A 57,671-nucleotide genomic window follows, 5' to 3' on the forward strand; every position below is an offset into this window, starting at 1 on the left:
CGTCAGATGTGTATAAGAGACAGGTTCCGTGTCAGTGGTGGCGCATTATAGGGAGTTTATTCTCCCTGACAAGAGGAAATTTAAAATATTTTATCGCTCGCTAACTTTTTCACCAGATTGTTTATGAATACGCCATAAAAAGCCTGTTCTGCTGTTTTTACCACCGATCCAGCACGTCAAATGGCATACTAAAAGAAAGATAAATAATAGGAATGGCTTTATGTCTCTAAGCGCACAGCAACTAGCAGCTCAAAAAAATATCTCCTGGGTTTTGGCTGAAAAGATAGCTCAGAAGATATTAACCGGTGAATATCCCCCGGAAAGCATCCTCCCAGGCGAAATGGAGTTAGGGGAGATTTTCGGCGTCAGCCGGACAGCCGTTCGCGAAGCGGTAAAAACGCTCTCAGCAAAAGGAATGCTTCTTCCTCGCCCACGCATAGGCACCCGCGTGATGCCACAGGCCCACTGGAACTTCCTCGACACAGAGCTTATTTCCTGGTGGCTGACCGCCGATAACTTCCAGTCTGTCATGAAACACTTCCTGGTACTGCGCCGCAGCCTCGAACCACAGGCGTGTATGCTGGCGGCAACGCTCGGTACCGCCGAACAGAAAGCGCATTTAAATACCTTAATGGAAGAGATGGCCCAACTGGAAAAATCGTTCGATCGCGAACGCTGGATTGATGTTGATACATCATGGCATGAACATATCTATGAGATGAGTGCGAATCCCTTCCTGACCTCATTTGCCAAACTCTTTCATTCGGTGTACCACATTTATTTCACCTCGATTACCGAAGATGAGGTGATTGAGCTGGATAGCCACCAGGCTATTGTCGATGCAATTCTGGCCGGAGATGGTCAGCAGGCGTTGACGGCCTGCCAGGCATTATTAAACGCACCGCATATTCGTGCGGCAGTCTGAAGGACAGCGAATGACTGAAATGAAAGCGCGGAGTATGGCTGGCCTTCCTTGGATAGCCGCCATGGCCTTCTTTATGCAGGCGCTGGACGCTACTATTTTGAATACCGCGCTCCCCGCAATCGCCCATAGTCTTAATCGCTCGCCGCTGGCGATGCAGTCAGCCATCATCAGCTATACCCTCACCGTGGCGATGCTGATCCCGGTGAGCGGCTGGCTGGCTGACCGCTTTGGCACCCGTCGCATCTTTATGCTGGCCGTGAGCTTGTTTACTTTAGGCTCACTGGCCTGCGCGCTATCGACCTCATTATCTGAGCTGGTTATCTTCCGCATCATTCAGGGCGTAGGCGGCGCGATGATGATGCCCGTTGCTCGCCTGGCATTACTCCGTGCTTACCCGCGTAGCGAACTGCTGCCGGTACTTAACTTTGTCACCATGCCGGGGTTAATCGGCCCAATCCTGGGTCCGGTACTCGGCGGCGTATTCGTCACCTGGGCCACCTGGCATTGGATTTTCCTGATCAATATCCCCATCGGCATCACCGGGCTACTGTATGCCCGCAAATATATGCCGAACTTCACCACGCCGAAGCGGCGCTTCGATCTCTCCGGCTTTCTACTATTCGGTTTTAGTCTGGTGTTGTTTTCGATTGGGATGGAACTGTTGGGTGAGCAGATTGTGGCAAGCTGGATTGCCTTGATGGTAGTGCTTTTCAGTCTTCTTCTATTACTGGCGTATATCCGCCATGCTCGCAAGCACCCGTCACCACTGATCTCATTGTCATTATTTAAAACACGCACCTTCTCCGTCGGTATCGCTGGTAACCTGGTGACTCGTTTGGGTACCGGCTGCGTACCGTTTTTGATGCCGCTGATGCTACAGGTGGGATTTGGTTATCCGGCGTTAATCGCCGGCTGCATGATGGCGCCAACGGCCATCGGCTCTATTATCGCGAAATCAACCGTCACTCAGGTACTGCGTCGGTTGGGCTATCGGAAAACATTGGTTGGCGTGACGCTGTTTATCGGCGTGATGATTGCTCAGTTCGCACTACAGTCACCAACGATGCCGGTATGGTTGTTAATTCTGCCGCTGTTTGTACTAGGAATGGCAATGTCGACGCAGTTCACATCGATGAACACCATTACGCTGGCGGATTTAACCGACGACAACGCCAGCGGCGGTAATAGCCTGTTGGCCGTGACGCAGCAATTGTCTATCAGTCTTGGGGTGGCTATCAGCGCCGCAGTGCTGCGCTCATATCAAAGCCTTGAAGGAGCGACGACTATCGATCAATTCCACTATACCTTTATCACCATGGGCGTTATCACGGTGATCTCGGCATTGATGTTTATGCTGCTAAAAGTCAAAGATGGGCGAAACCTGATTAAGGAAAAACACTAACCTTAAACGGAGCCGCGAACCACCAGCTCGGGCGTCAGCTGCATACGCTGCTGTTTTTGCCCGGGTTGGGCAATACGGTGAATGAGTACATCTATCGCCAGCTCGCCAAGTTCATCTTTCGGTTGATGAATCGTGGTTAGCGGTGGCGTCATATAGCGCGCCAGCTCAATATCGTCATAACCGATCACCGCCACATCCTGTGGAATACGCAGCCCAGCCTGATACAGTGACTGATAGACGCCCACCGCCATCGCATCATTCCCCACAAATACCGCATCAGGGCGCACTGGGTGCATTAACAACTGCTGCATAGCGTCGAAGCCGCCGCCAAATTCAAAGTTGCTGGTGATTTCATACCCTTCAGGGATCGGCAGCTGCGCGTTTTGCATCGCTTCCCGATAGCCTTCGAGCCGCAGACGTGCAGGGGTTTTATCCAGCGGCCCGGCGATGCAGGCAATCCGGGTATAGCCTCGTTCGATAAGATAGCGCGTGGCCATGTCGCCACCGAGCAGAGAATTATCCTGAATCAGATCGCTATCACCGTCGAATGGTGCCCAGTCCATCATCACGGAAGGAATAGAAGGGTAGCGTTGCATGATTTCCAGCGACGGCTGGTGCGTTTCGGTACACAGCAGCAGCAACCCATCAACGCGTTTTTGCATCAGCGTCTCAAGATTGCGGTTCATCCTTTGCTCATCGCCTTCGGTATTACACAACACCAGACTGTATCCACGTTCAAAGCAGCTACGTTCAACGCCTCGCACCAGTTCGGAGTAGAACGGGTTGGTACTGGCAGTGATCAGCATCCCGATGGTTCGAGTCTGATTCAGCTTGAGACTACGCGCCAACGCGGATGGCGCGTAGTTGAGCTGTTTAATCGCGGCATCAACTTTCCCGGTAACGGCATCGCTGACAAACCGGTCTTTATTAATGACGTGAGATACCGTAGAGGTGGAAACGCCCGCCAGGCGAGCAACATCCTTCATCGTGGCCAAGCGTTACCCCTGTTGACGTAAGAATTCGTCGATTTCGTCACGCCAAGGAACAGAAGGCTGTGCACCTTTGCGCGTTACGGCGATAGCTGCCGCTGCATGGGCGAAGCGAAGCGCATCAGCCAGCGGAGTATTTTCCAGCAGCGCTGTCATCAGCGCGCCGTTAAAGGTATCGCCCGCAGCAATGGTATCAATGGCCTGAACTTTAAAGCCCGGTACGCGGCGGCCTTCGCCTTTTACGCTGGCCCATACGCCGCGGCTGCCGAGTGTAATAATGACCGTGTCGATGCCTTTCTCGTGCAGAACCTGCGCGGCTTTCACAGCATCGTCATCGTTTTCAACCCGCACGCCGGTCAGCTTCTCCGCTTCCGTTTCGTTCGGGGTAATAATATCCACCAGCGACAGCAGCGTATCCGGCAGTTCGCGCGCCGGGGCAGGGTTTAATACCACCGTCGTTTGGTTCTGATGGGCAATCTGTGCGGCCAGCAGTACGCTGTCCAGCGGGGATTCGAGCTGCATTAACAACGCATCGACCTGCGCGATTCGCTCGCGTTGGGCTTCAACTAAAGCAGTAGATAACGCGGCGTTAGCACCGGCATGGATACCGATGACGTTTTCACCTTCGCCGTTCACAAAGATCAGTGCCACACCCGTTGACTCACCAGTGATGGCGCTCACGGGAGCCACGTCAATACGGTCTACTTCCAGCTGTTTACGAATACGTTCGCCAATATCGTCTTCGCCGGTACAGGCGATAAACGCGATATCTGCACCGCTACGTCCGGCGGCAACCGCCTGGTTAGCGCCTTTGCCACCAAAAGCGACCTGATAATGGCTACCGGTGACGGTTTCGCCCGGCGTCGGGAAAGATTCAAGATTCAGAATATGATCGGCATTGATGCTGCCAAGGACGACGAGTTTGCCTGCGGTTTTCATTTTCAGAGTGTCCGGTAAGATGCGCCACCGGACAACCGGTGGCGCGTGCCCTGCTTTTCTTATTGATGTTGTCCATCAGGCTATAGCAGCCTGAATCGCATTCGCGTTATTACTGCTTGATAACCAGCTTCAGGTCAACTGGATATTTTGCCTGTACTTTTTCGCCTTTCAGCACTTTATCAGCGGTTTCAACGCCTTTAGCACCGATCTGGTCAGGCAACTGGGCGATAGTCGCCGCCAGTTTGCCATCATTTACCGCTTTTTCGCCATCCGGCGTGCCGTCAAAGCCAACCACCATCACATCGGATTTACCGGCAGTTTGCAGCGCACGCAGTGCACCCAGCGCCATTTCATCATTCTGAGCGAATACCGCTTTCACGTCAGGATGAGCAGTCAGCAAGTTCTGCATAACGTTCAGGCCTTTAGTACGATCGAAGTCAGCGGGCTGGCTAGCCAGTACATTGAATTTGTGTGCAGCCACCGCCTGCTGGAAACCTTCACCACGCTCGCGCGCAGCGGATGTCCCGGCAATGCCCTGCAGTTCGATGACTTTAGCGCCTTCACCTTCTTTCTTCGCGATATAGTCGCCGGCGATTTTGCCACCCAGAACGTTATCGGAAGCGATGTGGCTGACAACGTCGCCCTTAGAGGCTACGCGGTCCAGAGTAATGACCGGAATTTTCGCCTGGTTTGCCATCTTGATGGCGTTACCCACCGCGTCGGAATCGGTTGGGTTGATCAGCAAAATTTTAGTACCGCGAACCGTTAAATCCTGAACGTTAGCCAGCTCTTTCGCCGGGTTGTTCTGAGAGTCCAGAACCACCAGGTTGTAACCCAGTTTATCGGCTTCTTTCTGTGCGCCATCCTTCAGGGAGACGAAGAATGGGTTATTCAGGGTAGAGATAACCAGAGCAATGGTGTCTTTTGCCATTGCGTTCGCGCTGACGGTAGCGCTCAGCGCAACCGCGGAAACCAGGGTAGCCAGTTTTTTCATGTTCATATCTAAGATGTCCTGTAGTGTCGTTAGTTACTGCTTTTTGTTGTCCACCAGCACCGCCAGCAAAATCACGACTGCTTTAACGATCATCTGGTAATAAGAAGAAACACCTAACAAGTTCAAACCATTATTCAGAAAACCAAGAATCAGCGCACCGATAAGCGTGCCGACGATACGACCCTTACCGCCTGCCAGGCTGGTACCGCCCAGCACCACCGCCGCGATAGCATCCAGCTCATAGCCAGTACCCGCAGTAGGCTGTGCCGAAGAGAGTCGAGCAACTTCAATAATGCCCGCCAGCGCCGACAGTAACCCGCACAAAGAGTAGACGATAATTTTGACTTTATTCACGCTGATACCGGAGAGGCGAGTTGCCGCTTCGTTACCGCCCAACGCATAAATATAACGACCCAGACGGGTGTGGTGCAGCATGTACCAGGCCGCGAGGAAGACAATGCCCATGATCCACACCGGCGTTGGGATCCCCAGCGGACGACCGATACCGAACCAACCAAAGACGTCGGCATTATCGGTAAAGCCCGTGTTTACCGGGCTACCGTTGGTGTACACCATTGTCACACCACGCAGCAGCAGCATCATCACCAGAGTGGCGATAAAGGCCTGTACGCGGCCCTTAGCAACAATCACGCCGGTAACGGCCCCGATTGCGGCACCTAATGCGAGTGCGGCAGCAACCGCCACCAGCGCATTGACCTCGATACCCACAATCGACGCGGCGACCGCGCCGGTCAACGCCAGCAAAGAACCGACGGACAGGTCGATCCCTGACGTTAAAATGACCAGCGTCATCCCAACCGCCATGATCGCATTCACGGAAGTTTGCTGCAGGATGTTGAACAGGTTATTGACGGTAAAAAAGTTTGGGCTCATGGTCGATACAACCGCTATCAGCACCAGCAGGGCAATTAGCGATTTTTGCTCCAGCAGCCATGCTTTGGTGAAATAGCGGCGACCTGCCACAGACTGGGTTGTCATCTTTTTTACTCCTGGTTCACGCGGTTAAGCTTGCCCACTGCGGCAGCCATTAATACTTCCTGGGTGGCCTGCTCGCGTGAGAACTCACCGCCGAGATGCCCTTCATGCATCACAATAATGCGATCGCTCATCCCCAGTACTTCCGGCATCTCGGAGGAGACCAGAATGATGCTCAGGCCGTCAGCCTTGAACTGGTTGATAAGCTGATAAATTTCTTTCTTCGCGCCCACATCGACACCGCGCGTTGGCTCATCGAGGATCAGCACTTTAGGACGGGTCATCAAACCGCGTGCAATAGCGACCTTCTGCTGGTTACCGCCGGACAACAGACCAATAGCCTGTTCCATGGAGGGGGTTTTGACGTTGAACAGACGGATAAAGTCACCGACCGCCTGTTGTTCATCTTTGTGCTTGAGGCTACCACCCGCGCGGCTAAAATAGCGTAGCGCGGTCAACGACATGTTCTCTTTAACCGACATGCCCAGCACCAAACCGTCACGCTTACGGTCTTCAGAAATGTAAACGATGCCGTTTGCCAGGCCATCCTGCGGAGAGCGAGTTACCACTTCATGGCCGTCGAGCGTCACATAACCGCTGGTACGCGGCAGCGCGCCGTACAGGACTTTCATCAGTTCCGTACGCCCCGCGCCCATCAACCCAGCAACGCCCAGAATTTCACCTTTGCGCAGGGTAAAGGAGACGTTTTCGACGCCCGACCCACACAGCGCATCGACCTTCAGGCGAGTCTCGCCGGGTTCTTTATCAAGACGTGGATATTGATCTTCGAGCTTACGTCCCACCATCATTTCGATCAGCAGATCTTCGTTGAGGCTGGCCACTTCGCGCTCGGCAATAAACTGCCCGTCGCGGAAGACCGTCACATCATCGCAAATCTCGAAAATCTCTTTCATACGGTGGGAGATATAGACAATGCCGCGGCCTTGCGATTTTAGCTCGCGGATAACGCGGAACAGAGATTCGGTTTCGGTATCGGTTAGCGCATCCGTCGGTTCATCCATAATGATGACTTTCGACTCAAAGCTCAGCACCTTAGCTATTTCAACCATCTGCTGATCGCCAATCGACAGTTCGCCAACCAGACGATCGCTCTTAAAGCGGAGATTCAGTTTCGCTAACAGAACGTCGGCTTCGGCATACATCTTTTTCCAGTCGATTTTGCCAAAGCGCCCGACAAACTCACGGCCGAGGAAAATATTCTCGGCAATCGTCAGTTGTGGGATCAGGTTCAGCTCCTGGTGGATGATACCAATACCCGCTTCCTGAGAGGATTTTGGGCCGGTGAAGGTGGTTTCTTTACCCAGCCACAACAATGAACCGGCGTCACGGGCGTAGATCCCGGTCAGCACTTTCATCATCGTGGATTTTCCCGCGCCGTTTTCGCCCACCAGCGCCATCACGCGCCCGGAATAGACATTTAACGCGGCGCCGGAGAGGGCCTTCACGCCCGGGAACGATTTATCGATCCCTTTGAGTTGTAAGAGTGCGTCCATGATGGCCTCAGAACGTGACGCCAGCACAGAGAATGATATTCGCATACGGGGAACATTCCCCGCTGCGAATTACCGCCTGACTGTCTGCGGTTTGTTTTTTGAACTGCTCATGCGAGACATAACGAACGTCAATGCAATTTCCCTGGTGTTGTTGCAGTTGCTCAATGTGTTTGAGCAACGTTTCGTGGAGCTGCGGATTATGCTGTTGAATTTCCGCTGCGAGAATGGCGGCCTCTACCTGCATCTCCTGAGTCACTACGCCCAACACCTGCATAAAGGTAGGAACACCCTGGGTTAACGCCATATCAATGCGCGCAGTGCTATGGGGAATAGGTAAACCCGCATCGCACACTACCAGCGTATCGGTATGCCCCAGACGGGAGATAACCGCAGAGATTTCAGAGTTGAGTACCGTGCCTTTCTTCATTTGTTTTCATGCTCCACTAGCGAAACGTTTCGCTAACTTAAGTTTAGTCTCAAGTGCGCGCAGAAAACCATCACCAGGTTATAGAAATGTGATCGCTATCGAAACGTTTCGCAAACCTAAACTGGAGATAAAAAAACGCCCTCCGTCAAATTGAGGGAGGGCGTTGATTGCTTTAGATTTCGACCTGGGTTCCCAGTTCGATGACCCGGTTCGGCGGGATCTCAAACTGATCCGGTGCACGCAGGGCGTTACGCTGAAGCAGCAGATACAGTTTGCCGCGTAGGCGCAGATACCACGGCCGTTTGCCAACTATCAGCGACTCGTGCGACATAAAGAATGACGTCTCCATCATCCGGCAGCTAAGGCCTTCCAGGCCGCAGCGGTGGAACACTTCTTCTACGTTTGGCGTTTCACGCCAGCCGTAACTGGCAACCACGCGCCAGAAGGTAGGCGACAGCTGTTCTATCTGCACGCGGCGAACATTGTGCACATACGGAGCATCTTCGGTACGCAGGGTTAGCAGAATTACGCGCTCATGCAGCACCTTGTTGTGCTTGAGGTTATGCAGCATAGCGAATGGAATGACGTTCAGCGCACGGGACATATATACCGCAGTCCCCGGCACGCGTACCGGCGGCGATTTTTCCAAAGAGGCAATCATCGCCTCCAGAGAATTGCCGTGTTCATGCATACGGCGCAACAGGCGGAAACGCTCACTTTTCCAGGTGGTCATGATGGTGAACATCACCAGACCCAGCGTCAACGGCAGCCAACCACCGGAGACAATTTTGTCGAGGTTTGCCGAGAACAGCGGAATATCGATACACATAAAGGCCACCAGCAGCAGGCCCACAACAAACTTGTTCCAGTGCCAGTTCTTACGTGCCACCGTGGTGAACAGAATGGTCGTCAGCACCATGGTGCCAGTTACCGCGATACCGTACGCCGCCGCCAGATTTGAAGAGTGCTCAAAGCTGATAATGACGATAACGACAGAGATATACAGCAGCCAGTTAATGAACGGGATATAAATCTGGCCGGACTCCATTTCCGAGGTATGAATAATACGCATCGGCGACAGATATCCCAGGCGTACCGCCTGGCGAGTCAGCGAGAAGACGCCGGAAATCACCGCCTGAGAGGCAATGACCGTCGCCAGCGCAGCGAGAATCAGCATCGGAATCAGCGCCCACTCAGGTGCCAGCAGGAAGAACGGGTTTTTAATCGCTTCCGGATGTTCGAGCAACAGTGCACCCTGGCCAAAGTAGTTCAACACCAGCGATGGCAGAACCACCGAGAACCAGGCCAGGCGAATCGGCAATTTACCAAAGTGGCCCATATCGGCATACAACGCTTCCACACCGGTAATCGACAGCACCACCGCGCCCAGCGCGACGAACGAAACCGTTTTGTATTCGAGGAAGAAGTGAACGGCCCAATAAGGGTTTAACGCCTGCAGGACTTCCGGGTTCGCAATAATGCTGCGCGCGCCGAGCACAGCCAGCAGCAGGAACCAGATAAGCATGATTGGAGCAAAGAGTTTGCCCACCATGCTGGTGCCATGTTTCTGGATAGCAAACAGCAGCGTCAGAACGATAATCGATATCGGAACAACCCAGGTCTCGAGATCCGGGGCGATGATTTCCAGACCTTCAATCGCCGACATCACCGAGATCGCCGGGGTAATGACGACTTCACCATAGAAGAAGCTACCGCCGATAAGCCCAAGGATCACCAATAGCGATGTCGTGCGTGCAGACGTGTTACGCCCTGCCAGCGACATCAGCGTCAGGATCCCCCCTTCACCGGCATTATCTGCCCGCATGACGAAGGTAATGTATTTGAGAGATACGGTGAGAATCAGCAGCCAGAAAATGAGCGACAAGAAGCCAAAAACGGCATCCCGTTCAACACCAAAACCAAACTGACCGGACAAGCATTCACGAAGCGTATAAAGAGGGCTGGTACCGATATCGCCGTATACCACGCCAATTGCAGCGAGTGTAATCGCTGATAAAGATTGTTTATTATCAGTGCTCATAGACTAGTCTTTCGTTTAAAAACAAATGTGTGCCTAGTCCCTTGGCCCACCAAAAGCGCACAGTATGCACGATTAACGTCAAAATCGTACCCCTTAATTGCGTCATCTTAACCTGCCTCAATAAATGGCGAGGTTCTTTTCAGGCTATTCACCGCCAGACTTAAGCGTCTATACTCAGCCAGTTAGCTGATTACATGGCGAAAGGACGCAGGTTAATTATGGCCCAACCACATTTATTAGCAGAAAGAATTTCGCGTCTAAGCAACGCGCTGGAAAAAGGGTTATTTGAGCGTAGCCATGCTATTCGCCTGTGCCTTCTGGCGGCGTTGAGCGGCGAGAGCGTCTTTCTGCTCGGCCCTCCCGGAATTGCCAAAAGCCTGATTGCCCGTCGCCTGAAGTTCGCCTTTCAGCACGCCCGAGCGTTCGAGTATCTGATGACCCGCTTCTCCACGCCGGAAGAGGTCTTTGGCCCGCTGTCTATTCAGGCCTTAAAAGATGAAGGCCGTTATGAGCGCCTGACTGCCGGTTATTTGCCGGAAGCAGAAATTGTCTTTCTTGATGAAATCTGGAAAGCCGGCCCGGCGATTCTGAATACCCTGCTTACCGCCATTAACGAGCGTCACTTCCGTAACGGTGCCAGCGTAGACAAAATCCCCATGCGACTGCTGGTTACCGCATCAAACGAACTACCGGAAGCCGAAAGCAGCCTTGAAGCGCTGTACGATCGTATGCTGATACGCCTGTGGCTCGACAAAGTGCAGGATAAAGGCAATTTCCGCTCCATGCTGATTAGTCAGCAGGATGAAAACGACAATCCTATCCCTGCCAGCCTTCAGGTTACTGATGAAGAGTACTTCCAGTGGCAGAAAGACATTGGCAGCATCAAACTGCCGGACACGGTTTTTGAGCTGATCTTTAGCCTGCGACAGCAGCTGGATAATCTGCCCAATGCACCTTACGTCTCCGATCGTCGCTGGAAAAAGGCGATCCGCTTACTTCAGGCGTGTGCCTTTTTCAGCGGCCGTGATGCGATAGCGCCTATCGATCTGATCCTGCTACAGGAATGCCTGTGGCATGACGCAGAAAGCCGGAATCTGCTGCAACAACAAATAGATATTTTGATGACCGGACACGCGTGGCAGCAGCAAGCCATGCTTAATAAACTCGGCACTATCACTCAACAGCGCTTACACATCCAGCAGCAGCAAAGCGATAAAACGGCGCTGAAAGTCACGCGTTTGGGCGGAATGTTTAGCCGTAAACCGCACTACGAACTGCCGCCAGAAGTGCAGTCACCAACGGTGACGCTCCTGCTGCAAAAGCCGCTCAAACTGCACGATATTGAAGTGATTCATATTACCTTCGAACGTCAGGCGCTGGAAAACTGGCTGGAGAAAGGCGGTGAAATTCGCGGAAAACTCAACGGTATTGGCTTTGCGCTGACGTTGAATATGGAGGTCGATGCGGCTCAACACCTGGTGGTGCGAGATGTGAGCCTACAGGGCTCTCGCCTGTCGCTGCCAGGAAGCAGCACGCCGGAAAATATGCCCGCCGAAATTCGCCAACAGCTCACCGCTCTTGATGAAGAATGGCACCAGCAGCACAACCGCTTTAGCGAGCAGCAGAAGTGCCTGTTCGTGAATGAAGAGTGGTTAGGCCGTATTGAGGCTAGCCTGCAGGATGTCGCCGTCCAGATCAAACAGGCGCAGCAATGCTGACCATTGATACGCTCAACATGATGCTGGCGGTCAGCGAAGAGGGGATGATCGAAGAGATGATCATCGCTTTGCTGGCCTCACCACAGTTGGCGGTCTTCTTTGAAAAATTTCCACGTTTAAAAAGCGCCATCACCGAAGATCTCCCACGGTGGCGCGAAACCTTTAAAAATCGACTGAAAGGCGCGCCAATACCGCAGGAGCTGGAAGAGGAGGTTATCTGTTATCAGCAGAGCCAGCTGCTATCGACGCCCCAATTTATCGTCCAGCTACCGCAAATCCTGACGCTATTAAAACGGGTTCAGTCCCCTTTTACCGAGCAAGCTCAGCAGCTTATTGCCAACAATGCGACCTTTACTCCCGCGCTGCACACGTTATTTCTTCAACGCTGGCGGCTAAGCCTGGTGGTTCAGGTGACGTCACTTAACCAGCAGATGCTCGAAGAAGAGCGCGAACAGTTACTCAGCGAAGTGCAGGAACGCATGACCTTAAGTGGTCAACTGGAGCCGGTGCTGGTGGATAACGACAGCGCCGGCGGGCGACTATGGGATATGAGCGCCGGACAGCTCAACCGCGGCGATTACCAGCTGATCGTCAAATACGGAGAATTTCTCAGCCAGCAGCCTGAGCTGATGCGTCTGGCAGAACAGCTGGGGCGCTCGCGCGAGGCAAAATCAGTGCCGAAGAAAGATGCACCGATGGAGACTTTCCGCACGCTGGTCCGCGAGCCGTCAACGGTGCCAGAACAGGTCGATGGCATTCAGCAAAGCGACGATATCCTGCGGCTACTCCCGCCAGAGCTCGCCACGCTGGGTATCACCGAGCTGGAATATGAGTTTTATCGCCGGCTGGTAGAAAAGCAACTATTAACCTACCGGCTGCACGGCGACGCCTGGCATGAGAAAGTGACCGAGCGCCCGGTGGTTCATCAGGATGAAGATGAACAACCACGCGGCCCTTTTATCGTCTGCGTGGATACTTCCGGATCGATGGGCGGCTTCAACGAACAGTGCGCCAAAGCGTTTTGCCTGGCGCTGATGCGCGTCGCGCTGGCGGATAATCGCCGCTGTTACATCATGCTGTTCTCCAGTGAAGTTGTACGCTACGAACTCACTTCGCCGCAGGGGCTGGAGCAAGCCATTCGCTTTTTAAGCCAGCGTTTTCGCGGCGGTACGGATATGGCGAGCTGCTTTCGTGCCATTATCGAAAATCTGCAAAACCCACAGTGGCAGGATGCCGATGCGGTAGTCATTTCTGATTTTATTGCCCAGCGGTTGCCGGATGAGGTGGTGAAAAAGGTGGGGGATCTGCAGCATAAGTACCAGCACCGTTTTCACGCGGTGGCGATGTCGGCACATGGCAAACCCGGGATCATGCGCATTTTCGATCATATCTGGCGCTTTGATACCGGGTTAAGAAGCCGCCTACTGAGACGCTGGCGGCGTTAACGATCGTTACAACAGAGAAGAGACGCTTTCACGAACCTGCGTTGGCCACACGCCGCACTGTACCTGGCCAATATGAGAAAGCTGCAGCAGAAGCATCGTCAGACGCGACTGGCCAATCCCACCGCCGATGGTCTGCGGCATTTCGCCGCGAAGCAGCGCCTGATGCCATTCCAGCTGCAGACGATCTTCATCACCGGTCAGCTGAAGCTGATGTTTCAGCGCTTTTGCATCAACGCGAATGCCCATTGAAGAGAGCTCAAATGCGTCTTCCAACACCGGGTTCCACACCAGGATATCGCCGTTGAGGCCTGCAAAGCCGCTGGCTGATGGAGTGCTCCAGTCGTCGTAATCCGGTGCACGCACGTCGTGACGTTGGCCATTAGACAGTTTACCGCCAATACCGATAAGGAATACGGCACCCAGCTCTTTGGCGATAGCGCGCTCACGGCCCTTCGCATCCAGCCCCGGATAACGGCTCAGCAAGGTTTCGCTGTGGACGAAGTGGATCTGTTCTGGCAGGAACGGTGTCAGACCAAACTCTTTGCTCACAGCGGCTTCGGTTTCTTTGATACCCGCCCAGATAGCTTTGACGGTGCTTTCCAGCGTACCGACGTGGCGTTCTTCATCACCCATCACGCGTTCCCAGTCCCACTGGTCAACGTAAACAGAGTGAATAGCGGTCAGTCTATCTTCATCGGGGCGAAGGGCTTTCATGTGCGTGTAGAGCCCTTCGCCCGCGCTGAAGTCGTGTTGTCCCAGGGTTTGACGTTTCCACTTCGCCAGTGAATGAACCACTTCGAACTGGGCATCTGGCAGTGTTTTCACTTTCACCTGAACCGCCTTCTCGCAACCAGACAGGTTATCCTGCGTCCCGTCCCCCACGCGGCTTAAGATCGGCGCCTGAACTTCTACGAGCCCTAGCTTCTCTTCCAGCTGACGGGAAAAATGGGATTTAACGAAACTAATCTGGCGTTGTTTTGCGATGTATGCGGTTTTCATTATTTTTACTCCTGCGTCCTGTTGCCATTGATTAAGCAACAAAATAGGCCACCAATACAATAATCAAACAATAAAAAGCCTTACTCACTTTTGATTCATCAAAATAAAGAGCTAAAATAGATTTAATCGTTAATCATCATAAGAAAAACCAATGGAAAATTATCAAATCGACAATCTGGATCGCGGCATTCTCGACGCCCTCATGGCGAACGCACGCACCGCCTATGCCGAATTAGCCAAACAATTCGCCGTCAGCCCCGGAACCATTCACGTACGCGTAGAGAAAATGAAGCAGGCGGGGATCATCACCGGCGCGCACGTGGATGTCAGCCCCAAACAGCTGGGTTATGACGTCGGCTGCTTTATAGGCATCATTTTAAAGAGTGCAAAAGACTATCCTTCCGCGCTGGCACGGCTGGAAAGCCTCGATGAAGTCACCGAGGCGTACTACACCACCGGCCACTACAGCATCTTTATTAAGGTCATGTGCAAATCGATCGATGCGCTTCAACAGGTACTTATCAACAAGATCCAAACAATTGATGAAATTCAGTCCACCGAAACGTTGATCGTGCTGCAGAACCCGATTATGCGCACCATCAAGCCATGATCGGCTTTTTTAATCCCACATTTTTCCACAGGTAGATCCCAGCTCGTTCACAGCGTACAATACGCCCTCTTTATATAGGTGGGCGATCATGGCAGATATCACTCTTATCAGCGGTAGCACTCTTGGCAGTGCGGAATATGTAGCAGAACATCTGGCAGAAAAACTCGAAGACGCCGGTTTTTCCAGCGAAATGCTGCATGGCCCAATGCTGGATGAGTTACCAAGCGAGGGGATCTGGCTGGTGGTCAGCTCCACGCATGGTGCAGGAGATATTCCTGACAACCTGCTTCCTTTATATGAAGCATTACGCGAGCAGAAACCGGATCTTTCTCAGGTTCGCTTTGGGGCAATCGGAATTGGCAGTCGTGAATACGACACGTTCTGTGGCGCCATCGACAAACTTGAGACCGAATTGAAGGCTTGCGGAGCCAAACAGATTGGCGAAACACTTAAGATTAATGTGCTCGAACATGAGATTCCTGAAGATCCGGCCGAAATATGGGTGGGATCGTGGCATCTTTTGCTCAGAGATTTGTAAAGATCGAAATTTATTCTGTGGATAACACTGGTTAAAAGCTTGGATCAACCGGTAGTTATCCAAAGAATAACTATTGTCTGGTTTTTGACCTGTGCATAACCCTTCGTTTTGATCCCAGCTTATACGGAATAGGATCACCGATCATTCACAGTAAACGATCCTTCTTAAATGGTTGATCTTAAATTCCGGATCGGACTTATCCACAGATACCTGCGATCCTAATAAGAGATCACAATAGAACAGATCTCTAAATAAAAAGATCTTCTTTTTAATACCCAAGATCCGAACCCTTTCTCCATCGACTAAAGTTGAGTAGAATCCACGGCCCGGGCTTCAATCCATTTTCACACCGCAGTACGCGAGGCAAACCACCATGTTTTATCAGGATCCTTTTGACGTCATCATCATTGGCGGGGGTCATGCAGGCACTGAGGCCGCAATGGCCGCAGCGCGAATGGGTCAACAGACTCTGCTTTTGACACACAATATCGACACGCTGGGGCAGATGAGCTGCAACCCGGCGATTGGCGGCATTGGGAAAGGACACCTGGTAAAAGAAGTGGATGCTCTTGGCGGCCTGATGGCAACGGCTATCGACCATGCCGGCATTCAGTTTAGGATACTAAACGCGAGCAAAGGGCCTGCGGTTCGCGCTACCCGAGCTCAGGCGGATCGTGTGCTCTATCGCCAGGCGGTACGCACGGCGCTGGAAAACCAGCCAAACCTGATGATCTTCCAACAGGCGGTTGAAGATCTGATTGTTGAGAACGATCGTGTTGTGGGTGCAGTAACCCAGATGGGACTGAAATTCCGTGCTAAAGCTGTCGTTCTGACAGTCGGAACGTTCCTCGACGGCAAAATCCACATTGGTCTGGATAATTACAGCGGTGGCCGTGCTGGCGATCCGCCATCCATTCCACTGTCCCGCCGCCTGCGTGAACTGCCGCTGCGCGTAAGCCGTCTCAAAACCGGAACGCCACCGCGTATTGATGCACGTACCATCGATTTCAGCGTTCTGGGTCAGCAAAACAGCGATAATCCGCTGCCGGTATTCTCATTCCTGGGCAAAGCATCTCAACATCCACGCCAGATGCCGTGCTACGTGACGCACACCAATGAAAAAACCCATGACGTGATCCGCAATAACCTTGATCGCAGCCCAATGTATGCGGGTGTGATCGAAGGGATCGGCCCGCGTTACTGTCCGTCGATCGAAGACAAAGTGATGCGCTTTGCCGACAGGAATCAGCATCAGGTCTTCCTCGAGCCGGAAGGACTGACGTCTAACGAAATTTATCCAAACGGCATCTCCACCAGCCTACCGTTTGATGTGCAGATGCAAATTGTCCGCTCCATGCAGGGGATGGAAAATGCGCGTATCGTTCGCCCTGGCTACGCCATCGAGTATGATTTCTTCGATCCGCGCGACCTGAAGCCTACGCTTGAGAGTAAATTTATCCACGGTCTGTTCTTTGCCGGTCAGATCAACGGTACGACAGGTTACGAAGAAGCCGCCGCACAGGGGATGTTAGCCGGTCTGAACGCCGCACGACTGTCTGCTGAGAAAGAGGGCTGGGCTCCGCGTCGCGACCAGGCCTATCTGGGGGTACTGGTCGACGATCTCTGCACGCTGGGCACCAAAGAACCGTACCGTATGTTCACGTCCCGCGCGGAATATCGTCTGATGCTGCGTGAAGACAACGCCGATCTGCGACTGACTGAAATTGGTCGTGAGCTGGGTCTGGTGGATGACGTCCGCTGGGCGCGGTTCAATGAGAAGCTGGAAAACATTGAGCGTGAACGTCAGCGCCTAAAATCCACCTGGGTTAACCCATCGGCGGAAACTGCAGCCGAAGTGAATACTCACCTAAGCGCGCCATTGACCCGTGAAGCGAGCGGAGAAGATCTGCTGCGTCGCCCAGAAATGACCTACGAACAGCTGACGTCTCTGACTCCGTTCACTCCTGCGTTGGAAGATGCGCAGGCGGCAGAACAGGTGGAAATCCAGGTAAAATACGAAGGCTACATTGCACGTCAGCAAGACGAAATTGAGAAGCAGCAGCGCAATGAAAACACCTTGCTGCCTGCAACGCTGGACTACCGCCAGGTAAACGGTTTGTCTAACGAAGTGATCGCCAAGCTTAACGATCACAAACCGGTGTCTATCGGTCAGGCCTCGCGTATTTCTGGGATCACACCAGCGGCAATCTCAATTCTGCTGGTATGGCTGAAAAAACAGGGGTTACTGCGCCGTAGTGCGTAATCGCGCCGTTCACCCGGCACTTTGGCGAACGCTCATGCGCTCGCCCTATTGATTCATCAGCCCGGTCAGCGTCATGCTACCGGGCATGTTATTTTTAGACAGGGTAATCACCGTGCTCAACAAACTTTCTCGTCTGCTGGATGAAGCAGGAATTTCGCTCACCGATCACCAGAAAAATCAGCTGGTGGCGTACGTGGATATGCTGCACAAATGGAACAAAGCGTACAACCTGACTTCCGTTCGCGATCCCAACGAAATGCTGATTCGTCACATTCTCGATAGCATCGTGGTTGCGCCATCACTGAAAGGTGAACGCTTTATCGATGTGGGGACGGGACCTGGGTTGCCGGGGATTCCGCTGTCTATCGTGCGCCCCGATGCGCACTTCACGCTGTTGGATAGTTTGGGTAAGCGCGTACGTTTTCTGCGCCAGGTTCAGCATGAGCTGAAGCTTGAGAACATTACGCCGGTACAGAGCCGTGTAGAAGAGTTCCCTGCAGAGCCGCCATTTGATGGGGTGATTAGCCGCGCATTCGCTTCCCTGACCGATATGGTGAGCTGGTGCCACCATCTGCCGGGCGAAGCAGGGCGCTTTTATGCTCTGAAAGGTGTGCTGCCGGAAGATGAAATTGCGCAGCTTCCCGCACAGTTTAGCGTGGAGTCGGTTGTTGAACTGAAGGTTCCTCACCTGGAAGGGGAGCGTCATTTGGTGATTATTAAGCCAAATAAAATTTAATTTTTATCAAAAAAAGTGCATAAAAAGTGCGGTCTCTGGTGTTAACAAACACGTGAAAAAAAAAGCCGGCGACCCGCTATATTTAACCCATGCTTAACTTTGTTTTATCTTCTCACTAACGAAGCTTTTTTTGTTAATGATGAGAATAGTAAACATGGAAAATATCAGTCTGCTAAAAATCAGCCTTTTGGCTATTTTGAGATGTTAATAATTTATTATAAATGTCAATAAATGGTTTTTGTTCTGTATCGGCGTGTTTTTAAAAGAGTGGGCAATTTTAGTCTTAGATATCAAAACGATGAGAAGTCATCTTTTGCCACATTGAATCATAAGCTTAGCGCTAAAATGTTTAATATGTGATCTTGTGCACGCTTTGTAATCACTGTTTTCGCTGCTTTTGCACTTTTGTACGATCGTTCACACTTTGACAAAAAGTAGAAAAATAGCGCGAATGAAAAATATTTAAATATTTATTCACGTTTTGGCTACTTATTGTTTGAATTAACGAGGCGTCACCGTATAATTTGACCGCTTTTTGATGCTTGACTCTGAGCTTTAAAGAACGTTTTATACGACACGCGGCATACCTCAAAGGGAGCAGGAGTTAAAACGTGATGTCTATGTCGCTCGTGAGTCGAAACGTTGCTCGTAAGCTTCTGTTCATTCAGCTTCTGGCAGTAATAGCAAGTGGATTGCTGTTCAGCCTAAAAGACCCCTTCTGGGGCATCTCCGCCGCGTGTGGGGGCCTGGCAGTGTTACTGCCTAATATGTTGTTTATGATTTTTGCCTGGCGTCACCAGGCGCATACACCCGCTAAAGGCCGAGTCGCCTGGACGTTCGCCTTCGGTGAAGCGTTCAAGGTGTTAGCGATGCTGGTGTTGCTGATAGTGGCGCTGGCGGTTTTGAAGGCGGTGTTCTTACCGCTGATCGTGACATGGATTTTGGTGCTAGTGGTTCAGATACTGGCGCCCGCTGTAATTAACAACAAAGGGTAAAAGGCATCATGGCTTCTGAAAATATGACGCCGCAGGAATACATAGGTCATCACCTGAATAACCTTCAGCTTGATCTGCGTACTTTCTCGCTGGTAGATCCGCATAACCCCCCAGCCACCTTCTGGACGCTCAATATTGACTCCATGTTCTTCTCGGTGGTGCTGGGTCTGTTGTTCCTGCTTACGTTCCGTAGCGTTGCTAAAAGAGCGACCAGCGGCGTGCCAGGTAAATTTCAGACCGCGATTGAGCTGGTAATCGGCTTCGTTCATGGCAGTGTCAAAGACATGTACCATGGCAAGAGCAAGGTTATCGCACCGCTAGCCCTGACTATTTTCGTCTGGGTCTTCCTGATGAACCTGATGGACTTACTGCCTATCGACCTGCTGCCGTATATTGCTGAGCATATACTGGGCCTGCCGGCGCTGCGTGTGGTGCCATCTGCGGACGTAAACATTACCCTGTCTATGGCGCTGGGCGTGTTTATCCTGATTCTGTTCTACAGCATCAAAATGAAAGGCATCGGTGGCTTCACGAAAGAGTTGACGCTGCAGCCGTTCAATCACTGGGCATTTATTCCTGTCAACTTAATCCTTGAAGGGGTAAGCCTGCTGTCCAAACCAGTATCACTGGGTCTGCGACTGTTCGGCAACATGTATGCCGGTGAGCTGATTTTCATTCTGATTGCTGGTCTGTTGCCGTGGTGGTCACAGTGGATTCTGAATGTGCCGTGGGCCATTTTCCACATCCTGATCATTACGCTGCAAGCCTTCATCTTCATGGTTCTGACGATCGTCTATCTGTCGATGGCGTCTGAAGAGCATTAATTTACCAACACTACTACGTTTTAACTGAAACAAACTGGAGACTGTCATGGAAAACCTGAATATGGATCTGCTGTACATGGCTGCCGCTGTGATGATGGGTCTGGCGGCAATCGGTGCTGCGATCGGTATCGGCATCCTCGGGGGCAAATTCCTGGAAGGCGCAGCGCGTCAACCGGATCTGATTCCTCTGCTGCGTACTCAGTTCTTTATCGTTATGGGTCTGGTGGATGCTATCCCTATGATCGCTGTAGGTCTGGGTCTGTACGTGATGTTCGCTGTCGCGTAGTAAGCGTTGCTTTGAATTAAGTAAGAGCAATATCAGAACGTTAACTAGATAAAGAGGCATTGTGCTGTGAATCTTAACGCAACAATCCTCGGCCAGGCCATCGCGTTTGTCCTCTTCGTTCTGTTCTGCATGAAATACGTATGGCCGCCATTAATGGCAGCCATCGAAAAACGTCAAAAAGAAATTGCTGACGGTCTTTCTTCTGCAGAACGAGCTAAAAAGGATTTGGACCTTGCACAGGCCAATGCGACCGACCAGCTGAAAAAAGCAAAAGCGGAAGCCCAGGTAATCATCGAGCAGGCGAACAAACGTCGCTCCCAGATTCTGGACGAAGTGAAAGCTGAAGCAGAACAGGAACGTACTAAAATCGTGGCACAGGCTCAGGCAGAAATCGACGCCGAGCGTAAACGTGCTCGCGAAGAACTGCGTAAGCAAGTCGCTATCCTGGCTGTTGCTGGCGCCGAGAAGATCATCGAACGTTCCGTGGATGAAGCTGCTAACAGCGACATCGTGGATAAACTTGTCGCTGAACTGTAAGGAGGGAGGGGCTGATGTCTGAATTTATTACGGTAGCTCGCCCCTACGCCAAAGCAGCTTTTGACTTTGCCGTCGAACACCAAAGCGTACAACGCTGGCAGGATATGCTGGCGTTTGCTGCCGAAGTGACGAAGAACGAACAAATGGCAGAGCTTCTGTCTGGCGCGATGGCGCCGGAAACGCTCGCTAAGTCGTTTATCGCTGTCTGTGGTGAGCAACTGGACGAAAACGGTCAGAACCTGATGAAGGTGATGGCTGAAAATGGTCGTCTTAAGGTGCTCCCGGATGTTCTCGAGCAGTTCATTCATCTGCGTGCTGCAAGTGAGGCTACCTCTGAGGTAGAAATCACTTCAGCAACTGCACTGAGTGAAGAACAGCTTGCGAAGATCGCCGCCGCGATGGAAAAGCGTCTGTCACGCAAAGTTAAGCTGAATTGCAAAATCGATAAGTCTGTAATGGCAGGTATTATCATCCGTGCGGGTGATATGGTCATTGATGGTAGCGTACGCGGCCGTCTTGATCGCCTTGCAGACGTCTTGCAGTCTTAAGGGGACTGGAGCATGCAACTGAATTCCACCGAAATCAGCGAACTGATCAAGCAGCGCATTGCTCAGTTCAGTGTTGTGAGTGAAGCTCACAACGAAGGTACTATTGTTTCTGTAAGTGACGGTGTTATCCGCATTCACGGCCTGGCCGATTGTATGCAGGGTGAAATGATTTCCCTGCCGGGTAACCGTTACGCTATCGCACTGAACCTGGAGCGCGACTCCGTAGGTGCAGTTGTGATGGGTCCGTACGCTGACCTTGCCGAAGGCATGACCGTTAAGTGTACTGGTCGTATCCTGGAAGTTCCGGTTGGCCGTGGCCTGCTGGGTCGTGTGGTTAACACCCTGGGTGCACCAATCGATGGTAAAGGCGCGCTGGACAACGACGGCTTCTCCGCCGTTGAAGCTATCGCACCAGGCGTAATCGAACGTCAGTCCGTTGATCAGCCAGTGCAGACTGGTTATAAGTCCGTTGATGCCATGATCCCAATCGGTCGTGGTCAGCGTGAACTGATCATCGGTGACCGTCAGACTGGTAAAACCGCGCTGGCAATCGATGCCATCATCAACCAACGTGATTCCGGCATCAAGTGCGTATACGTGGCTATCGGCCAGAAAGCGTCCACCATTTCTAACGTGGTACGTAAACTGGAAGAACACGGCGCGCTGGCAAACACCATCGTTGTTGTGGCAACTGCGTCTGAATCCGCTGCACTGCAATACCTGGCGCCATACGCCGGTTGCGCAATGGGCGAATACTTCCGCGACCGCGGCGAAGATGCGCTGATCATTTATGATGACCTGTCCAAACAGGCTGTTGCTTACCGTCAGATTTCCCTGCTGCTGCGTCGTCCACCAGGACGTGAAGCATTCCCGGGCGACGTATTCTATCTTCACTCCCGTCTGCTGGAGCGTGCTGCGCGTGTTAACGCCGAATACGTTGAAACCTTCACTAAAGGTGAAGTGAAAGGGAAAACCGGTTCACTGACCGCTCTGCCGATTATCGAAACCCAAGCGGGTGACGTTTCTGCGTTCGTTCCGACCAACGTAATCTCCATTACCGATGGTCAGATCTTCCTGGAAACCAACCTGTTTAACGCCGGTATTCGTCCTGCGGTTAACCCGGGTATCTCCGTATCCCGTGTTGGTGGTGCAGCGCAGACCAAGATCATGAAAAAACTGTCCGGTGGTATCCGTACCGCTCTGGCACAGTATCGTGAACTGGCAGCGTTCTCCCAGTTTGCATCTGACCTTGATGATGCAACCCGTAAGCAGCTGGACCACGGTCAGAAAGTAACTGAACTGCTGAAACAGAAACAGTATGCGCCGATGTCTGTCGCGCAGCAGTCTCTGGTTCTGTACGCAGCAGAACGTGGTTATCTGGCGGATGTTGAACTGGCGAAAATCGGTAGCTTCGAAGCCGCTCTGCTGGCTTACGTCGACCGTGATCACGCTCCGTTGATGCAAGAGATCAACCAGTCCGGTGGCTATAACGACGAAATCGAAGGCAAGCTGAAAGGCATCCTCGATTCCTTCAAAGCAACCCAGTCCTGGTAAAGTCTAGCGGCCTGTCCTAGGGCAGGCCGTAAGGCATTGAGGAGAAGCTCATGGCCGGCGCAAAAGAGATACGTAGTAAGATCGCAAGCGTCCAGAACACGCAAAAGATCACTAAAGCGATGGAGATGGTCGCCGCTTCCAAAATGCGTAAATCGCAGGATCGCATGGCGGCCAGCCGTCCTTATGCAGATACCATGCGCAAAGTGATTGGTCACCTTGCGAACGGTAATCTGGAATATAAGCACCCGTACCTGGAAGAACGCGATGTTAAACGCGTGGGCTACCTGGTGGTGTCTACCGACCGCGGTCTGTGCGGTGGCTTGAACATTAACCTGTTCAAGAAACTGCTGGCGGATATGAAGGCATGGTCCGAAAAAGGCGTTCAGTGCGACCTCGCAATGATCGGCTCTAAAGGTGTGTCCTTCTTTAATTCCGTAGGTGGCAACATTGTCGCTCAGGTTACCGGTATGGGCGATAAACCCGCTCTGTCCGAACTGATCGGTCCGGTAAAAGTGATGTTGCAGGCCTACGATGAAGGTCGTCTGGACAAGCTTTATATTGTCAGCAACAAATTTATTAACACCATGTCTCAGACGCCAACCATTGTTCAGCTGCTGCCGCTGCCGGCATCAGATGATAGTGAGTTGAAGCGTAAAACCTGGGATTACCTGTATGAGCCTGACCCGAAAGCGCTGCTGGATACCCTGCTGCGTCGTTATGTCGAGTCTCAGGTTTATCAGGGCGTGGTAGAAAACCTGGCCAGCGAGCAGGCCGCACGTATGGTGGCGATGAAAGCCGCGACCGACAATGGCGGCAGCCTGATTAAAGAGCTGCAGTTGGTATACAACAAAGCTCGTCAGGCCAGCATTACTCAGGAACTCACCGAAATCGTCGGTGGTGCATCCGCGGTATAACCAGGTTAATTCGTAGAGGATTCATGATGGCTACTGGAAAAATTGTCCAGGTAATCGGCGCCGTAGTTGACGTCGAATTCCCTCAGGATGCCGTACCGCGCGTGTACGAAGCCCTTGAGGTTCAGAATGGTAATGAAGTGCTGGTGCTGGAAGTTCAGCAGCAGCTCGGCGGCGGTATCGTACGTACCATCGCTATGGGTTCTTCCGACGGTCTGCGCCGTGGTCTTGATGTAAAAGACCTCGAGCACCCAATCGAAGTCCCAGTCGGTAAAGCAACGCTGGGTCGTATCATGAACGTACTGGGCCAACCAGTAGACATGAAAGGCGACATCGGTGAAGAAGAGCGTTGGGCGATCCACCGCGCAGCACCTTCCTACGAAGAGCTGTCTAGCTCTCAGGAACTGCTGGAAACCGGCATCAAAGTTATCGACCTGATGTGTCCGTTTGCTAAGGGCGGTAAAGTTGGTCTGTTCGGCGGTGCGGGTGTTGGTAAAACCGTAAACATGATGGAGCTGATCCGTAACATCGCGATCGAGCACTCCGGTTACTCCGTGTTTGCGGGCGTAGGTGAACGTACTCGTGAGGGTAACGACTTCTACCACGAAATGACCGACTCCAACGTTATCGATAAAGTATCCCTGGTTTACGGCCAGATGAACGAGCCACCAGGAAACCGTCTGCGCGTAGCGCTGACTGGTCTGACTATGGCTGAGAAGTTCCGTGACGAAGGTCGTGACGTACTGCTGTTCGTCGATAACATCTATCGTTACACCCTGGCCGGTACTGAAGTATCTGCACTGCTGGGTCGTATGCCTTCAGCGGTAGGTTATCAGCCGACTCTGGCGGAAGAGATGGGCGTTCTGCAGGAACGTATCACCTCCACCAAAACCGGCTCTATCACCTCCGTACAGGCGGTATACGTACCTGCGGATGACTTGACTGACCCATCCCCAGCAACCACCTTTGCTCACTTAGATGCAACCGTGGTACTGAGCCGTCAGATCGCTTCTCTGGGTATCTACCCAGCCGTTGACCCGCTGGACTCCACCAGCCGTCAGCTGGATCCGCTGGTTGTTGGTCAGGAACACTACGACACCGCTCGTGGCGTTCAGTCCATCCTGCAGCGTTATCAGGAACTGAAAGACATCATCGCCATCCTGGGTATGGATGAGCTGTCTGAAGAAGATAAACTGGTGGTAGCACGCGCGCGTAAAATTCAGCGCTTCCTGTCCCAGCCATTCTTCGTGGCAGAAGTATTCACCGGTTCTCCGGGTAAATACGTCTCCCTGAAAGACACCATCCGTGGCTTTAAAGGCATTATGGACGGCGAATACGATCACCTGCCAGAGCAGGCGTTCTACATGGTCGGTTCCATTGATGAAGCAGTGGAAAAAGCCAAAAAACTTTAACGCCTTAATCGGAGGGTGATATGGCAATGACTTACCACCTGGACGTCGTCAGCGCAGAGCAACAAATGTTCTCTGGTCTGGTCGAGAAAATCCAGGTAACGGGTAGCGAAGGTGAACTGGGTATTTTCCCGGGTCACGCCCCGCTGCTCACCGCCATTAAGCCTGGTATGATCCGCATCGTTAAACAGTTCGGTCATGAAGAGTTTATCTATCTGTCCGGCGGCATTCTCGAAGTGCAGCCTGGCAGCACGACCGTTCTGGCTGATACTGCAATTCGCGGCCAGGATCTCGACGAAGCGCGAGCCCTGGAAGCGAAACGCAAAGCTGAAGAGCACATTAAAAGCTCTCACGGCGACGTGGATTACGCTCAGGCGTCTGCGGAACTGGCCAAAGCGATCGCTAAACTGCGCGTTATCGAGTTGACCAAGAAAGCGATGTAACACCGGCTTGAAAGTCAAAAAGCCAGTCTGGTTTCCAGGCTGGCTTTTTTTATGTTTTGTTTTAATAAATTTGAAATTGAAAAGCTATTTTAAATATTTTGTGATTGAGGTCACAAAACTGTTGATCGATAAAAATGAGAAGAGTAGACTTTGTTTTGTGAGTTGAGTCACAGAAATTACCACTACTATCGCAGGATAAAAATCATGAAACTGATCAACAAAATCATCGCTCTTTTCAGCTCTATGAACATTTCTTTCGGTACCTTCAACCTGTAAGGTTACCGCGCTGACCGCCCACTTGCCGGTCAGACTCAGTTCTGTGATGCGCTGTACCGCTAACGAAAACCACAACACATGCGGTGTAAACGGAACGCTAAAATGAAGAAGGTCGCCTCACGGCGACCTTTGTATTTTGTAGGCCTATAACGCGCTATTAGTCTTTGTTCAGAAAGTTTCCGGTTTTAAAACTTCCGTCCGCGTTGCGTTCCAGCGGCTGTGGCAGCGTCAGTGACTGAAAATCCTCTGCACGCAGCTCTTTGCCTTCCTTATTCACGCTTTTCCCTTTTTCAATGAAGTAGTTGGTGGCGTCCACGTTCCCCACTACTGCATCGTCATATTTTCCCGGCTGGCTGCGCAGCGAAATGTTGTCGCTGAACACGCCTTGCGTGGAGGGATCGCCATAAGGGCTTGGGCGGAAGATAAAGTTAAAGCGCAGGTTATCCACGGCGACGTTATTCACCACCACCAGCTTGCCAGGGTTGAAGTTGTCGGTAAAACCGTCGAGATGGTTGCCCACAGCGATGCTGTTGCGGATCTCATGAGCCACCGGCTGGCCTTCGCCGCCGAGTTTGAAGCCGTTGCTGGTGTTGTTACGGGCAATCGAGTTTTCAATCACTACCACGCCGTTAGCCCCGTCTTCAATCTTGTTGAACAGGTCAAATCCGTCGTCGATATTATCGTGGGAGTAGCAGCCCTCCAGGCGGTTACCTTCACCGACACGCATCTTCACGGCAAAGCCATCGGCGTTGATCTTACCCGGATCCTCATTACTAAAGGACTCGGAATTCACCACCCTATTATGGCTTGCCCACAGCGGGCGGCCGATCTTATCCACCGATGAGATCTGAATGCCGGTGTCGTCGTTGCGATAGGCCACGACATTTTCAATCAGGTTGTGACTGCCCTGAATGCGTAGGCTCTTATCCGTTATCTCAATACCACGGAGTGTCCAATAGTTACCATCCAGCAGCATGCCGTGGATAACGGCTTTACCCTGAGCTTCCAGCGTCTTGCGGTTTTTCTCCAGGCCACTGGCGGAGAGCGGAATATCGGTTTTCGCATAATCACCGGCGGCGAGTATAATTTTGCCTCCCGGAGGTAGCAGTTCGATGGCAGTGGCTAAATCCAGCGGAGCCTCAGCGGTCCCTTTGGCATCGGCTTTGCCATTCACTGCGGCAAACAGCGTGCTGCCGGTAATACCTTTTACCGCGTTAACTGTCAGGGTTTGTTCAACCGGCGTGCGGTCTTTACCGCTGGTGGGGGTAAACGTAATCTGGAAGCTATTATTTTCTTTAAGCGTGGCTGGCTGGGTGAACATTTCTCCGGCTTTCACCGGTTTATTCTCCCCGATCACCACTTCGTTCTGACGCACGGTGAACTGCCCGTCATAGTTGGCTCGTGCCTGTAGCGTATAACTCTGGCTCAGGCTCTTGCTGCCCGACGTCACCTGCATAACCACCGGCCAGGATTTCGCGACAAAGGGTTTAGAGGCGACGGTTTTCGCCTCGGAAGTGGTCAACGATGCATTGCTGACGGTGATTTTGGCGTTTCGTGAAGCAAAGAAGCCGATGTAATACTGTTTTTTATCCTGCACGGAGATGAGATCCGCATGCGGTACCTGCTGGGTAACCCACTCATCGCTGCCTGCTGGCGCCCAGGCGGTCACAAAGCCTTCATCCGTACGTTCCAGTTTAAGACGGAAGGTTGGTGATTGGTGGAGATCGACGCCTTCTTTATAGCTCACCTTTTTGATTTCAGATCCGGCATTTCCCCAAGGCTGGGTGATCCCATTACGTGAAATCGCCTGCAGCTTCACGCGGTAATCGTCTTTTTTATCCTGGGTCATAATGGCATTCATCACCATATTTGACGCCGCCGGAAACTCTTCATAGCCTTCTTTCAGCGGCTCCTGGCGAGGGATGCCGATAATATCGCGCACCAGCAGTCCGGCCCCTTCCTGGGCGGCCGGTTTGGCACCGTTTTCCGGGCCGAACTGATCAACGGTCACCGTTGCGGCCAGCACAAAGTTCTTGTCGGACGGCAGCGTGGTATAGAAGAAAGTTAGACCGTCGTGCGAGTTAGCGATTTTCCCACCGCGGCTTTCAATAGTGATGGGTTTACTCAGATCGGCAACCTGCTGTGATGTCAGGGTTTTACCGTCAATTGTCACGTTATTGACGCCCACTTTCTCCGCCAGCACATTGGAGGAGAAGTTAATGTCGGTGGACTGCCCGAAGGCGATGGCTTTCCATTGCTCAGGCGTGGCGGCCTGCGCCTGAAGAGAGAGTGCAGCGCTACACAGAGTAAGGGCCAGAGGTATCTTGTTGTTCATATTATCTTCCTGAATGGTTGATTGGCGTAATTATCACCAAATCAAAACAGTGTTTCTTTTTTATACGTCACAATAATGAGTAAATAAAACGCCGTTTTAATTTAAGGTGTTCTTTATTCAGGTAGCAAAAAAACAGCATAAGCAGCGAGATAGCGCGAAAACTGGCGTCTGGTCTTAATTCTTACAAGACAAATGGATTTGATATGGACGAAAATAAGGGTAGAAAAACAGGGCTACCGAGAATGTTGGACGTTTTAACAGCAGACCATTTCATGCTGAAAAATATGTAGAATTTTCAACGTTAACCCGGTTTACTTCATACTTAATCTACAGACAGGATACCTATGTCTAACCGTACCATGAGCGTTGTGATCCTTGCCGCTGGCAAAGGCACGCGCATGTATTCCGATCTCCCTAAAGTGCTGCATACCCTCGCGGGTAAACCGATGGTGCAGCATGTCATTGATGCCGCTAAACATGTTGGCGCAACCCAGGTACATCTGGTGTACGGTCACGGCGGTGATTTGCTTAAGCAGACCCTCACTGAAGACAATTTAAACTGGGTGCTGCAAGCTGAACAGTTGGGAACCGGTCACGCGATGCAGCAAGCTGCGCCTTTCTTTGCCGATGACGAAGATATTCTGATGCTGTACGGCGATGTCCCGCTGATCTCCGTAGAGACTTTAAAACGACTGCGTGACGCGAAACCGCAGGGCGGTATTGGCTTGTTGACCGTGGTGCTGGACGAGCCGAGCGGCTATGGCCGCATCACTCGTAAAGATGGCAAAGTGACCGGCATCGTTGAGCATAAAGACGCGAGCGACGAGCAACGCCTGATTCCAGAAATTAACACCGGCATTCTGATTGCTAACGGCGCGGACATGAAACGTTGGTTGGCGAAGCTCGATAACAACAATGCGCAGGGTGAATTCTACATTACCGACATTATTGCTATGGCGTATCAGGAAGGGCATGAGATTGCTGCCGTACATCCTGAACGCCTGAGCGAAGTGGAAGGGGTGAATAACCGTCTGCAGCTGGCGCGTCTTGAGCGTGTTTACCAGTCAGAGCAGGCAGAAAAACTGCTGCTGGCGGGCGTTATGTTGCGCGATCCGGCGCGTTTTGATCTGCGCGGCACGCTTTCTCACGGGCGTGACGTGGAGATTGATACTAACGTTATCCTTGAAGGCAACGTCGTTCTCGGTCATCGCGTCAAAATTGGCGCAGGTTGCGTGATTAAAAACAGCATCATCGGTGACGATTGCGAAATCAGCCCATACAGCGTGGTAGAAGACGCAACGCTGCAGGCTGCATGCACCATCGGGCCGTTTGCTCGTCTGCGTCCGGGCGCTGAGCTGCTGGAAGGCGCGCATGTCGGTAACTTTGTTGAGATGAAAAAAGCGCGTCTGGGTAAAGGTTCTAAAGCCGGTCACTTGACCTATCTGGGCGATGCGGAAATTGGCGATAACGTGAATATCGGTGCGGGTACCATCACCTGTAACTATGACGGTGCCAACAAGTTTAAAACCATTATTGGCGACGACGTCTTTGTGGGTTCCGATTCACAGCTGGTAGCGCCGGTCACTATCGGCAAAGGCGTCACTATTGCCGCTGGGACAACGGTCACCCGCAACGTCGCCGATAATGAACTGGTATTAAGCCGCGTACCGCAGGTCCATAAACAGGGCTGGCAGCGCCCGGTGAAGAAAAAATAATAACGTTTTTGCCGGACGGCGTTTTGCGTGCCCGGCAGACTCAAGATGAGGAGATAACATAATCTCCCGTCCGCAAAGTAGTACCCATAAAAATAACCCCACTCTCTACAAGGCTCGGGGCGCCCGGTATACGGGCAACAGGTTGACCGACAACGCGTAAAAATCGGAACTAAAAAACTATGTGTGGAATTGTTGGCGCAGTCGCGCAACGTGATGTAGCTGAAATCCTTCTCGAAGGCCTTCGTCGCCTGGAATACCGTGGCTATGACTCTGCGGGTTTGGCGGTCGTTGATGCAGAAGGTCATATGACCCGTCTGCGTCGTCTGGGGAAAGTGCAGATGCTGGCACAGGCGGCGGAAGAACATCCGCTGTCTGGTGGTACCGGTATTGCTCATACCCGCTGGGCGACCCATGGCGAACCTTCAGAAAGCAACGCGCATCCGCATGTTTCTGACCACATTGTGGTGGTGCATAACGGCATCATCGAAAACCACGAACCACTGCGTGAAATGCTGCAGGCGCGCGGTTATGTCTTTGTCTCCGCGACCGACACAGAAGTGATTGCTCACTTAGTGCACTGGGAAATGGAGCAGGGCGGTACGCTGCGCGAAGCCGTTCTGCGAACCATCCCGCAGTTGCGCGGTGCGTACGGCACGGTGATTATGGATTCTCGCGACCCAAGTACCCTGCTGGCCGCACGTTCAGGTAGCCCACTGGTTATCGGCCTCGGTATGGGTGAGAACTTTATTGCTTCTGACCAGCTGGCGCTGCTGCCGGTGACCCGCCGCTTTATCTTCCTTGAAGAAGGTGATATTGCCGAGGTGACTCGTCGTACGGTTGAGATCTTTGATAAAACCGGTGCTGAAGTGAAGCGCCAGGAAATTGAATCTAACCTGCAGTACGATGCGGGCGATAAAGGTATCTATCGCCACTACATGCAAAAAGAGATCTACGAGCAGCCAAACGCCATTAAAAACACCTTAATCGGGCGTATCAGCCACGGTGAAGTGGATTTAAGCGAGCTGGGGCCACAGGCCGATGCATTGCTCTCTCAGGTTGAGCATATCCAGATTATCGCCTGCGGTACATCCTACAACTCTGGAATGGTGGCGCGTTACTGGTTTGAATCGCTGGCTGGTATGCCGTGTGACGTCGAGATTGCCTCGGAATTCCGCTACCGCAAATCGGCCGTGCGTCCAAACAGCCTGGTGATCACGCTGTCGCAATCTGGCGAAACCGCCGATACGCTGGCCGGTCTGCGTCTGACCAAAGAGCTGGGCTATCTGGGCTCGCTGGCAGTGTGCAACGTAGCGGGTTCGTCATTGGTGCGTGAGTCCGATCTGGCGATCATGACCAAAGCGGGTGCGGAAATTGGCGTTGCGTCTACCAAAGCCTTCACTACTCAGCTAACGGTTCTGCTGCTGCTGGTGGCGAAAATGGCGCGCCTGAAAGGCGTCGATGTGGCCGTTGAGCAGGATATCGTTCACGCGCTGCAGGCATTACCAAGCCGCATTGAGCAGGTGCTGTCAGAAGATAAACGCATTGAAGCACTGGCGGAAGATTTCTCCGACAAACATCACGCGTTGTTCCTTGGCCGTGGCGATCAGTACCCAATCGCCCTGGAAGGGGCGCTGAAGCTTAAAGAGATCTCCTACATTCACGCAGAAGCCTATGCGGCAGGCGAGCTGAAACACGGTCCACTGGCGTTGATTGATGCTGATATGCCGGTGATTGTGGTGGCGCCAAATAACGAACTGTTGGAAAAACTGAAATCCAACATTGAAGAGGTTCGTGCGCGTGGCGGTGAGCTGTACGTGTTTGCCGATAGAGATGCAGCATTTACCAACAGCGACAATATGCACATCATTGAGATGCCGCATGTTGAAGAGGTGATTGCGCCTATTTTCTATACTGTTCCGCTACAGCTGCTGTCTTATCATGTGGCGCTGATCAAAGGCACCGATGTTGACCAGCCGCGTAACCTGGCGAAATCCGTGACCGTCGAATAATCACGATGGCTCGTTAAACCATCCGGCTATGTCTCAGGCATAGCCGGATTTTTTTTACCTGCTATAACTGTCATAAAGCGCGGCCATTTCGCTGTCATAAAAACAAAATTCTTTTGAAATTTTATTGTAAATTATTTTTCTAATATGCTGATTTTAATGGGTTTAATAATGGCGTTTTTCACAGGGTTTCTGTTGTCATTAAACTGTCATAAACCTTACATATAACTGTCACCTGTTTATCCTATTTTGCTCATCGTAGCCACTAAACAACACTTTACGGATCCTTGCAGGAGACATTATGAAAGTTATGCGTACCACTGTCGCAACTGTTGTCGCCGCGACCTTATCGATGAGCGCTTTCTCTGCCTTTGCAGCAGCAAGCCTGACAGGTGCAGGTGCAACCTTCCCTGCGCCAGTGTATGCCAAATGGGCAGATACCTATCAAAAAGAGACCGGTAGTAAAGTTAACTACCAGGGTATCGGTTCCTCCGGTGGTGTAAAACAAATTACTGCTAACACCGTAGATTTCGGCGCATCTGATGCTCCGCTGTCTGACGAAAAACTGGCACAGGAAGGCCTGTTCCAGTTCCCGACCGTCATCGGCGGTGTGGTGCTGGCTGTCAACATCCCTGGCCTGAAATCAGGCGAGCTGGTGCTGGACGGCAAAACGCTGGGTGACATCTACCTCGGCAAGATTAAGAAGTGGGATGATGAAGCCATCACCAAACTGAACCCAGGCGTCAAACTGCCTTCTCAGAACATCGCCGTTGTGCGTCGTGCTGACGGTTCAGGTACTTCCTTCGTCTTCACCAGCTACCTGGCGAAAGTGAACGAAGAGTGGAAATCAAAAATTGGTGCGGGCTCTACCGTGAACTGGCCGACGGGTCTGGGCGGTAAAGGTAACGACGGCATTGCGGCCTTCGTACAGCGTCTGCCGGGTGCAATTGGCTACGTTGAATATGCTTACGCGAAGCAGAACAACCTGGCTTATACCAAGCTGATTTCTGCTGACGGTAAAGCGGTTAGCCCTACCGAAGAGAACTTCGCCAACGCTGCTAAAGGCGCTGACTGGAGCAAATCTTTCGCGCAGGACCTGACCAACCAGAAAGGTGAAGGTGCATGGCCAATTACCTCAACAACTTTCATTCTGGTACACAAAGATCAGAAGAAACCTGAGCAAGGCGCTGAAGTGCTGAAGTTCTTTGATTGGGCGTACAAAAACGGTGGGAAGCAGGCTAACGAGCTGGATTATGCTACCCTGCCGGCAAGCGTGGTTGAGCAGGTTCGTGCTGCATGGAAGACCAACGTAAAAGATAGCAGCGGTAAAGCGCTGTACTGATTACGGTAGCCCGGCGGTGACGCCGGGCATCTGTAAACGTCGTCGCGGATTTTAAACTGAAAGAGTGATTTATGGCTGCAACCAAGCCTGCTTTTAACCCACCGGGTAAAAAGGGTGACATGATATTCAGCGCGCTGGTAAGACTGGCTGCGCTGATTGTGCTATTGATGCTGGGCGGGATTATCGTCTCCCTTGTCATCTCTTCCTGGCCTAGCATCGAGAAGTTCGGCTTTGCTTTCCTGTGGACCAAAGAGTGGGACGCACCGAACGATGTTTACGGCGCACTGGTACCGATTTACGGTACGATCGTCACCTCCGTTATTGCCTTGCTGATCGCCGTTCCGGTGAGCTTCGGCATCGCACTCTTCCTGACCGAACTGGCACCGAACTGGCTTAAACGCCCGTTAGGTATCGCGATCGAACTGCTGGCGGCTATCCCCAGCATCGTTTACGGCATGTGGGGCCTGTTTATCTTTGCTCCGCTGTTCGCGACCTACTTCCAGGAGCCGGTTGGCAATATTCTCTCTAACATCCCGTTTGTCGGTGCCCTGTTCTCCGGCCCGGCGTTTGGTATCGGTATCCTGGCGGCGGGTGTGATCCTTGCCATCATGATTATCCCGTATATCTCCGCCGTCATGCGTGATGTGTTCGAACAGACTCCGGTGATGATGAAAGAGTCGGCCTACGGCATCGGTTGCACCACCTGGGAAGTGATCTGGCGTATCGTCCTGCCATTCACCAAAAATGGGGTTATCGGTGGCGTGATGCTCGGCCTTGGCCGCGCGCTCGGTGAAACCATGGCGGTGACCTTTATTATCGGTAACACCTACCAGCTCGACAGTGCATCGCTGTACATGCCGGGCAACAGTATCACCTCCGCGCTGGCGAACGAGTTTGCCGAGGCGGAATCCGGTCTGCACGTCTCCGCCTTGATGGAACTGGGCCTGATCCTGTTTGCGATTACCTTTATCGTCCTGGCCGCGTCTAAGTTCATGATCATGCGACTGGCGAAGAATGAGGGGGCTCGTTCATGACCACTCTGGAAATGCAAAACACCGCTGAGCTGGCTGAATCTCGCCGCAAGATGCAGGCGCGTCGCCGCATGAAGAACCGCATTGCGCTGACGCTCTCTATGGCCACGATGATCTTCGGTCTGTTCTGGCTGGTGTGGATCTTAATGGCCACCATCACCCGCGGTATCGATGGAATGTCGCTGGCGCTGTTTACCGAAATGACGCCGCCGCCGAATACGGCGGGCGGTGGTCTGGCAAACGCCCTCGCGGGCAGCGGCCTGCTGATTCTGTGGTCTACCGTTTTTGGTACGCCGTTGGGCATTATGGCGGGTATCTACCTGGCCGAGTACGGACGTAAGTCCTGGTTGGCTGAGGTTATCCGCTTTATCAACGATATTCTGCTTTCTGCACCGTCTATCGTCGTCGGTCTGTTCGTCTACACCATCGTGGTGGCGCAGATGCAGCACTTCTCCGGCTGGGCGGGCGTGATTGCGCTGGCGCTGCTGCAGGTGCCAATTGTCATTCGTACCACCGAGAACATGCTGAAGCTGGTGCCGGATAGCCTGCGTGAAGCGGCCTACGCGCTGGGGACGCCGAAATGGCGGATGATTTCGGCCATTACGCTGAAAGCATCTATCTCCGGGATTATGACCGGTATCCTGCTGGCGATTGCGCGTATCGCGGGTGAAACAGCCCCGCTGCTGTTTACCGCGCTCTCCAACCAGTTCTGGAGCACCGACATGATGCAGCCTATCGCCAACCTGCCGGTGACCATCTTTAAATTTGCGATGAGCCCGTTTGCTGAGTGGCAGCAACTGGCCTGGGCCGGGGTGCTGATTATCACTCTGTGCGTACTGCTGCTGAACATTCTGGCGCGCGTCATTTTCGCGAAGAAGAAACACGGTTAATTTTTTACAGCGCGGCCAACGGCGGCGCTGGATGAGGAAGAGATTGAGATGAGTATGGTGAACACCACCCCGGGTAAGATTTCAGTACGTAACCTGAACTTCTACTACGGCAAATTCCATGCCCTGAAGAACATTAACCTGGATATCGCGAAAAACCAGGTCACCGCGTTTATCGGCCCATCGGGCTGCGGTAAATCGACGTTGCTGCGTACCTTCAACAAAATGTTTGAACTGTACCCGGAGCAGCGTGCGGAAGGTGAAATTCTGCTGGATGGCGACAATATTCTCACCAATACCCAGGATATCGCGCTGCTGCGTGCGAAAGTGGGCATGGTGTTCCAGAAGCCAACGCCATTCCCAATGTCCATCTATGACAACATCGCCTTTGGTGTCCGTCTGTTTGAAAAACTGTCGCGTACCGATATGGACGAGCGCGTGCAGTGGGCGTTGACCAAGGCCGCATTATGGAATGAAACCAAAGATAAACTGCACCAGAGCGGGTACTCTCTCTCCGGTGGCCAGCAGCAGCGTCTGTGCATCGCCCGTGGTATCGCGATTCGCCCGGAAGTTCTGCTGCTGGATGAGCCGTGCTCAGCGCTTGACCCGATTTCCACCGGGCGTATTGAAGAGCTGATCACCGAGTTAAAAGAGGATTACACCGTGGTTATCGTGACCCACAACATGCAGCAGGCTGCGCGTTGTTCCGACCACACGGCGTTTATGTACCTGGGCGAGTTGATTGAGTTCAGCAACACGGACGATCTGTTCACTAAGCCCGCGAAGAAACAAACAGAAGATTACATCACCGGCCGTTACGGTTGATTCAGGAGCGCGTTGTGGACAATCTGAACCTTAATAAACATATTTCCGGCCAGTTCAACGCAGAACTGGAAAGCATCCGCACCCAGGTGATGACCATGGGCGGCATGGTAGAGCAGCAGCTTTCTGATGCCATTACCGCGATGCATAACCAGGATAGCGAGCTGGCAAAGCGCGTCATTGAAGGCGATAAGCACGTCAACATGATGGAAGTGGCGATTGACGAAGCCTGTGTACGTATTATTGCCAAGCGTCAGCCAACGGCGAGTGACCTGCGCCTGGTGATGGCGATTATTAAAACCATCGCTGAACTGGAACGTATTGGCGACGTGGCGGACAAGATTTGCAGTACTGCGTTGGAGAAATTCTCCCATCAGCACCAGCCGCTGCTGGTGAGCCTGGAATCGCTCGGTCGTCACACGGTGCAGATGCTGCACGACGTTCTGGATGCCTTTGCGCGTATGGATTTGGACGAAGCGGTGCGTATCTACCGCGAAGACAAGAAAGTTGACCAGGAATATGAGGGCATCGTGCGTCAGCTGATGACCTATATGATGGAAGACCCGCGTACCATTCCAAGCGTACTGACCGCGCTATTCTGCGCCCGCTCTATCGAGCGTATTGGCGATCGCTGCCAGAATATCTGTGAATACATCTTCTACTTCGTGAAGGGACAAGATTTCCGTCACGTCGGCGGTGATGAGCTGGATAAACTGCTGGCGGGGAAAGCGCCAAAAGAGTGACAGTATGGGCGGTGAACCCGCCATACGGGACTTTAAGCCGGATAAGCGTGCGCTATCCGGCTTTTTTATTTACCGCGTAATATCCCAGCCGCGAGCTTTCCAGAGATCCGGTAATTGCGCCAGATCGGTAAACATCGTCACCCTCGGGTGATCGATCGGTTTGTTATGCGGGTCGGCGCAGAAGTAGAACACTTCCATCCCGGCATCAATCCCCGACTGGGCTCCGGCCGATGAATCATCCACCAGAATGCAGTTCTCGACATTGACGTTCATGGCCTTGGCCGCGTGGTACATCAGCGCCGGATCGGGCTTCCAGCGTTGAATATCGTAGCCGCTAAACAGCTTTTCCGGAAAATGGTGCAACATTCCCAGTTTGCCCAGCGAATGCTGCATTTTGCTGACCGGGCCATTGGAGACGATACACATCGGGATATTAACTGCATCAATAAGGTCGTTAGCGCCATCGATAACGTCGAGTTCCGTGTCGAAAAGGCGTGCGACCTCTGCGCGGTAAACGGGCTCTAACGCGGACTTTTCAAGCGTTGTGCCGTGTTCTTCGTTGATGATATCGATGATTTCGTAGAGCTTTACACCCTTGAAACGTTTAAAAATCTCTTCCAGATCGAGCGTGATGCCAAATGTTTTAAACATGTGGACGTAGGCCCGTGAACAGATAACTTCGCTGTCGACCAGCGTACCGTCACAGTCGAAAAAAACCGCTTCAACTCCGGACATGTCATTTCCTTTTTAACAAGTTTAACGTTTACGTAATGCAGAATTCAGAGACGCAATCGTTGCCGTATAAGCAAAATCAATGAAAAAAGTATCTCATAACCGCGCCTATTGTCGCATTTTGGTATAGGATAGCGACGAATTTTCCTCCCTTTTCTGCGGAAATAGATAATGAGTCAACAACACACCACCCCGGCTTCCGGTCAGGGGATACTGGAGCGCGTGTTTAAACTGCGCGAACACGGCACAACGGCACGCACCGAAGTGATCGCCGGTTTCACCACCTTCCTGACGATGGTCTACATCGTTTTCGTAAACCCGCAAATTCTTGGCGTCGCCGGGATGGACACCAGCGCGGTGTTCGTGACGACCTGTCTGATTGCGGCGCTGGGCAGTATCCTGATGGGCGTATTCGCTAACCTGCCGGTGGCGCTGGCGCCAGCGATGGGTCTGAACGCCTTCTTCGCGTTTGTGGTGGTACAGGCCATGGGCCTGCCGTGGCAGGTAGGTATGGGTGCCATCTTCTGGGGTGCTGTGGGCCTGCTGCTGTTGACGATTTTCCGCGTGCGTTACTGGATGATTGCGAATATCCCGGTGAGCCTGCGTGTTGGTATTACCAGCGGTATCGGCCTGTTCATCGGCATGATGGGGCTGAAAAACGCCGGTGTTATCGTGGCTAACCAGGATACGCTGGTTTCTATTGGTAACCTGACGTCTCACAGCGTGCTGCTGGGTGTGCTGGGCTTCTTTATCATCGCGATTCTGGCATCCCGTAATATCCATGCGGCGGTGCTGGTCTCTATCGTGGTGACGACTCTGCTGGGTTGGATGCTTGGTGATGTCCACTATAGCGGCATCGTATCTGCGCCACCGAGCATTACGACAGTGGTAGGCCAGGTAGATCTTGCTGGGTCATTTAACCTCGGCCTGGCGGGCGTCATTTTCTCCTTTATGCTGGTTAACCTGTTTGACTCCTCCGGTACGCTGATTGGCGTCACCGATAAAGCGGGTCTGGCTGATGAGAAGGGTAAATTCCCGCGCATGAAGCAGGCGCTGTTCGTGGATAGCGTTTCGTCTGTGGCTGGTTCCTTTATTGGTACCTCTTCCGTCACCGCCTATATCGAATCCTCTTCCGGCGTCTCCGTTGGCGGCCGTACTGGTCTGACGGCGGTGGTCGTGGGTCTGCTATTCCTGCTGGTTATCTTCTTGTCGCCTTTGGCGGGAATGGTTCCAGGCTACGCGGCGGCGGGTGCGCTGATTTACGTTGGCGTGCTGATGACCTCAAGCCTGTCGCGCGTGAAGTGGGATGACCTGACCGAAGCGGTTCCCGCGTTCATCACCGCGGTGATGATGCCGTTTAGCTTCTCGATTACCGAAGGTATCGCGCTGGGCTTCATCTCTTACTGCATCATGAAAATCGGTACCGGTCGTTTCCGTGACCTCAGCCCGTGCGTGATTGTGGTTGCGCTGCTGTTTGTGCTGAAAATTGTGTTTATCGACGCCCACTAAGGTGCGGTTTGTGGTCTCAGGTGGGCTTTGCTGACCTGAGCTACGGGAAATAAAGGCCCGGCAAGCGTTAACGCTGCCGGGCTTTTTCTTTACGCTTTCACGCGCTGAATGTAATCGCCAAATGCGGTCAACTGTCCGGTCAGATGATCCAACGTACCTTGCTCAATCACTTCACCCAGCTGTGGATCGACTTTGTTCTGAATCACGCCGCCCATAAACTCCGGCTTGTTCATCACCATGGCATCGAGGAATACCAGGATTTGACGCAGGTGATACTGGCAGCGTGCGCCGCCAATGGCGCCCATGGAGCTGGTCTGGATAAGCACCGGCTTACCGGCCAGCGGTTGATCCGGCAGGCGGGACAGCCAGTCGATGGCGTTCTTCAGGCCGCCTGGTACGGAGTAGTTATACTCCGGCGTGACGATGACCACGCCATCAGCCAGGCGAATTTGCTCAGCTAGCGCTTCAACACTTTGTGGGAATCCATCTTCTTGTTGCAGGTCAGCATCATACAGCGGGATATCGCCAATCGACGGCAGCGCAGAAACGCTCATGCCCGCCGGGGCGATTTTTGGCAGGGTGCGTGCAACCATACCGTTAAATGAACCTTTGCGCAGGCTTCCCAATAACGTAACAACTTTCAACGCTTCAGACATGATTACTCCTTTGCATCATGAGGCTGTTTTCAGCCGAATCAGTTGAGTATAAGCGCTTTCTCTGCCGGCAGGCTGGTGAATCTCATCACTCGCGCCGCAGGTTCATTGGCCCGCGTTTGTGCGTCTGGCAGACTGCGCCAGCCGTATTTGCCATCAAATTCCCATACTTTGAGTTTCTCAATAGAAGGGGAAACGGCGAGTGACCAGGCCAGTACATCCTCAGCGTCACAAATCGCTTCGAGTTGGTCGGTTGTGGCGGAACGCAGGCGTCCTGAGCCAGGAAGCAATTGAAGTGCCTGCGGTGAGTCGATGTGCACATCGCCGGTCATTTTGAGCACGCTCTGACGCAGCGCAACCAACTGTACGCGCGCCTCGTGTGGATCGCTTTGGTTGTTAATCCACAGATTTTCATTGCTGGTAAATCGGTAGTTTTCCATCATTGTCGCCTGCGGCGTATTGCGCAGCACGCGCAGCAGTTCCATATCGAGGCCGCACTGGCCTTCGGTGGTCAGCGCTACACCAACAATATTGCCCGCATAGGCGATGGAAAAATCAGGTAGGTGGCTGTCTTTAAAGAAGGGTTTACCTTCTTTTTGCGTCACGATTTCAGGAAGTTCGCTGATGCCATAAAGCATAAACAGCAGCTCGGCTAACAGCGCGCGCGACGCCAGAAAGCGAGTACGGCGATAGGCCGGCAGCTGACGTGCGATATTGTGGCTGGTGGATGATAGCCTGACCGACAGTAGATGCCCGTCCTTGAGGATCCCTCTTGCAAAGTGCGTCGCCATTTTTCGCTCCGTGATTAATGGACTGTGGATATTACGAGAGTAACATTTACGCTAGCTATGATCAGGTTTTACTGCCTAAAAATGCGAATGAAAAGGGGTATTACGAGACTTTTACACTTCCCCTTAACTGAAACGCATTATTTTTACGAATAATGAGTCAGGAAACAGTGAGATATAAGGATTTGAGGGTTTCGCGCAGCCAAATGATTTTTGGGTTGTGGCTGTTTCGTTTATGCCAAAGCAGGGTAAACGGAACCAGTAATTTATCCAATTGCGCGGTTTCGAACGGCAGAGGCCTTGCGACCAGCGATAGCTGATGAAGCTGGTTATAGTATCGGCAATAGCGTGGTGCGGTGGCCAGCATAGCGTGATCCGGCTGGGCGGCCATAAACAGCGACTGCTCAAACCCTGGCAGGTTTAAGGCGATGTTGCGCTCACGCCCCATCTCCTGAAGGACATCGTCCAGTGCCCAGGTATCGCTTTGCTCCCAGCTGATACTGATATGCGGGTAGCGTAGAAACGTCTCCAGATTCCACTCTTCCTGGAGTGCTGGATGATCCTCGCGCAGCCAAACGCAGGGAAGATCGGAAAAAAGCACTTCATAATCAATCGACAGCGGCAGCAGGCTCAGCAGTTCGCGCGAGCGCGGGTGGCTTTCGCGCCCGGTAAAGCCGATATCTACCTCGCCGCGAATGATCGCATCAAGGGAGTCGTAGTCCCAGTTGCGGACTTTGATCGTCGCCTGGGGATAACGCTGGTAGATCTGCTGCGAGAGCGCATTGAACATGATCATCACCAGCGGTGTTTCGGCCACCAGATCAAACTTCAGTCCGCGCGGTGTTTCATGATTTGGCTTATCCAGCAGCTGGTTGCCCATTTGCATCCACTCCGCCAGGCTCTGCTCCATACTGAGCATCAGCGGTGTGGGGGTGAGCCCCAGCGGGGTGTTCACAAACAGTGGATCGTCAAACCAGACCCGCAGCTTCGACAGTGATTTACTGACCGCCGAGGGCGTGACGTTCATCCGTTTAGCGGTTTTGGTCACGCTACGTTCCTGCATCAGAAGCTGCAGGCAGAGCAGTAAATTAAGATCGAGACTGCTGAGGGATTTCTTCATGAGCGGACGCAGACCGGTTAGGAGCAACAATGAGAATTAACAGGATGCTCACTATGCTACAGCCAATCAGAATCCCGATCAGCATATTCAGCGCGTCAAAGCCGAGGATAGCGGCTAGCCAAATCCACAGCGATGAACCGCAAACCTGCGCAATGCCCAGCGCTGAGCTGGCCACCCCCGCGCGCAGTGAGAAAGGGCCCAGCGCCTGGCTCATGGCGACACCAAAACCAACCGAGAAACCGGCACAGATTAAGGTTAATCCCAATAGCTTCACGGCATGGGTATTGGAGAGTGTTAACACGATGCCCGCGGCCAGAAATAGCGCTTGTGAAGTCAGCATCAAGGTCCGGGGCTTGAATAGGCTCAGGGCGAACGGCGTGGAGAACGATACTGCCATACTGATGCCGGCCGTCATTGCCATAGTGGTGGCGTACTCTCCGCGATCAAAACCCATCACCTCCATCAGTAACACCGGTGAGGTGTTCACGAAGGTTAGGATCACCGACACGCTGAGGGTCGTAATCGCAAGGCGGCTGAGGAAAAAGCGGTTTAACAACGACTCGGCGCCACGCTCCGTTGGCGTTGCGGTCTGTAAAGCTGCTGGGCGCGATTCTCGCAGGATAAATACCGACAGCAGGCATACAGCCACCCCCATGCCAATCATCGTGTAGAACAGGCTCTGCCACGGGTATTTGAGCATGATCAGATGCCCCATCACCGGCGCTAATACCGGAACGATGCAGGTGATGCCGTTAAGTAGAGAGAGCACTTTTGCCCGACGGCGATCGTCCAGCGTATCGCGCAAGATGGCAAACGCCACCACGTAACAGCAGCCCGCGCCAATGCCTTGAATAAAGCGACCTATCAGGAACGGCGTGCCGCTTTCAGCCATCGAACAGAGCGCGGAGGCGAGAATATAGATAACCGCACCAACGATGGCGACCGGCTTGCGTCCAGACTGATCGGCCACTTTACCGGCAAACAGCATGGCCGTTGCCATCCCGGCCAGATAGACCGAAAACGCGATATGCAATTGCGCTTCGCTGGCCTGTAAATCAGCAGCAATACGGGGTAATCCCACCAGATACATATCAATTCCGGCGGGATACAGGAGAACCAGGGCAAAACTGCAGATCAGAAAGCGCGTCATAGCAACCTCATCAGGAATGTGGCGCTAAGCATACGGGGAGAGCGTCTGTGGCACGAGTTGCCATTTGGACAACCGTGATTTCCTGGCAGGAAACTTACTTCCAGACTCGTGCCATTCCTTCACTTTCCGGGCGAACGGATTCGAAACCAAATTTAGCGTACAGTTCGGGAACATCAGCAACTAACGAAACATAAGAGCCCTTGAAAGCATTGGCATTAAGCCAATGAATGAGTGCCTCCATAACTTTGCGGCCTAAGCCTTTTCCCTGATGCGCGGGATCAACGGCGATATCGACAATTTCGAAGTTCAGCGCGCCATCACCGACGATGCGGCCCATTCCCACGGGAATGCCTTGCCACAGAATATGCACGCCGTAGCAGCTGCGAGGGAGCCCTATTTTGGCGGCCGCAAGAGGACGGGGCGAAAGTCCAGAAATCTGGCGTAGGCGGCAAAAGTCTTCAGCGTTAGGAACGGTTTCGATCAGGGTATATTCAGCTGTCATTACGGTTACCTGTTTTACATGGATAGTGAGTTTTAGCAGGCTTTTTCTGATGCAGGCAAGGCAGGGAGAGGGAAAAGAAAAACGCCGGAATCAGGCTTAATGCGATTCCGGCGTAATGACTTATTTACCGATACAGAAGCTGGAGAAAATCCGTCCCAGCAGGTCGTCGGAGGTAAACTCGCCGGTTATCTCGCTCAGGCACTGTTGAGACAGGCGCAGCTCTTCTGCTAGCAGTTCACCTGCCCAGGCGCCCAGCAGCTGCGCTTTACCCTGTTGCAAGTGCTCTGCGGCGTCTGACAGTGCCTGCAGATGGCGACGACGCGCCAGGAAGCCGCCTTCCATATTGGTTTCAAAGCCCATGCTCTGCTTGAGATGGTTTCGCAGCACGTCAACGCCTTCACCGGTGCGCGCGGAAAGGCGTACAAGTGAGTGGCCATTTACTTCGCTAAGGCCCAACGTCTCACCGGTAATGTCCGCTTTGTTACGCACCACGGTGATCGGGAGCGTTTTCGGCAGGCGGGCGATAAAGTCCGGCCAAATCTCCGCTGGGTCGGTGGCGTCGGTAGTGGTGCCATCAACCATAAACAGCACGCGGTCGGCCTGTTCGATTTCCTGCCAGGCGCGTTCGATACCGATACGCTCCACTTCATCGCTCGCCTCGCGTAGCCCGGCGGTATCGATAATGTGCAGCGGCATGCCATCGATATGAATATGTTCACGTAGTACGTCGCGGGTCGTACCGGCGATATCGGTGACGATGGCTGCTTCACGGCCGGCCAGCGCGTTCAGCAGGCTCGATTTCCCGGCGTTTGGACGCCCGGCGATGACCACTTTCATCCCTTCACGCAGCAGACTGCCCTGACGGGCTTCTGCGCGAACGGCATCGAGATCGGCAATCACGTTATTCAGCTGGGCTTCGATTTTACCGTCAGAGAGAAAGTCGATCTCTTCATCCGGGAAATCGATAGCTGCTTCGACAAAGATGCGCAGGTGAGTGAGTGCTTCCACAAGGTGGTTAACGCGGGTAGAGAATGCACCCTGCAGCGAGTTCAGCGCAGAACGTGCCGCCTGCTCTGAGCTGGCATCAATCAGGTCGGCAATTGCCTCAGCCTGAGCCAGATCGAGCTTGTCGTTTAAAAATGCGCGCTCGGAGAATTCACCGGGTTTAGCGATACGCACGCCCGGCAGCGTCAGAATGCGTTTAAGCAGCAAATCGAGAATCACCGGGCCGCCGTGGCCCTGGAGTTCCAACACATCTTCACCGGTAAAGGAGTTAGGGCCGGGGAACCACAGCGCAATCCCCTGATCCAGCGCACTGCCGTCACCGTCTTTGAACGGCAGATAGTCGGCATAGCGTGGCTTCGGCAGCTTACCTAACACGGCCTGCGCGACGTCGCGCGCCTTCAGACCGGAGATACGCAAAATGCCCACGCCACCGCGTCCCGGTGGGGTTGCCTGGGCGACAATAGTGTCGTTATGGCTCATGGTTAGTCTCTACGTTGTTGCAATAAAAAAGGCGGTCATTAGACCGCCTTCCATTTTAGCGCTTACTGCACCGAATCAGGATTTTTTCTTCTCGCGGCTATGCAGGCCACGTTTTTCCAGACCACGGTAAATCAGCTGCTGCTGAATAATGGTTACCAGGTTGCTGACGATATAGTAAACCACCAGACCGGATGGGAACCACAGGAAGAACACCGTGAAGATGACCGGCATAAAGGTCATGATCTTCTGCTGCATCGGGTCGGTTACCGTGGTCGGAGACATCTTCTGAATGAAGAACATCGTCGCGCCCATGATGATCGGCAGGATGTAGTACGGGTCTTGTGCTGACAGGTCATGAATCCACAGGATGAACGGCGCATGACGCAGTTCAACGGATGCACTCAGCATGTAGTACAGCGCAAGGAAGATTGGCATCTGAATAATCAGCGGGAAGCAGCCACCCAGTGGGTTCACTTTTTCCGCTTTATACAGGGCCATCATTTCCTGGCTTTGACGCTGTTTGTCGTCACCCAGACGCTCACGCATTGCCTGAATTTTCGGCTGCAGCATACGCATCTTCGCCATGGAGGTGTACTGCGCTTTAGTCAGCGGGTACATGATGCCACGAACGATAAAGGTGATAACGATGATGGAGAAGCCCCAGTTGCCCAGGAAGCTATGGATCCATTTCAGCAGTTTGAACAGCGGCTGAGAGATGAACCACAGCCAGCCGTAGTCAACGGTCAGATCCAGGTGTGGCGCAACGGCTGCCATTTTGTCCTGAATGGCTGGGCCGACCCACAGGGTGCTGTTCAGCTTATCAACCTGGCCTGGTTGAACCAGAACCGGCTGAGATTTGTAACCAATCGCCACGACGCCGTTACCGAGGTTAGCGGTGTAGAGGTTATTGGTACCTTTGTTTTCTGGAACCCATGCAGTAGTGAAGTACTGCTGCAGCATTGCCACCCAACCGTTCTGGGTATTGGTGCTCAGGTTTTCGTTATCAACGATCGTATCGAATTTGTATTTTTCATATTTCGAATCGGAAGTTGAGTACGCCGCTCCGCGGAAGGTGTGCATGGTAGACAGGCCACCGGTCTGGGTATCGCGACTGGTTGGCAGCGCAGCGGTTTGCTTGAGCTGGCCGAAGGTCGAGATTTCCAGCGGTTTGTCGCTGACGTTCTGCACGTTGTAGCCAACGTTCACCGCATAATCACCGCGTTTCAGAGTGAAGGTTTTGGTGAAGACGTTGCCCGCTTTATCGGTATAGGTCAGTGGAATGACGAGTTCATTCTGACCGTCAGCCAGTACAAACGCATCTTTATCAACGTTATACAGCGGACGAGGGCCATTAGCCGGGTTATCCGGGCCGTCACGACCGGTTAAGCCGCTCTGCGCCTGATAGATAAACTGTGGTGTGGTTTCCAGTAACTGGAACGGTTCGTCAGATTTCAGTGCTTTCGGGTAAGCCGGAAGCAGTGCCTGCTCAACATCACCACCGCGGGTGTTGATGGTCAGCTCAAGCACATCAGTTTTAACCGTGATCAGTTTCCCTTGGCCACTGGCCGGTACGCCCTGGTCTGCGGCGCTACCCGCTGCTGTGGTCGTAGTCTGCGTGGTCTGCTGCTGGGTCTGAGGATTGTTATCCTGCTCCCAGGCTTGCCAGATCATGAAAGACACGAACAACAAAGCGATGATAAGAAGATTGCGTTGCGAATCCATCGTTAGTGTTCTCTGGTATCAAATGGTCCAGGCGGGACGGGGTCGTCACCACCAGGGTGTAAAGGGTGGCATTTTAATACGCGTTTCACTGTCAACCAACTGCCTTTTATCACTCCAAACCTGCGCAATGCCTCAATTCCGTACTGAGAACAGGTTGGCGTGAAACGGCAATGCGGCCCGAGTAGCGGACTAATCAGGCGCTGATAGACCCGAATCAGGCCTATCAGGAGCCGGGAGATAGGCGACAGTGACGGCGCCATAATTTTTCCAACGCTTCCGAGAGAGCACGGTTATCGAGATCGGCAACCCCTTTCTTCGCCACCACCACGAAATCCATAGGCGGGAGTTCATGCTGACGTAAACGGAAACTTTCACGCGTCAGACGTTTAATCCGATTGCGTTCATGTGCGCGTTTGACGTTTTTCTTGGCGACGGTAAGACCGATGCGGGGATGCCCCAGCGAATTTAGGCGGCCGAGAATGGTGATTTGCGGCGTGCCAGCCCGTTGTGGCTGCTGGAAGACGAATGTGAAATGATTGGGAGTTAACAAACGTAACTCCCTGGGAAATGCTAGCTTAACCACTCGAAGGGTTAGCTTTATTACTTAGAAACGGTCAGACGAGAACGGCCTTTAGCACGACGACGTGCCAGAACCTGACGACCATTTTTATTAGCCATACGAGCACGGAAGCCGTGAGAACGGTTGCGCTTCAGTACAGACGGTTGAAAAGTGCGTTTCATGGCGATTTCTACCTAAACTTGAATAAATTCAATGGCTTTATTGGATATCCGAACGAAAATCGAACGATGGACACCGAAGCCATGGGTGATTAAAGAGGCCGGATTGTAATAATTGTACACTCCGGAGTCAATTCTCTTTCCTTATTTACCGCGTAAAAAACCACGTTTTACCGTAATTTTTCGCCCGGTAAATGAGCCGCGTCCCTCACCGAAATTCGGGCGGAATGCGCCGGGTGGGGGATTATACGGCCTGCCGATTAAAGCGCAAGGATCATCCTGGATCTTTGTTAGATCATTTAAGCAGAAATTTGTCGTTAGTCATTAATTTTTCCAATATGCGAAGGAAATCGTGCCTCTACTCCGCCGGGATCGATTACACTTAGCGCTTCCGGATCCAGCCTGTGGATAAATCGGGAAGAATCTGTGAGAAACAGAAGATCTCTGGCGCAGTTTACGCTATGATCCTCGGCCCGATCGCGATCGGTGGATCGTTTAGGGGAAGTACCGCGCTCTTTCAGCAAAGCGTCTGAAGGGCCGATGAAAACCGCAAATAGCGGTTCGCACGTCACCCGCTTGCATCGGGTCTATTCGACGTGCGTCAAAAATCACGAATTTTTAATCTTATACACAGCATTTGTTCGGGCTGCATTTTTGCAGCAGCTGAATGAATCCCCGACAGCATTCAGTTTCGCTGGCGGCAGGGTCGTCAGAGGTAGCCTGCAGGTATGCCTGGAGGATGATGTGTATCGACTTTTTTTCGAGTGGAGTCCGCCGTGTCACTTTCGCTTTGGCAGCAATGTCTTGCCCGATTGCAGGATGAGTTACCAGCCACAGAATTCAGCATGTGGATCCGCCCATTGCAGGCGGAACTAAGCGATAACACGCTGGCACTGTATGCGCCAAACCGTTTTGTGCTTGATTGGGTACGGGATAAATACCTCAATAACATCAACGGACTGTTGAATGATTTCTGCGGTGCAGACGCCCCGCAGCTGCGTTTTGAGGTTGGCACCAAGCCCGTCACTCAGACTCTGAAAGAGACCGCCAGCGTGAGCGCTCCGGCCCAGGCTGCGCAGGTTTATGCGCCACGCGTGGCCCCGGCGCCGCGTGCCGGCTGGGATAACGTCCCGGCACCTGCAGAGCCGTCCTACCGCTCCAACGTCAACGTTAAGCATACCTTTGATAACTTCGTTGAAGGTAAATCGAACCAGTTGGCCCGTGCGGCAGCGCGTCAGGTTGCGGACAACCCAGGCGGCGCCTATAACCCACTGTTCCTGTACGGCGGTACCGGTCTTGGTAAAACGCACTTGCTGCATGCGGTCGGTAACGGCATTATTGCCCGTAAACCGAATGCCAAAGTGGTGTATATGCACTCCGAACGCTTTGTACAGGACATGGTAAAAGCCCTGCAAAACAACGCGATCGAAGAGTTTAAACGCTACTATCGCTCCGTTGATGCGCTGCTTATCGATGACATTCAATTCTTTGCCAACAAAGAACGATCCCAGGAAGAGTTTTTCCACACCTTTAACGCCCTGCTGGAAGGCAATCAGCAGATCATCCTCACCTCGGATCGCTATCCGAAAGAGATCAATGGCGTTGAGGATCGTTTAAAATCCCGCTTCGGCTGGGGGCTGACCGTCGCCATCGAACCTCCTGAGCTTGAGACCCGCGTCGCTATCCTGATGAAAAAAGCCGACGAAAATGATATTCGTCTGCCTGGCGAGGTGGCGTTCTTTATCGCCAAGCGTCTACGCTCTAACGTGCGTGAACTTGAAGGGGCGCTGAACCGCGTTATCGCCAACGCCAATTTTACCGGCCGGGCGATCACCATCGATTTCGTGCGTGAAGCACTGCGCGATCTGTTAGCGCTGCAGGAAAAGCTGGTCACCATCGACAATATCCAGAAGACGGTGGCGGAGTATTACAAAATCAAAATTGCGGACCTGCTCTCCAAGCGACGTTCTCGCTCGGTTGCGCGTCCGCGCCAGATGGCGATGGCGTTGGCGAAAGAGCTCACCAACCACAGTCTGCCGGAGATTGGCGATGCGTTTGGTGGCCGTGACCATACCACCGTGCTGCACGCCTGCCGTAAGATTGAGCAGCTGCGTGAAGAAAGCCACGATATCAAAGAAGACTTTTCCAATTTAATCAGAACATTGTCGTCGTGATCCTATGAAATTTACCGTAGAACGTGAACATTTATTAAAACCGTTACAACAGGTGAGTGGCCCGCTCGGCGGGCGTCCGACATTGCCGATTCTGGGTAACCTGCTGCTGCAGGTGGCGGACGGCACGCTGTCGCTGACCGGTACCGATTTAGAAATGGAAATGGTGGCGCGCGTGACGCTGCTGCAACCGCATGAACCGGGCGCAACTACCGTTCCGGCGCGTAAATTCTTCGACATTTGTCGTGGTCTGCCGGAAGGCGCGGAAATCGTTGTACAGCTGGAAGGCGACCGTATGCTGGTGCGTTCTGGTCGTAGCCGTTTCTCGCTGTCTACGCTGCCTGCTGCCGACTTCCCTAACCTCGACGACTGGCAGAGCGATGTTGAATTCACATTGCCTCAGGCAACGATGAAACGCCTGATTGAAGCTACCCAGTTCTCAATGGCTCATCAGGATGTGCGCTACTACTTAAACGGCATGCTGTTCGAGACGGAAGGTGAAGAGCTGCGTACCGTGGCGACCGACGGGCACCGTCTGGCGGTCTGCTCTATGCCGGTTGGACAATCGCTGCCAAGTCATTCGGTGATCGTGCCGCGTAAAGGGGTGATTGAGCTGATGCGTATGCTCGACGGTGGCGATACGCCGCTGCGCGTGCAAATCGGTAGCAATAATATCCGCGCTCACGTTGGCGATTTTATCTTTACCTCCAAGCTGGTGGATGGCCGCTTCCCTGACTATCGCCGCGTGCTGCCGAAAAATCCGGATAAGCACCTGGAAGCCGGCTGCGATATCCTCAAGCAGGCGTTTGCCCGTGCGGCCATTCTCTCTAACGAGAAATTCCGCGGCGTGCGTCTGTATGTGAGCGAAAACCAGATTAAAATCACCGCCAACAACCCGGAGCAGGAAGAAGCAGAAGAGATTCTGGATGTCTCCTACCCAGGCACTGAGCTGGAAATTGGTTTTAACGTCAGCTACGTGCTGGATGTGTTGAACGCACTGAAGTGTGAAACCGTTCGTATCTTGCTGACTGACTCCGTCTCCAGCGTGCAGATTGAAGACGCGGCCAGCCAAAGCGCGGCTTACGTCGTTATGCCAATGCGCCTGTAGTGAAAAATATCGGGCTATCTTACTTGCCATGTTCAATCACGGCTGTGCTCGCCCCTGTCACGTACTTCGTGTACGCTCCAGGGCCTGTGCGCAGTCCGTGTTGAAACTGGCTGCGCCGATTACGCCCTGGTATGAAGAAATCCTGATATGTCACTGACGCGCTTACTCATCAAAGATTTCCGCAATATTGAAGACGCGGATCTTGCCTTATCCCCCGGCTTTAACTTCCTGGTTGGCGCGAACGGCAGCGGCAAAACCAGCGTACTGGAAGCCATCTATACGCTGGGCCACGGCCGGGCGTTTCGCAGCTTGCAAATCGGCCGCGTGATTCGCCACGAACAGGATTCCTTCGTGCTGCATGGGCGGCTGAAAGGCGAAGAGCGTGAAACCGCCATCGGCCTAACGAAAGATAAGCTCGGTGACAGTAAGGTGCGCATTGACGGTACTGATGGCCATAAGGTTGCTGAACTGGCCATGATGATGCCGATGCAGCTGATTACGCCGGAGGGGTTTACTTTACTCAACGGCGGCCCCAAATACAGAAGAGCATTCCTTGATTGGGGATGTTTCCACAACGAAGCCGGATTCTTTACTGCCTGGAGTAACCTAAAGCGGTTGCTCAAGCAGCGCAACGCCGCGCTGCGTCAGGTGAGCCGTTACGAACAGCTACGTCCCTGGGATAAAGAGCTGGTTCCCCTTGCGGAGCAAATCAGCCGCTGGCGTGCGGAATACAGCAACGGTATTGCCGAAGATATGGCAGATACCTGCAAACAATTTCTCCCGGAGTTCTCTCTTGCCTTTTCTTTCCAGCGTGGCTGGGAAAAAGAGACCGATTATGCCGAAGTGCTGGAGAGAAACTTCGAACGTGACCGTATGCTGACCTACACGGCGCACGGTCCACACAAGGCTGACTTCCGCATTCGCGCCGACGGCGCGCCGGTGGAAGACACCTTATCGCGCGGGCAGTTAAAGCTGCTGATGTGCGCGCTACGTCTGGCACAGGGCGAGTTTCTTACCCGTGAGAGCGGACGACGCTGCCTGTACCTGATAGATGATTTTGCCTCGGAACTTGATGACGCGCGGCGTGGCCTGCTGGCTAGCCGTTTAAAAGCCACGCAGTCACAGGTTTTTGTCAGCGCAATTAGCGCTGAACACGTTCTAGACATGTCGGACGAAAATTCGAAGATGTTTACCGTGGAAAAGGGTAAAATAACGGATTAACCCAAGATTAAATGAGCGAGAAACGTTGATGTCGAATTCTTATGACTCCTCCAGTATCAAAGTCCTGAAAGGGCTGGATGCGGTGCGTAAGCGCCCGGGTATGTATATCGGCGACACGGATGACGGCACCGGTCTGCACCACATGGTATTCGAGGTTGTGGATAACGCTATCGACGAAGCGCTCGCAGGGTACTGTAAAGACATCGTTGTCACCATCCACAGCGATAACTCCGTATCCGTACAGGATGACGGCCGTGGTATCCCAACCGGTATTCACCCGGAAGAGGGCGTATCGGCGGCGGAAGTCATCATGACCGTCCTGCACGCAGGGGGTAAATTCGATGATAACTCCTATAAAGTGTCCGGCGGTCTGCACGGCGTTGGCGTGTCGGTTGTAAACGCCCTGTCGCAGAAGCTGGAGCTGGTTATCCAGCGCGATAACAAAATCCACAAACAGATTTACGAGCACGGCGTGCCGCAGGCACCGCTGGCGGTCACTGGCGATACCGAAAAAACCGGTACCATGGTGCGTTTCTGGCCGAGCTACGAAACCTTCACCAACGTCATTGAATTTGAGTATGACATTCTGGCAAAACGTCTGCGTGAGCTGTCGTTCCTGAACTCCGGCGTGTCTATCCGTCTGCGCGATAAGCGTGATGGCAAAGAAGATCATTTCCACTACGAAGGCGGTATCAAAGCGTTTGTTGAGTACCTCAACAAAAATAAAACGCCGATCCACCCAAATATCTTCTACTTCTCCACCGAAAAAGACGGTATCGGCGTCGAAGTTGCGCTGCAGTGGAACGATGGTTTCCAGGAAAACATCTACTGCTTCACCAACAACATTCCACAGCGTGACGGCGGTACTCACCTTGCAGGCTTCCGCGCGGCGATGACCCGTACGCTGAACGCTTACATGGACAAAGAAGGCTACAGCAAAAAAGCCAAAGTCAGTGCCACCGGTGATGATGCCCGTGAAGGCCTGATTGCCGTAGTTTCCGTGAAAGTGCCAGATCCAAAATTCTCCTCACAGACCAAAGATAAACTGGTCTCCTCTGAGGTGAAAACAGCGGTTGAACAGCAGATGAACGAACTGCTGGGCGAATACCTGCTGGAAAACCCGTCCGATGCGAAAATTGTCGTCGGTAAAATTATCGATGCGGCGCGTGCCCGTGAAGCGGCACGTCGTGCACGTGAAATGACGCGTCGTAAAGGTGCGCTGGATTTGGCTGGTCTGCCGGGCAAACTGGCTGACTGCCAGGAACGCGACCCCGCCCACTCCGAACTGTACCTCGTGGAAGGGGACTCTGCGGGCGGCTCTGCAAAACAGGGGCGTAACCGTAAGAACCAGGCGATTCTGCCACTGAAAGGTAAAATCCTGAACGTTGAGAAGGCGCGCTTCGACAAGATGCTCTCCTCTCAGGAAGTGGCCACGCTGATTACCGCGCTTGGCTGCGGTATTGGTCGCGATGAGTACAACCCGGATAAACTGCGTTATCACAGCATCATCATCATGACCGATGCGGACGTCGATGGCTCGCACATTCGTACGCTGCTGTTGACCTTCTTCTATCGTCAGATGCCTGAAATCGTTGAACGTGGACACGTCTACATTGCGCAGCCGCCGCTGTACAAAGTGAAGAAAGGCAAGCAGGAACAGTACATCAAAGATGATGAAGCGATGGATCAGTACCAGATCTCCATCGCTCTTGATGGCGCAACGCTGCACACCAATGCCCACGCTCCGGCGCTGGCGGGTGAAGCGCTGGAAAAACTGGTTGCCGAGTTCAATGGTACTCAGAAAATGATCCACCGTATGGAGCGTCGTTTCCCGAAAGCGCTGCTGAAAGAGCTTATCTATCAGCCAACGCTGGTGGAAGCCGATCTCTCCGACGAGCAGAAAGTGACCCGCTGGGTCAACACTCTGGTTTCCGAGCTGAACGAGAAAGAGCAGCACGGTAGCCAGTGGAAGTTTGATGTCCGTGAAAACGTTGAGCAGCAGCAGTTCGAGCCGATCATCCGCGTCCGTACCCACGGCGTAGATACCGATTATCCGCTGGATAATGAGTTCGTAACCGGTGGTGAATACCGTCGCATCTGCACGCTGGGCGAGAAACTGCGTGGCCTGGTGGAAGAAGACGCGTTCATCGAGCGTGGCGAGCGCCGTCAGCCGGTTTCCAGCTTCGAGCAGGCGCTGGATTGGCTGGTGAAAGAGTCCCGCCGTGGTCTTTCTATTCAGCGTTATAAAGGTCTGGGTGAAATGAACCCGGATCAGCTGTGGGAAACCACCATGGACCCTGACAGCCGCCGTATGCTGCGTGTCACCGTGAAAGATGCGATTGCCGCTGACCAGCTGTTCACTACCCTGATGGGTGATGCCGTTGAACCGCGCCGTGCGTTTATCGAAGAGAACGCCCTGAAAGCAGCGAACATCGATATTTAATCCGTATCGTAGCCCGGCCGAGCAGCGCGAAGCTGGGGAATCAACGCGAAAAACGCCTGAATTTTTTCAGGCGTTTTTTTATGCCCACCGTCCACGAACTATACTTCTCTACGTCTTCTCTTAACCGTCATTCCGAGGTGGAAAATGGGTCTTTTTGATGATGTGGTGGGCTCGCTGCTCAGCGGCGATGCGGGTAAATATCAGGCTATTCTGAGCTGGGTCAACGAGCAGGGCGGCATTCAGGCGCTGCTGGAGAAACTGCAAAGCGGCGGGCTCGGTGACATCGTTTCATCCTGGATAAGCAATCAACAAAGCAATCAATCCATTAGCAGTGACCAGGTGGTCTCGGCGCTCGGCACCCCCGCGGTGTCAGATCTCGGTGAAAAGCTGGGGACCGATGCCAGCTCCGCTTCAACGATGCTGGCGGAATATCTGCCGAAAATCGTCGATGCGCTGTCGCCAAAAGGCGAGGTGGACCCACAGGCGCATAACGATTTGCTGTCGGCGGGCATGGATCTGCTGAAAGGCGGCAAGCTCTTCGGTTAACGATGCGGCAAAAGGGGAGCACGCATTGTGCGTTGCATCCCCCTTTTAACCCGCGATCGCTGCTGTTTTTTGAGCTAAACCGAGTTAGCATGAGGATAGACTCATCTAACCTGGGGATCTCATGGCTATTAAACTGATTGCAATCGACATGGACGGAACATTGCTGTTGCCGGACCACACTATTTCTCCTGCGGTAAAAAACGCGCTGGAAGCAGCACGCGCGAAGGGAGTTAACGTGGTTTTGACCACCGGGCGTCCGTACGCTGGCGTGCATAGCTACTTAAAAGAGCTGGGCATGAACAAGCCAGGAGATTACTGCATTACCTACAACGGCGCGCTGGTTCAGAAGGCGGGTGATGGCAGCACGGTGGCTCAAACCGCGCTGAACTATGACGATTACCGCTTCCTGGAAGAACTCTCCCGCAAAGTGGGTTCTCATTTCCACGCTTTAGATCGCAATACACTGTATACCGCGAACCGCGATATTAGCTACTACACGGTGCATGAATCCTTTGTCGCGACTATTCCGCTGGTGTTCTGCGAAGCCGAAAAAATGGACCCGTCGACCGAATTCCTGAAAGTGATGATGATCGACGAACCGGCTATCCTCGATAAAGCGATTGCCCGTATTCCGCCAGAAGTAAAAGAGAAGTACACCGTACTGAAAAGCTCACCTTACTTCCTCGAAATTCTCGACAAGCGCGTTAACAAAGGCACCGGCGTGAAATCGCTGGCCGACGTGCTGGGCATTAAGCAAGACGAGATCATGGCCATTGGCGATCAGGAAAACGACATCGCCATGATTGAGTTTGCTGGTGTTGGCGTGGCGATGGATAACGCGATCCCTGCGGTGAAAGAAGTGGCAAACTTCGTCACCAAATCCAACCTGGAAGACGGTGTCGCCTACGCTATCGAGAAGTTTGTCCTGAACTAATTTTACGTCGCCCGGCCTTAGCCGGGCATTCCACTGAAAACCTTATGGCTTCACCCCTTCACATGGTAAAAGTATGCGGTATCTTTTGACCGGAACTTAGCCATGAAACAAATCACTTTCGCAGCGCGTAATCATCAGCTCACCAACACCCGTACATGGACCGCAGACAGCCAGTGGCTGGTCTTTGACGTGCGTCCGTCCGGCGCATCGTTTACCGGTGAGACCATTGAACGTGTGAACGTGAAGAGTGGGGACGTTGAGGTCATTTATCGGGCGAACCAGGGCGCGCACGTGGGCGTAGTGACGGTACACCCGTCAGCCGATCGATATGTATTTATCCACGGTCCGGAGAATCCAGATGCGGACTGGAAGTACGATTTTCACCACCGTCGTGGCGTGGTGAGCGATCGGGGCGTAGCCCATAATCTTGATGCCATGGATATCACGCCGCCGTTTACCCCTGGCGCACTGCGCGGCGGCAGCCACGTCCACGTTTATAGCCCAAACGGCGAATATGTGAGTTTTACCTATAACGACCATGTCCTTCATGAATACGATCCGGCGCTGGATTTGCGTAACGTTGGCGTTGCGGCCCCGTTCGGCCCCGTCGTGCCAGCAGGTCGCCATCCTCGGGAGTATTCGGGTAGCCACTGGAGCGTGCTGGTCAGCCAGACTACACCGACGCCGCGTCCGGGCAGCGATGAGATCAATCGCGCTTATGAAGAAGGTTGGGTGGGTAACGATCGGCTGGCTTTTATCGGCGATACGCTCTCGGTAAATGGAGAGAAAGTGCCGGAGCTGTTTATTGTCGAGCTGCCTAAAGATGAGGATGGCTGGAAACAGCAGGGCGATGCACCGCTCGCCGGGACGGAAACTACGCTGCCAGCCCCACCGGCAGGTGTACGCCAGCGGCGTCTGACCTTTACTCATCAGCGAGTGTATCCGGGGTTGGTGAATGTGCCGCGCCATTGGGTGCGCAGCAATCCGCAGGGCACGCAAATTGCCGTTCTGATGCGTGATGAACGCGGTGTTGTGCAGCTGTGGCTGGTGTCGCCGAAGGGCGAAGAAGCGCAGCAGCTTACCCATAACGCATCGGATATTCAGTCTGCGTTCAACTGGCACCCGTCAGGAAACTGGCTGGGATTTGTGCTGGATGGCCGCATCGCACTGTGCGATGCGATAAGTGGTGAGGTGACCTTTTTAACGACCGAACGCGCAAATCCGCCGTCGGCGGACGCGGTGGTCTTCTCACCTGACGGACATGAGATTGCCTGGATGGAAGATATTGCGGGCTTCCGTCAAATTTGGACGACGGAAACGGGCCGCTAGCCTACTGAGCCGGCATAGGTGCTGGCGGAATAACCGAATTCGTTGCCAGCGTCTCCTGCTCACTCTTTTCGACGCGTGAGCGTACGGAGTTATCTTTGCGGAAGAAATCCCACGGTAGCAGTACCGTATCCATCACGGCGGTAAACGGCATATCAAGGGCGACCAATGATTTGGTGGCCCAACCGTTATCCGTATCGCTCAGCATTTCTGCACTGGCGCGCGTGCCCGGATAAGTGCCCTCTTTGCCGCCGGTATGCGACATGACGCTGGAACACCCTCCGGATAAGAGGATCCCCCCAACCAGCGCCGTTTTAATCAGA

The 57,671-nt window shown here is 53.0% G+C and carries 53 protein-coding genes (1 of these 53 running past the window's edge); 32 read left to right on the forward strand and 21 right to left on the reverse strand.

Annotated elements, in window-relative coordinates; genetic code table 11:
* Positions 1-220: 220 nt before the first annotated feature.
* Positions 221-925 (forward strand): FadR/GntR family transcriptional regulator, encoded by a 705-nt coding sequence (locus KP80_RS15515; RefSeq protein ID WP_052284552.1) that lies wholly within the window; start codon positions 221-223, stop codon positions 923-925.
* Between the two features lie 10 nt (positions 926-935).
* Positions 936-2,327 carry a multidrug transporter subunit MdtD gene (mdtD, locus tag KP80_RS15520; protein WP_052284553.1) on the forward strand — a complete coding sequence of 464 codons (1,392 nt, stop codon included), beginning with the start codon at positions 936-938 and terminating at the stop codon, positions 2,325-2,327.
* A 2-nt stretch (positions 2,328-2,329) separates the two neighbouring features.
* On the opposite strand, the gene rbsR is transcribed toward mdtD, so the two are convergent.
* From rbsR to kup, 7 genes are all read right to left on the reverse strand, one after another.
* On the reverse strand, positions 2,330-3,322 hold the full coding sequence (gene rbsR, locus KP80_RS15525) for a ribose operon transcriptional repressor RbsR (protein ID WP_156315675.1): 993 nt from the start codon (positions 3,320-3,322) through the stop codon (positions 2,330-2,332).
* A 3-nt stretch (positions 3,323-3,325) separates the two neighbouring features.
* Positions 3,326-4,255: a ribokinase gene (rbsK, locus tag KP80_RS15530; RefSeq protein ID WP_052284554.1), complete on the reverse strand. Its 930-nt coding sequence runs from the start codon at positions 4,253-4,255 to the stop codon at positions 3,326-3,328.
* Positions 4,256-4,364: 109 nt separating this feature from the next.
* On the reverse strand, positions 4,365-5,255 hold the full coding sequence (gene rbsB / locus KP80_RS15535) for a ribose ABC transporter substrate-binding protein RbsB (protein WP_052284555.1): 891 nt from the start codon (positions 5,253-5,255) through the stop codon (positions 4,365-4,367).
* A 27-nt stretch (positions 5,256-5,282) separates the two neighbouring features.
* Positions 5,283-6,248 carry a ribose ABC transporter permease gene (gene rbsC / locus KP80_RS15540; protein WP_052284556.1) on the reverse strand — a complete coding sequence of 322 codons (966 nt, stop codon included), beginning with the start codon at positions 6,246-6,248 and terminating at the stop codon, positions 5,283-5,285.
* A 5-nt stretch (positions 6,249-6,253) separates the two neighbouring features.
* Positions 6,254-7,759, reverse strand: coding sequence for a ribose ABC transporter ATP-binding protein RbsA (gene rbsA / locus KP80_RS15545; protein WP_052284557.1), 1,506 nt, complete (start codon positions 7,757-7,759; stop codon positions 6,254-6,256).
* 7 nt (positions 7,760-7,766) lie between these two features.
* Positions 7,767-8,186, reverse strand: a complete 420-nt coding sequence (rbsD, locus tag KP80_RS15550) for a D-ribose pyranase (protein WP_052284558.1) — start codon at positions 8,184-8,186, stop codon at positions 7,767-7,769.
* A gap of 172 nt (positions 8,187-8,358) precedes the next feature.
* The gene (kup, locus tag KP80_RS15555) at positions 8,359-10,227 is read right to left on the reverse strand and encodes a low affinity potassium transporter Kup (RefSeq protein ID WP_052284559.1); all 1,869 of its coding nucleotides are present in this window, start codon (positions 10,225-10,227) and stop codon (positions 8,359-8,361) included.
* A gap of 218 nt (positions 10,228-10,445) precedes the next feature.
* Here kup and ravA point away from each other — a divergent pair, with 218 nt between their 5' ends.
* Both ravA and viaA read left to right on the forward strand, forming a co-directional pair.
* Complete coding sequence (gene ravA, locus KP80_RS15560; RefSeq protein WP_052284560.1) at positions 10,446-11,945, forward strand: ATPase RavA; 1,500 nt, start codon at positions 10,446-10,448, stop codon at positions 11,943-11,945.
* Complete coding sequence (viaA, locus tag KP80_RS15565; RefSeq protein ID WP_052284561.1) at positions 11,939-13,390, forward strand: ATPase RavA stimulator ViaA; 1,452 nt, start codon at positions 11,939-11,941, stop codon at positions 13,388-13,390. The genes ravA and viaA overlap by 7 nt, the downstream gene beginning before the upstream one ends.
* A 6-nt stretch (positions 13,391-13,396) precedes the next feature.
* On the opposite strand, the gene asnA is transcribed toward viaA, so the two are convergent.
* Complete coding sequence (gene asnA / locus KP80_RS15570) at positions 13,397-14,389, reverse strand: aspartate--ammonia ligase (RefSeq protein ID WP_052284562.1); 993 nt, start codon at positions 14,387-14,389, stop codon at positions 13,397-13,399.
* Positions 14,390-14,540: 151 nt separating this feature from the next.
* On the opposite strand from asnA, the gene asnC reads away from it, so the two are divergent.
* The 13 genes from asnC (at position 14,541) to KP80_RS15635 (ending at position 26,043) form a co-directional block, all read left to right on the forward strand.
* Positions 14,541-14,999, forward strand: a complete 459-nt coding sequence (gene asnC, locus KP80_RS15575; RefSeq protein ID WP_052284563.1) for a transcriptional regulator AsnC — start codon at positions 14,541-14,543, stop codon at positions 14,997-14,999.
* 88 nt (positions 15,000-15,087) lie between these two features.
* Positions 15,088-15,537, forward strand: a complete 450-nt coding sequence (gene mioC, locus KP80_RS15580) for an FMN-binding protein MioC (RefSeq protein WP_052284564.1) — start codon at positions 15,088-15,090, stop codon at positions 15,535-15,537.
* 373 nt (positions 15,538-15,910) lie between these two features.
* Complete coding sequence (gene mnmG / locus KP80_RS15585) at positions 15,911-17,800, forward strand: tRNA uridine-5-carboxymethylaminomethyl(34) synthesis enzyme MnmG (protein WP_052284565.1); 1,890 nt, start codon at positions 15,911-15,913, stop codon at positions 17,798-17,800.
* A 112-nt stretch (positions 17,801-17,912) separates the two neighbouring features.
* Positions 17,913-18,536 (forward strand): 16S rRNA (guanine(527)-N(7))-methyltransferase RsmG, encoded by a 624-nt coding sequence (rsmG, locus tag KP80_RS15590; RefSeq protein ID WP_052284566.1) that lies wholly within the window; start codon positions 17,913-17,915, stop codon positions 18,534-18,536.
* Between the two features lie 614 nt (positions 18,537-19,150).
* A complete protein-coding gene (gene atpI, locus KP80_RS15595; protein ID WP_052284567.1) occupies positions 19,151-19,531 on the forward strand; it encodes a F0F1 ATP synthase subunit I in 381 nt (126 codons plus the stop codon).
* Between the two features lie 8 nt (positions 19,532-19,539).
* A complete protein-coding gene (gene atpB, locus KP80_RS15600; protein ID WP_052284568.1) occupies positions 19,540-20,355 on the forward strand; it encodes a F0F1 ATP synthase subunit A in 816 nt (271 codons plus the stop codon).
* Positions 20,356-20,401: 46 nt separating this feature from the next.
* A complete protein-coding gene (atpE, locus tag KP80_RS15605; protein WP_000429386.1) occupies positions 20,402-20,641 on the forward strand; it encodes a F0F1 ATP synthase subunit C in 240 nt (79 codons plus the stop codon).
* 66 nt (positions 20,642-20,707) lie between these two features.
* Positions 20,708-21,178: a F0F1 ATP synthase subunit B gene (gene atpF / locus KP80_RS15610; RefSeq protein WP_052284569.1), complete on the forward strand. Its 471-nt coding sequence runs from the start codon at positions 20,708-20,710 to the stop codon at positions 21,176-21,178.
* A gap of 14 nt (positions 21,179-21,192) precedes the next feature.
* The gene (atpH, locus tag KP80_RS15615; RefSeq protein ID WP_052284570.1) at positions 21,193-21,726 is read left to right on the forward strand and encodes a F0F1 ATP synthase subunit delta; all 534 of its coding nucleotides are present in this window, start codon (positions 21,193-21,195) and stop codon (positions 21,724-21,726) included.
* A gap of 12 nt (positions 21,727-21,738) precedes the next feature.
* Entirely contained in the window at positions 21,739-23,280 is a 1,542-nt protein-coding gene (gene atpA / locus KP80_RS15620) for a F0F1 ATP synthase subunit alpha (protein WP_052284571.1), read from the forward strand.
* Between the two features lie 50 nt (positions 23,281-23,330).
* On the forward strand, positions 23,331-24,194 hold the full coding sequence (gene atpG, locus KP80_RS15625) for a F0F1 ATP synthase subunit gamma (protein WP_052284572.1): 864 nt from the start codon (positions 23,331-23,333) through the stop codon (positions 24,192-24,194).
* A 26-nt stretch (positions 24,195-24,220) separates the two neighbouring features.
* A complete protein-coding gene (gene atpD, locus KP80_RS15630) occupies positions 24,221-25,603 on the forward strand; it encodes a F0F1 ATP synthase subunit beta (protein WP_035893613.1) in 1,383 nt (460 codons plus the stop codon).
* A 20-nt stretch (positions 25,604-25,623) separates the two neighbouring features.
* Entirely contained in the window at positions 25,624-26,043 is a 420-nt protein-coding gene (locus KP80_RS15635) for a F0F1 ATP synthase subunit epsilon (RefSeq protein WP_052284573.1), read from the forward strand.
* Between the two features lie 433 nt (positions 26,044-26,476).
* Here KP80_RS15635 and KP80_RS15640 read toward each other — a convergent pair whose 3' ends face one another.
* Positions 26,477-28,654 carry a right-handed parallel beta-helix repeat-containing protein gene (locus KP80_RS15640; protein WP_052284574.1) on the reverse strand — a complete coding sequence of 726 codons (2,178 nt, stop codon included), beginning with the start codon at positions 28,652-28,654 and terminating at the stop codon, positions 26,477-26,479.
* A gap of 344 nt (positions 28,655-28,998) precedes the next feature.
* Here KP80_RS15640 and glmU point away from each other — a divergent pair, with 344 nt between their 5' ends.
* The 7 genes from glmU to phoU all read left to right on the forward strand — a co-directional run bounded on the left by glmU (position 28,999) and on the right by phoU (position 37,200).
* A complete protein-coding gene (gene glmU / locus KP80_RS15645) occupies positions 28,999-30,369 on the forward strand; it encodes a bifunctional UDP-N-acetylglucosamine diphosphorylase/glucosamine-1-phosphate N-acetyltransferase GlmU (protein WP_052284575.1) in 1,371 nt (456 codons plus the stop codon).
* A 179-nt stretch (positions 30,370-30,548) separates the two neighbouring features.
* Entirely contained in the window at positions 30,549-32,378 is a 1,830-nt protein-coding gene (gene glmS / locus KP80_RS15650; RefSeq protein ID WP_052284576.1) for a glutamine--fructose-6-phosphate transaminase (isomerizing), read from the forward strand.
* Between the two features lie 298 nt (positions 32,379-32,676).
* Positions 32,677-33,717, forward strand: coding sequence for a phosphate ABC transporter substrate-binding protein PstS (gene pstS, locus KP80_RS15655; RefSeq protein ID WP_052284577.1), 1,041 nt, complete (start codon positions 32,677-32,679; stop codon positions 33,715-33,717).
* A 71-nt stretch (positions 33,718-33,788) separates the two neighbouring features.
* A complete protein-coding gene (pstC, locus tag KP80_RS15660) occupies positions 33,789-34,751 on the forward strand; it encodes a phosphate ABC transporter permease PstC (RefSeq protein ID WP_052284578.1) in 963 nt (320 codons plus the stop codon).
* On the forward strand, positions 34,748-35,638 hold the full coding sequence (pstA, locus tag KP80_RS15665; RefSeq protein WP_052284579.1) for a phosphate ABC transporter permease PstA: 891 nt from the start codon (positions 34,748-34,750) through the stop codon (positions 35,636-35,638). Before pstC ends, pstA begins: the two co-directional genes overlap by 4 nt.
* A 48-nt stretch (positions 35,639-35,686) precedes the next feature.
* Positions 35,687-36,460, forward strand: a complete 774-nt coding sequence (gene pstB, locus KP80_RS15670) for a phosphate ABC transporter ATP-binding protein PstB (RefSeq protein ID WP_052284580.1) — start codon at positions 35,687-35,689, stop codon at positions 36,458-36,460.
* A gap of 14 nt (positions 36,461-36,474) precedes the next feature.
* Positions 36,475-37,200 carry a phosphate signaling complex protein PhoU gene (phoU, locus tag KP80_RS15675; RefSeq protein ID WP_052284581.1) on the forward strand — a complete coding sequence of 242 codons (726 nt, stop codon included), beginning with the start codon at positions 36,475-36,477 and terminating at the stop codon, positions 37,198-37,200.
* Positions 37,201-37,269: 69 nt separating this feature from the next.
* Here phoU and yieH read toward each other — a convergent pair whose 3' ends face one another.
* Entirely contained in the window at positions 37,270-37,935 is a 666-nt protein-coding gene (yieH, locus tag KP80_RS15680; RefSeq protein ID WP_052284582.1) for a 6-phosphogluconate phosphatase, read from the reverse strand.
* A 168-nt stretch (positions 37,936-38,103) separates the two neighbouring features.
* Between yieH and adeP the strand changes: the two genes are divergently transcribed.
* A complete protein-coding gene (gene adeP / locus KP80_RS15685) occupies positions 38,104-39,441 on the forward strand; it encodes an adenine permease AdeP (protein WP_052284583.1) in 1,338 nt (445 codons plus the stop codon).
* Positions 39,442-39,530: 89 nt separating this feature from the next.
* Here the strand turns inward: adeP and KP80_RS15690 are convergent, their stop codons facing one another.
* The 10 genes from KP80_RS15690 to rpmH form a co-directional block, all read right to left on the reverse strand.
* Entirely contained in the window at positions 39,531-40,097 is a 567-nt protein-coding gene (locus tag KP80_RS15690; RefSeq protein WP_052284584.1) for an NADPH-dependent FMN reductase, read from the reverse strand.
* A 38-nt stretch (positions 40,098-40,135) separates the two neighbouring features.
* Positions 40,136-40,885 (reverse strand): 4'-phosphopantetheinyl transferase family protein, encoded by a 750-nt coding sequence (locus tag KP80_RS15695; RefSeq protein ID WP_052284585.1) that lies wholly within the window; start codon positions 40,883-40,885, stop codon positions 40,136-40,138.
* 157 nt (positions 40,886-41,042) lie between these two features.
* Positions 41,043-42,002: an HTH-type transcriptional regulator YidZ gene (gene yidZ, locus KP80_RS15700; protein ID WP_052284586.1), complete on the reverse strand. Its 960-nt coding sequence runs from the start codon at positions 42,000-42,002 to the stop codon at positions 41,043-41,045.
* The gene (locus KP80_RS15705) at positions 41,971-43,152 is read right to left on the reverse strand and encodes an MFS transporter (protein ID WP_052284587.1); all 1,182 of its coding nucleotides are present in this window, start codon (positions 43,150-43,152) and stop codon (positions 41,971-41,973) included. Before KP80_RS15705 ends, yidZ begins: the two co-directional genes overlap by 32 nt.
* Before the next feature lie 94 nt (positions 43,153-43,246).
* Complete coding sequence (locus tag KP80_RS15710) at positions 43,247-43,654, reverse strand: GNAT family N-acetyltransferase (protein WP_052284588.1); 408 nt, start codon at positions 43,652-43,654, stop codon at positions 43,247-43,249.
* Between the two features lie 120 nt (positions 43,655-43,774).
* Positions 43,775-45,139 carry a tRNA uridine-5-carboxymethylaminomethyl(34) synthesis GTPase MnmE gene (gene mnmE / locus KP80_RS15715; protein ID WP_052284589.1) on the reverse strand — a complete coding sequence of 455 codons (1,365 nt, stop codon included), beginning with the start codon at positions 45,137-45,139 and terminating at the stop codon, positions 43,775-43,777.
* 75 nt (positions 45,140-45,214) lie between these two features.
* Complete coding sequence (gene yidC / locus KP80_RS15720; protein WP_052284590.1) at positions 45,215-46,861, reverse strand: membrane protein insertase YidC; 1,647 nt, start codon at positions 46,859-46,861, stop codon at positions 45,215-45,217.
* Between the two features lie 2 nt (positions 46,862-46,863).
* On the reverse strand, positions 46,864-47,121 hold the full coding sequence (gene yidD, locus KP80_RS22590) for a membrane protein insertion efficiency factor YidD (RefSeq protein WP_072129142.1): 258 nt from the start codon (positions 47,119-47,121) through the stop codon (positions 46,864-46,866).
* The gene (rnpA, locus tag KP80_RS15725; RefSeq protein ID WP_052284591.1) at positions 47,085-47,444 is read right to left on the reverse strand and encodes a ribonuclease P protein component; all 360 of its coding nucleotides are present in this window, start codon (positions 47,442-47,444) and stop codon (positions 47,085-47,087) included. Before rnpA ends, yidD begins: the two co-directional genes overlap by 37 nt.
* Positions 47,445-47,461: 17 nt before the next feature.
* Positions 47,462-47,602 carry a 50S ribosomal protein L34 gene (gene rpmH / locus KP80_RS15730; RefSeq protein ID WP_003023858.1) on the reverse strand — a complete coding sequence of 47 codons (141 nt, stop codon included), beginning with the start codon at positions 47,600-47,602 and terminating at the stop codon, positions 47,462-47,464.
* A gap of 773 nt (positions 47,603-48,375) precedes the next feature.
* Here rpmH and dnaA point away from each other — a divergent pair.
* The 7 genes from dnaA (at position 48,376) to KP80_RS15765 (ending at position 57,351) form a co-directional block, all read left to right on the forward strand.
* Complete coding sequence (dnaA, locus tag KP80_RS15735) at positions 48,376-49,773, forward strand: chromosomal replication initiator protein DnaA (RefSeq protein WP_052284592.1); 1,398 nt, start codon at positions 48,376-48,378, stop codon at positions 49,771-49,773.
* A gap of 4 nt (positions 49,774-49,777) precedes the next feature.
* The gene (gene dnaN, locus KP80_RS15740; RefSeq protein WP_052284593.1) at positions 49,778-50,878 is read left to right on the forward strand and encodes a DNA polymerase III subunit beta; all 1,101 of its coding nucleotides are present in this window, start codon (positions 49,778-49,780) and stop codon (positions 50,876-50,878) included.
* A 147-nt stretch (positions 50,879-51,025) separates the two neighbouring features.
* Complete coding sequence (gene recF, locus KP80_RS15745; protein ID WP_052284594.1) at positions 51,026-52,099, forward strand: DNA replication/repair protein RecF; 1,074 nt, start codon at positions 51,026-51,028, stop codon at positions 52,097-52,099.
* 28 nt (positions 52,100-52,127) lie between these two features.
* On the forward strand, positions 52,128-54,542 hold the full coding sequence (gyrB, locus tag KP80_RS15750) for a DNA topoisomerase (ATP-hydrolyzing) subunit B (RefSeq protein WP_052284595.1): 2,415 nt from the start codon (positions 52,128-52,130) through the stop codon (positions 54,540-54,542).
* A 144-nt stretch (positions 54,543-54,686) separates the two neighbouring features.
* Positions 54,687-55,088: a YidB family protein gene (locus tag KP80_RS15755; protein WP_052284596.1), complete on the forward strand. Its 402-nt coding sequence runs from the start codon at positions 54,687-54,689 to the stop codon at positions 55,086-55,088.
* Positions 55,089-55,209: 121 nt separating this feature from the next.
* The gene (gene yidA, locus KP80_RS15760) at positions 55,210-56,022 is read left to right on the forward strand and encodes a sugar-phosphatase (protein WP_052284597.1); all 813 of its coding nucleotides are present in this window, start codon (positions 55,210-55,212) and stop codon (positions 56,020-56,022) included.
* Positions 56,023-56,124: 102 nt separating this feature from the next.
* Positions 56,125-57,351 (forward strand): DUF3748 domain-containing protein, encoded by a 1,227-nt coding sequence (locus tag KP80_RS15765; protein WP_052284598.1) that lies wholly within the window; start codon positions 56,125-56,127, stop codon positions 57,349-57,351.
* A 1-nt stretch (position 57,352) separates the two neighbouring features.
* On the opposite strand, the gene KP80_RS15770 is transcribed toward KP80_RS15765, so the two are convergent.
* Positions 57,353-57,671, reverse strand: the 3' portion of a protein-coding gene (locus KP80_RS15770) for a YceK/YidQ family lipoprotein (protein ID WP_052284626.1). It continues 11 nt past the right edge of the window; 319 of the gene's 330 nt are visible here — the last part of the coding sequence; its start codon lies off the right edge, out of view; the stop codon is at positions 57,353-57,355.

The sequence above is a fragment of the Kluyvera genomosp. 1 genome (assembly GCF_001266615.1).
Taxonomy (GTDB): domain Bacteria; phylum Pseudomonadota; class Gammaproteobacteria; order Enterobacterales; family Enterobacteriaceae; genus Kluyvera; species Kluyvera cryocrescens_A.

Coding starts and splice junctions, on each gene's coding strand:
- yieH (WP_052284582.1), bottom strand. CDS start 37,935: ATGTCCGGAGTTGAAGCGGTTTTTTTCGACTGTGACGGTACGCTGGTC.
- atpE (WP_000429386.1), top strand. CDS start 20,402: ATGGAAAACCTGAATATGGATCTGCTGTACATGGCTGCCGCTGTGATG.
- KP80_RS15695 (WP_052284585.1), bottom strand. CDS start 40,885: ATGGCGACGCACTTTGCAAGAGGGATCCTCAAGGACGGGCATCTACTG.
- KP80_RS15640 (WP_052284574.1), bottom strand. CDS start 28,654: ATGAACAACAAGATACCTCTGGCCCTTACTCTGTGTAGCGCTGCACTC.
- pstS (WP_052284577.1), top strand. CDS start 32,677: ATGAAAGTTATGCGTACCACTGTCGCAACTGTTGTCGCCGCGACCTTA.
- mioC (WP_052284564.1), top strand. CDS start 15,088: ATGGCAGATATCACTCTTATCAGCGGTAGCACTCTTGGCAGTGCGGAA.
- rbsB (WP_052284555.1), bottom strand. CDS start 5,255: ATGAACATGAAAAAACTGGCTACCCTGGTTTCCGCGGTTGCGCTGAGC.
- KP80_RS15710 (WP_052284588.1), bottom strand. CDS start 43,654: ATGACAGCTGAATATACCCTGATCGAAACCGTTCCTAACGCTGAAGAC.
- ravA (WP_052284560.1), top strand. CDS start 10,446: ATGGCCCAACCACATTTATTAGCAGAAAGAATTTCGCGTCTAAGCAAC.
- atpB (WP_052284568.1), top strand. CDS start 19,540: ATGGCTTCTGAAAATATGACGCCGCAGGAATACATAGGTCATCACCTG.
- yidZ (WP_052284586.1), bottom strand. CDS start 42,002: ATGAAGAAATCCCTCAGCAGTCTCGATCTTAATTTACTGCTCTGCCTG.
- mnmG (WP_052284565.1), top strand. CDS start 15,911: ATGTTTTATCAGGATCCTTTTGACGTCATCATCATTGGCGGGGGTCAT.
- glmU (WP_052284575.1), top strand. CDS start 28,999: ATGTCTAACCGTACCATGAGCGTTGTGATCCTTGCCGCTGGCAAAGGC.
- rbsA (WP_052284557.1), bottom strand. CDS start 7,759: ATGGACGCACTCTTACAACTCAAAGGGATCGATAAATCGTTCCCGGGC.
- atpA (WP_052284571.1), top strand. CDS start 21,739: ATGCAACTGAATTCCACCGAAATCAGCGAACTGATCAAGCAGCGCATT.
- adeP (WP_052284583.1), top strand. CDS start 38,104: ATGAGTCAACAACACACCACCCCGGCTTCCGGTCAGGGGATACTGGAG.
- atpG (WP_052284572.1), top strand. CDS start 23,331: ATGGCCGGCGCAAAAGAGATACGTAGTAAGATCGCAAGCGTCCAGAAC.
- kup (WP_052284559.1), bottom strand. CDS start 10,227: ATGAGCACTGATAATAAACAATCTTTATCAGCGATTACACTCGCTGCA.
- atpH (WP_052284570.1), top strand. CDS start 21,193: ATGTCTGAATTTATTACGGTAGCTCGCCCCTACGCCAAAGCAGCTTTT.
- rbsK (WP_052284554.1), bottom strand. CDS start 4,255: ATGAAAACCGCAGGCAAACTCGTCGTCCTTGGCAGCATCAATGCCGAT.
- pstA (WP_052284579.1), top strand. CDS start 34,748: ATGACCACTCTGGAAATGCAAAACACCGCTGAGCTGGCTGAATCTCGC.
- viaA (WP_052284561.1), top strand. CDS start 11,939: ATGCTGACCATTGATACGCTCAACATGATGCTGGCGGTCAGCGAAGAG.
- asnA (WP_052284562.1), bottom strand. CDS start 14,389: ATGAAAACCGCATACATCGCAAAACAACGCCAGATTAGTTTCGTTAAA.
- KP80_RS15515 (WP_052284552.1), top strand. CDS start 221: ATGTCTCTAAGCGCACAGCAACTAGCAGCTCAAAAAAATATCTCCTGG.
- rbsC (WP_052284556.1), bottom strand. CDS start 6,248: ATGACAACCCAGTCTGTGGCAGGTCGCCGCTATTTCACCAAAGCATGG.
- KP80_RS15765 (WP_052284598.1), top strand. CDS start 56,125: ATGAAACAAATCACTTTCGCAGCGCGTAATCATCAGCTCACCAACACC.
- pstC (WP_052284578.1), top strand. CDS start 33,789: ATGGCTGCAACCAAGCCTGCTTTTAACCCACCGGGTAAAAAGGGTGAC.
- yidD (WP_072129142.1), bottom strand. CDS start 47,121: ATGGCGCCGTCACTGTCGCCTATCTCCCGGCTCCTGATAGGCCTGATT.
- pstB (WP_052284580.1), top strand. CDS start 35,687: ATGAGTATGGTGAACACCACCCCGGGTAAGATTTCAGTACGTAACCTG.
- yidA (WP_052284597.1), top strand. CDS start 55,210: ATGGCTATTAAACTGATTGCAATCGACATGGACGGAACATTGCTGTTG.
- yidC (WP_052284590.1), bottom strand. CDS start 46,861: ATGGATTCGCAACGCAATCTTCTTATCATCGCTTTGTTGTTCGTGTCT.
- glmS (WP_052284576.1), top strand. CDS start 30,549: ATGTGTGGAATTGTTGGCGCAGTCGCGCAACGTGATGTAGCTGAAATC.
- recF (WP_052284594.1), top strand. CDS start 51,026: ATGTCACTGACGCGCTTACTCATCAAAGATTTCCGCAATATTGAAGAC.
- mnmE (WP_052284589.1), bottom strand. CDS start 45,139: ATGAGCCATAACGACACTATTGTCGCCCAGGCAACCCCACCGGGACGC.
- KP80_RS15705 (WP_052284587.1), bottom strand. CDS start 43,152: ATGACGCGCTTTCTGATCTGCAGTTTTGCCCTGGTTCTCCTGTATCCC.
- gyrB (WP_052284595.1), top strand. CDS start 52,128: ATGTCGAATTCTTATGACTCCTCCAGTATCAAAGTCCTGAAAGGGCTG.
- asnC (WP_052284563.1), top strand. CDS start 14,541: ATGGAAAATTATCAAATCGACAATCTGGATCGCGGCATTCTCGACGCC.
- mdtD (WP_052284553.1), top strand. CDS start 936: ATGACTGAAATGAAAGCGCGGAGTATGGCTGGCCTTCCTTGGATAGCC.
- KP80_RS15690 (WP_052284584.1), bottom strand. CDS start 40,097: ATGTCTGAAGCGTTGAAAGTTGTTACGTTATTGGGAAGCCTGCGCAAA.
- dnaN (WP_052284593.1), top strand. CDS start 49,778: ATGAAATTTACCGTAGAACGTGAACATTTATTAAAACCGTTACAACAG.
- rpmH (WP_003023858.1), bottom strand. CDS start 47,602: ATGAAACGCACTTTTCAACCGTCTGTACTGAAGCGCAACCGTTCTCAC.
- atpD (WP_035893613.1), top strand. CDS start 24,221: ATGGCTACTGGAAAAATTGTCCAGGTAATCGGCGCCGTAGTTGACGTC.
- atpI (WP_052284567.1), top strand. CDS start 19,151: ATGTCTATGTCGCTCGTGAGTCGAAACGTTGCTCGTAAGCTTCTGTTC.
- KP80_RS15635 (WP_052284573.1), top strand. CDS start 25,624: ATGGCAATGACTTACCACCTGGACGTCGTCAGCGCAGAGCAACAAATG.
- KP80_RS15755 (WP_052284596.1), top strand. CDS start 54,687: ATGGGTCTTTTTGATGATGTGGTGGGCTCGCTGCTCAGCGGCGATGCG.
- rbsD (WP_052284558.1), bottom strand. CDS start 8,186: ATGAAGAAAGGCACGGTACTCAACTCTGAAATCTCTGCGGTTATCTCC.